The organism is Neisseria sp. P0020.S003, from assembly GCF_051957095.1.
In the GTDB taxonomy this organism is placed as follows: Bacteria; Pseudomonadota; Gammaproteobacteria; order Burkholderiales; family Neisseriaceae; genus Neisseria; species Neisseria subflava.
The window spans coordinates 56051-113721 of sequence record NZ_JBQCWU010000003.1 but is presented as its reverse complement, the minus strand read 5'-3'; the positions used below and the strand labels follow the sequence as shown (position 1 = coordinate 113721).

47 protein-coding genes and 2 pseudogenes (2 of these 49 running past the window's edge) are annotated in these 57671 nt (G+C 49.8%); 20 read left to right on the top strand and 29 right to left on the bottom strand.

Annotation, left to right across the window (positions count from 1 at the left end; translation table 11 throughout):
* The 5 genes and pseudogenes from ACTHTQ_RS03445 to ACTHTQ_RS03425 form a co-directional block, all read right to left on the bottom strand.
* Nucleotides 1-1621: the 5' portion of a sigma-54-dependent transcriptional regulator gene (locus tag ACTHTQ_RS03445; RefSeq protein ID WP_440363101.1), read on the bottom strand. 8 nt of this gene lie to the left of the window's left edge; the window shows 1621 of its 1629 coding nt (coding positions 1-1621); the start codon lies at nucleotides 1619-1621; the stop codon falls past the left edge of the window.
* Nucleotides 1614-3200 (bottom strand): two-component system sensor histidine kinase NtrB, encoded by a 1587-nt coding sequence (locus ACTHTQ_RS03440; protein ID WP_070748451.1) that lies wholly within the window; start codon nucleotides 3198-3200, stop codon nucleotides 1614-1616. Before ACTHTQ_RS03440 ends, ACTHTQ_RS03445 begins: the two co-directional genes overlap by 8 nt.
* A gap of 69 nt (nucleotides 3201-3269) precedes the next feature.
* Nucleotides 3270-5573: a DNA topoisomerase IV subunit A gene (gene parC / locus ACTHTQ_RS03435; RefSeq protein WP_440363100.1), complete on the bottom strand. Its 2304-nt coding sequence runs from the start codon at nucleotides 5571-5573 to the stop codon at nucleotides 3270-3272.
* Between the two features lie 208 nt (nucleotides 5574-5781).
* Nucleotides 5782-7105, bottom strand: a pseudogene (locus ACTHTQ_RS03430) (MFS transporter).
* 197 nt (nucleotides 7106-7302) lie between these two features.
* Entirely contained in the window at nucleotides 7303-8346 is a 1044-nt protein-coding gene (locus ACTHTQ_RS03425; protein WP_440363099.1) for a LacI family DNA-binding transcriptional regulator, read from the bottom strand.
* Between the two features lie 251 nt (nucleotides 8347-8597).
* On the opposite strand from ACTHTQ_RS03425, the gene pgi reads away from it, so the two are divergent.
* Nucleotides 8598-10238, top strand: a complete 1641-nt coding sequence (pgi, locus tag ACTHTQ_RS03420; RefSeq protein ID WP_440363098.1) for a glucose-6-phosphate isomerase — start codon at nucleotides 8598-8600, stop codon at nucleotides 10236-10238.
* Nucleotides 10239-10409: 171 nt separating this feature from the next.
* Here the strand turns inward: pgi and ftnA (ACTHTQ_RS03415) are convergent, their stop codons facing one another.
* Both ftnA (ACTHTQ_RS03415) and ftnA (ACTHTQ_RS03410) read right to left on the bottom strand, forming a co-directional pair.
* Nucleotides 10410-10907 carry a non-heme ferritin gene (gene ftnA / locus ACTHTQ_RS03415; RefSeq protein WP_003686798.1) on the bottom strand — a complete coding sequence of 166 codons (498 nt, stop codon included), beginning with the start codon at nucleotides 10905-10907 and terminating at the stop codon, nucleotides 10410-10412.
* Between the two features lie 16 nt (nucleotides 10908-10923).
* Entirely contained in the window at nucleotides 10924-11409 is a 486-nt protein-coding gene (gene ftnA, locus ACTHTQ_RS03410; protein ID WP_003686837.1) for a non-heme ferritin, read from the bottom strand.
* 911 nt (nucleotides 11410-12320) lie between these two features.
* On the opposite strand from ftnA (ACTHTQ_RS03410), the gene ACTHTQ_RS03405 reads away from it, so the two are divergent.
* Both ACTHTQ_RS03405 and ACTHTQ_RS03400 read left to right on the top strand, forming a co-directional pair.
* The gene (locus ACTHTQ_RS03405; RefSeq protein WP_224783520.1) at nucleotides 12321-12494 is read left to right on the top strand and encodes a hypothetical protein; all 174 of its coding nucleotides are present in this window, start codon (nucleotides 12321-12323) and stop codon (nucleotides 12492-12494) included.
* A gap of 257 nt (nucleotides 12495-12751) precedes the next feature.
* Nucleotides 12752-14029 (top strand): AmpG family muropeptide MFS transporter, encoded by a 1278-nt coding sequence (locus tag ACTHTQ_RS03400; RefSeq protein WP_440363097.1) that lies wholly within the window; start codon nucleotides 12752-12754, stop codon nucleotides 14027-14029.
* Between the two features lie 73 nt (nucleotides 14030-14102).
* Here the strand turns inward: ACTHTQ_RS03400 and hpf are convergent, their stop codons facing one another.
* From hpf to ACTHTQ_RS03365, 7 genes are all read right to left on the bottom strand, one after another.
* On the bottom strand, nucleotides 14103-14417 hold the full coding sequence (gene hpf, locus ACTHTQ_RS03395) for a ribosome hibernation-promoting factor, HPF/YfiA family (protein ID WP_003679851.1): 315 nt from the start codon (nucleotides 14415-14417) through the stop codon (nucleotides 14103-14105).
* Between the two features lie 49 nt (nucleotides 14418-14466).
* The gene (gene rpoN, locus ACTHTQ_RS03390) at nucleotides 14467-15822 is read right to left on the bottom strand and encodes an RNA polymerase factor sigma-54 (protein WP_440363096.1); all 1356 of its coding nucleotides are present in this window, start codon (nucleotides 15820-15822) and stop codon (nucleotides 14467-14469) included.
* Nucleotides 15823-15962: 140 nt separating this feature from the next.
* On the bottom strand, nucleotides 15963-16697 hold the full coding sequence (gene lptB / locus ACTHTQ_RS03385) for an LPS export ABC transporter ATP-binding protein (protein ID WP_003679854.1): 735 nt from the start codon (nucleotides 16695-16697) through the stop codon (nucleotides 15963-15965).
* Between the two features lie 70 nt (nucleotides 16698-16767).
* A complete protein-coding gene (gene lptA, locus ACTHTQ_RS03380) occupies nucleotides 16768-17298 on the bottom strand; it encodes a lipopolysaccharide transport periplasmic protein LptA (RefSeq protein WP_049328829.1) in 531 nt (176 codons plus the stop codon).
* Entirely contained in the window at nucleotides 17279-17860 is a 582-nt protein-coding gene (gene lptC, locus ACTHTQ_RS03375) for an LPS export ABC transporter periplasmic protein LptC (protein ID WP_440363095.1), read from the bottom strand. The genes lptA and lptC overlap by 20 nt, the downstream gene beginning before the upstream one ends.
* A complete protein-coding gene (locus ACTHTQ_RS03370; RefSeq protein ID WP_440363094.1) occupies nucleotides 17857-18393 on the bottom strand; it encodes a KdsC family phosphatase in 537 nt (178 codons plus the stop codon). Before ACTHTQ_RS03370 ends, lptC begins: the two co-directional genes overlap by 4 nt.
* A gap of 66 nt (nucleotides 18394-18459) precedes the next feature.
* Nucleotides 18460-19434 (bottom strand): KpsF/GutQ family sugar-phosphate isomerase, encoded by a 975-nt coding sequence (locus ACTHTQ_RS03365; RefSeq protein ID WP_440363093.1) that lies wholly within the window; start codon nucleotides 19432-19434, stop codon nucleotides 18460-18462.
* Nucleotides 19435-19569: 135 nt separating this feature from the next.
* Between ACTHTQ_RS03365 and tal the strand changes: the two genes are divergently transcribed.
* The 4 genes and pseudogenes from tal to ACTHTQ_RS03345 all read left to right on the top strand — a co-directional run bounded on the left by tal (nucleotide 19570) and on the right by ACTHTQ_RS03345 (nucleotide 23658).
* Entirely contained in the window at nucleotides 19570-20625 is a 1056-nt protein-coding gene (gene tal / locus ACTHTQ_RS03360) for a transaldolase (protein WP_440363092.1), read from the top strand.
* 153 nt (nucleotides 20626-20778) lie between these two features.
* Nucleotides 20779-21666 (top strand): tRNA glutamyl-Q(34) synthetase GluQRS, encoded by an 888-nt coding sequence (gene gluQRS / locus ACTHTQ_RS03355; RefSeq protein WP_440363091.1) that lies wholly within the window; start codon nucleotides 20779-20781, stop codon nucleotides 21664-21666.
* Nucleotides 21667-21904: 238 nt separating this feature from the next.
* Complete coding sequence (locus ACTHTQ_RS03350) at nucleotides 21905-22639, top strand: LytR/AlgR family response regulator transcription factor (RefSeq protein WP_003686784.1); 735 nt, start codon at nucleotides 21905-21907, stop codon at nucleotides 22637-22639.
* Nucleotides 22640-22768: 129 nt separating this feature from the next.
* Nucleotides 22769-23658 (top strand): annotated as a pseudogene (locus ACTHTQ_RS03345) (IS5 family transposase).
* A gap of 277 nt (nucleotides 23659-23935) precedes the next feature.
* On the opposite strand, the gene pilC reads toward ACTHTQ_RS03345, so the two are convergent.
* Nucleotides 23936-27154, bottom strand: a complete 3219-nt coding sequence (pilC, locus tag ACTHTQ_RS03340) for a PilC family type IV pilus tip adhesin (protein ID WP_440363090.1) — start codon at nucleotides 27152-27154, stop codon at nucleotides 23936-23938.
* A 394-nt stretch (nucleotides 27155-27548) separates the two neighbouring features.
* Here pilC and carA point away from each other — a divergent pair, with 394 nt between their 5' ends.
* The 3 genes from carA to ACTHTQ_RS03325 all read left to right on the top strand — a co-directional run bounded on the left by carA (nucleotide 27549) and on the right by ACTHTQ_RS03325 (nucleotide 29633).
* Nucleotides 27549-28679: a glutamine-hydrolyzing carbamoyl-phosphate synthase small subunit gene (gene carA / locus ACTHTQ_RS03335; protein ID WP_440363089.1), complete on the top strand. Its 1131-nt coding sequence runs from the start codon at nucleotides 27549-27551 to the stop codon at nucleotides 28677-28679.
* A 135-nt stretch (nucleotides 28680-28814) separates the two neighbouring features.
* Nucleotides 28815-29072: a SemiSWEET family transporter gene (locus ACTHTQ_RS03330; RefSeq protein WP_016687622.1), complete on the top strand. Its 258-nt coding sequence runs from the start codon at nucleotides 28815-28817 to the stop codon at nucleotides 29070-29072.
* Nucleotides 29073-29243: 171 nt separating this feature from the next.
* Nucleotides 29244-29633 carry an endonuclease domain-containing protein gene (locus ACTHTQ_RS03325; protein ID WP_440363088.1) on the top strand — a complete coding sequence of 130 codons (390 nt, stop codon included), beginning with the start codon at nucleotides 29244-29246 and terminating at the stop codon, nucleotides 29631-29633.
* A gap of 364 nt (nucleotides 29634-29997) precedes the next feature.
* Here ACTHTQ_RS03325 and ACTHTQ_RS03320 read toward each other — a convergent pair whose 3' ends face one another.
* Nucleotides 29998-30204, bottom strand: coding sequence for a hypothetical protein (locus ACTHTQ_RS03320; protein WP_440363087.1), 207 nt, complete (start codon nucleotides 30202-30204; stop codon nucleotides 29998-30000).
* Here ACTHTQ_RS03320 and ACTHTQ_RS03315 point away from each other — a divergent pair.
* The 10 genes from ACTHTQ_RS03315 (at nucleotide 30193) to ispH (ending at nucleotide 41946) form a co-directional block, all read left to right on the top strand.
* Complete coding sequence (locus ACTHTQ_RS03315; protein ID WP_314912390.1) at nucleotides 30193-30975, top strand: hypothetical protein; 783 nt, start codon at nucleotides 30193-30195, stop codon at nucleotides 30973-30975. The genes ACTHTQ_RS03320 and ACTHTQ_RS03315 overlap by 12 nt on opposite strands.
* Nucleotides 30976-31020: 45 nt before the next feature.
* Nucleotides 31021-34236, top strand: coding sequence for a carbamoyl-phosphate synthase large subunit (carB, locus tag ACTHTQ_RS03310; protein ID WP_440363086.1), 3216 nt, complete (start codon nucleotides 31021-31023; stop codon nucleotides 34234-34236).
* A gap of 403 nt (nucleotides 34237-34639) precedes the next feature.
* On the top strand, nucleotides 34640-36319 hold the full coding sequence (pilB, locus tag ACTHTQ_RS03305; protein WP_070749190.1) for a type IV-A pilus assembly ATPase PilB: 1680 nt from the start codon (nucleotides 34640-34642) through the stop codon (nucleotides 36317-36319).
* 79 nt (nucleotides 36320-36398) lie between these two features.
* Entirely contained in the window at nucleotides 36399-37640 is a 1242-nt protein-coding gene (locus ACTHTQ_RS03300; protein ID WP_049328380.1) for a type II secretion system F family protein, read from the top strand.
* A 1-nt stretch (nucleotide 37641) separates the two neighbouring features.
* Nucleotides 37642-38529 (top strand): prepilin peptidase, encoded by an 888-nt coding sequence (locus ACTHTQ_RS03295; protein WP_003685842.1) that lies wholly within the window; start codon nucleotides 37642-37644, stop codon nucleotides 38527-38529.
* Nucleotides 38529-39149: a dephospho-CoA kinase gene (gene coaE, locus ACTHTQ_RS03290; RefSeq protein ID WP_440363085.1), complete on the top strand. Its 621-nt coding sequence runs from the start codon at nucleotides 38529-38531 to the stop codon at nucleotides 39147-39149. The genes ACTHTQ_RS03295 and coaE overlap by 1 nt, the downstream gene beginning before the upstream one ends.
* Nucleotides 39146-39328 (top strand): DNA gyrase inhibitor YacG, encoded by a 183-nt coding sequence (gene yacG / locus ACTHTQ_RS03285; protein ID WP_003682475.1) that lies wholly within the window; start codon nucleotides 39146-39148, stop codon nucleotides 39326-39328. Before coaE ends, yacG begins: the two co-directional genes overlap by 4 nt.
* An 81-nt stretch (nucleotides 39329-39409) precedes the next feature.
* The gene (gene glyQ / locus ACTHTQ_RS03280) at nucleotides 39410-40309 is read left to right on the top strand and encodes a glycine--tRNA ligase subunit alpha (protein ID WP_440363084.1); all 900 of its coding nucleotides are present in this window, start codon (nucleotides 39410-39412) and stop codon (nucleotides 40307-40309) included.
* A 148-nt stretch (nucleotides 40310-40457) separates the two neighbouring features.
* Nucleotides 40458-40964 carry a signal peptidase II gene (lspA, locus tag ACTHTQ_RS03275; RefSeq protein WP_070633008.1) on the top strand — a complete coding sequence of 169 codons (507 nt, stop codon included), beginning with the start codon at nucleotides 40458-40460 and terminating at the stop codon, nucleotides 40962-40964.
* A gap of 13 nt (nucleotides 40965-40977) precedes the next feature.
* Nucleotides 40978-41946, top strand: coding sequence for a 4-hydroxy-3-methylbut-2-enyl diphosphate reductase (gene ispH, locus ACTHTQ_RS03270; protein WP_440363083.1), 969 nt, complete (start codon nucleotides 40978-40980; stop codon nucleotides 41944-41946).
* A 121-nt stretch (nucleotides 41947-42067) separates the two neighbouring features.
* Here the strand turns inward: ispH and ftsZ are convergent, their stop codons facing one another.
* The 13 genes from ftsZ to mraY all read right to left on the bottom strand — a co-directional run.
* A complete protein-coding gene (gene ftsZ, locus ACTHTQ_RS03265) occupies nucleotides 42068-43267 on the bottom strand; it encodes a cell division protein FtsZ (protein WP_003685906.1) in 1200 nt (399 codons plus the stop codon).
* A 252-nt stretch (nucleotides 43268-43519) separates the two neighbouring features.
* Entirely contained in the window at nucleotides 43520-44770 is a 1251-nt protein-coding gene (ftsA, locus tag ACTHTQ_RS03260; RefSeq protein WP_440363082.1) for a cell division protein FtsA, read from the bottom strand.
* Nucleotides 44771-44844: 74 nt separating this feature from the next.
* Nucleotides 44845-45564, bottom strand: coding sequence for a cell division protein FtsQ/DivIB (locus ACTHTQ_RS03255; protein WP_440363081.1), 720 nt, complete (start codon nucleotides 45562-45564; stop codon nucleotides 44845-44847).
* Nucleotides 45554-46468 (bottom strand): D-alanine--D-alanine ligase, encoded by a 915-nt coding sequence (locus ACTHTQ_RS03250; RefSeq protein ID WP_440363080.1) that lies wholly within the window; start codon nucleotides 46466-46468, stop codon nucleotides 45554-45556. Before ACTHTQ_RS03250 ends, ACTHTQ_RS03255 begins: the two co-directional genes overlap by 11 nt.
* Before the next feature lie 87 nt (nucleotides 46469-46555).
* Nucleotides 46556-47965 (bottom strand): UDP-N-acetylmuramate--L-alanine ligase, encoded by a 1410-nt coding sequence (murC, locus tag ACTHTQ_RS03245; RefSeq protein ID WP_440363079.1) that lies wholly within the window; start codon nucleotides 47963-47965, stop codon nucleotides 46556-46558.
* A 265-nt stretch (nucleotides 47966-48230) separates the two neighbouring features.
* Nucleotides 48231-49058: a class I SAM-dependent methyltransferase gene (locus ACTHTQ_RS03240; protein ID WP_049351713.1), complete on the bottom strand. Its 828-nt coding sequence runs from the start codon at nucleotides 49056-49058 to the stop codon at nucleotides 48231-48233.
* Between the two features lie 134 nt (nucleotides 49059-49192).
* On the bottom strand, nucleotides 49193-50260 hold the full coding sequence (gene murG / locus ACTHTQ_RS03235) for an undecaprenyldiphospho-muramoylpentapeptide beta-N-acetylglucosaminyltransferase (protein ID WP_003685904.1): 1068 nt from the start codon (nucleotides 50258-50260) through the stop codon (nucleotides 49193-49195).
* Between the two features lie 4 nt (nucleotides 50261-50264).
* Nucleotides 50265-51527: an FtsW/RodA/SpoVE family cell cycle protein gene (locus ACTHTQ_RS03230; protein WP_440363078.1), complete on the bottom strand. Its 1263-nt coding sequence runs from the start codon at nucleotides 51525-51527 to the stop codon at nucleotides 50265-50267.
* A 275-nt stretch (nucleotides 51528-51802) separates the two neighbouring features.
* A complete protein-coding gene (locus tag ACTHTQ_RS03225; protein ID WP_440363077.1) occupies nucleotides 51803-53299 on the bottom strand; it encodes an amidase in 1497 nt (498 codons plus the stop codon).
* Between the two features lie 243 nt (nucleotides 53300-53542).
* Nucleotides 53543-54880 carry a UDP-N-acetylmuramoyl-L-alanine--D-glutamate ligase gene (gene murD, locus ACTHTQ_RS03220; RefSeq protein ID WP_440363076.1) on the bottom strand — a complete coding sequence of 446 codons (1338 nt, stop codon included), beginning with the start codon at nucleotides 54878-54880 and terminating at the stop codon, nucleotides 53543-53545.
* A gap of 86 nt (nucleotides 54881-54966) precedes the next feature.
* Nucleotides 54967-55995, bottom strand: a complete 1029-nt coding sequence (locus tag ACTHTQ_RS03215) for an SEL1-like repeat protein (protein ID WP_440363075.1) — start codon at nucleotides 55993-55995, stop codon at nucleotides 54967-54969.
* Between the two features lie 60 nt (nucleotides 55996-56055).
* Nucleotides 56056-56544 carry a group II truncated hemoglobin gene (locus ACTHTQ_RS03210; RefSeq protein ID WP_440363074.1) on the bottom strand — a complete coding sequence of 163 codons (489 nt, stop codon included), beginning with the start codon at nucleotides 56542-56544 and terminating at the stop codon, nucleotides 56056-56058.
* 115 nt (nucleotides 56545-56659) lie between these two features.
* Nucleotides 56660-57671, bottom strand: partial view of a phospho-N-acetylmuramoyl-pentapeptide-transferase gene (mraY, locus tag ACTHTQ_RS03205; RefSeq protein ID WP_440363073.1) — the 3' portion only. 71 nt of this gene lie beyond the right edge of the window; the window shows 1012 of its 1083 coding nt (coding positions 72-1083); the start codon falls outside the window, past its right edge — the gene reads right to left on this strand; its stop codon occupies nucleotides 56660-56662.

The window sequence follows — 57671 nt, the reverse complement described above, 5'->3', positions numbered from 1 at the left end:
TGTCCAAGCGTTCCATGCGGTAGCGCATAGAGCGGAAGCTGATGCCCAAAAGTTTGGCGGCTTGGGTACGGTTGTAACGGGTTTGCTGCAAAGCCTGCTCGATGATGCTGCGTTCCACTTGGTCGAGGTAATCCTGTATCTGCATGGTCCGCGGATCAAACGGCGGAATCGGGCTGTGATTGAGTGTAGTTTCGCGTGCGTCAGGTTCGGCAATATCGTCAAAAGAGAAGCCGCTGCGTTCAGCCTTAACCTGTGGGGCGTTTTGAATCTGCAAGTCATCCACTTGTATCACTTGGCCAACCGTCAGTGCGACGGCGCGTTCGAGGATGTTTTCCAACTCGCGGAAGTTGCCGGGATAGCTGTAATGCAACAGGGCTTCTTGGGCTTTCGGGCTGAGTTTGTAGGTTTGATTGCCGTGACGGTGTTTGTACAGCAGATACAAAATCAGCGCGCCCAAGTCTTCGCGCATTTCGCGCAAAGGCGGCATATGCAGGGTGACTACGTTGAGGCGGTAATACAAGTCCTGACGGAATGCGCCGCTTTCAACCAAGGCTTCGAGGTTTTTATGGGTTGCACAAATAATGCGCACATCCACAGAGGTTTCCCGCGCATCGCCGATACGGCGCACGGCTTTTTCTTGAATGGCGCGCAGGAGTTTGACCTGCATGGCAAGCGGCAAATCGGCAACTTCGTCAAGGAACAAAGTGCCGCCGTCAGCATGTTGGAAAAAACCTAAACGGTCTTGATCCGCGCCAGTAAAGCTGCCTTTTTTGTAACCGAAAAATTCGCTTTCCATCAGGTTTTCAGGAATGGCACCGCAGTTGACGGCAATAAACGGTTTGTCGGCACGGTTGGACAGCTCGTGAATCGTGCGCGCCGCCTGCTCTTTACCCGTACCGGACTCGCCGGAGATATAAACGGAAACAAGGCTGTGGGCCAATCTGCGAATCAGGTGGCGCACTTCGACCATTTGCGGCGAGGTACCCAACAGGCGCGGCATATCGTCCTCGCTTTCCAATATAGGTGCGTCTTGTTGCAAAGCAGGATTGATGCTGCCGGCCGAAAAACGCTCTTTTAAGGAATTGAGTCCTTCCGGAACAATCAAAGGCCGGTTAAATTCGCTCTGTACGCTCTTAGGAGGCGTAACGACAGGCTTGGCCGGTTGAGGTTCGGGTTTATACAGGGCGGCAGAAACTGGCACAGGCTGCGATTTGACTTTTTCAGACGGCGTGGGTTCGGCAGTATTGTCTGAAACCGACACTGCCGATTTAACCAATGAACGCAACTGCGACAGCGTAATCGGTTTTTGCAGATAATCAAACGCCCCTGCTTTCAAGGCTTCAACGGCTTGGTCGGCATTGCCGAAAGCCGTAATCACGGCGACTGGCGTGTCGAGCATCAGTTCATCAATGTGTTGGACAACCTCTAGGCCGGAGCCGTCGGGCATACGCATATCGGTCAACACCAGCGAATAATCGTTGCTGTCCAGCTTGTCTTTGGCTTCTTCAACACCAGCCGCAGTATCGACGCGCAGACCCATTTTCATCAGGGTCATTTCCATTAGGTCGCGGATGTCTGCCTCGTCATCAACAACCAAAACCGGCTCTTGCAATTTATTCATCCCGCGCTTGCTCCTTCGGTAAAATCAATTCAAACCCGTTCATTTCAGGGTGATAATGCAGCTGCCCCATATTGGCGTGTGCCAACTCGCGTGCGACGTAAAGCCCCAAGCCGGTGCCTTGTTTTTCGGTAGTGTAAAACGGCTCGAACAAATGATTTCGTACATCAGGCGGCACGCCTTTGCCGTTGTCCGCCACTACGATGGAAATATGCATCCTGCCGCTAGGGCGGATAAGGACGGTAATGGCGTTTTCGTCCTGACGGCTGTGTCGCCACGCATTGTTGCACAAGTTCCACATCACTTGCTGCAAGTGCATAGGATCGACCAATACGGTCAGATTGTTGCCGTCCATATTCATGCGCAGACAGCCGATGGCATCGGGATTGTTCAAGGTAAATTCCTGCTTGAACTCCAACCAGAATTTCATCAGATTAATCGGCTGGCGGCTGATGTTGTCTCGTTTGTTAAACAGGGATACGTCTTCCAACATCTTGTCGATGCGTTGGATATTGCTGTCGATGATGTTGTAGAGCTTGGCCTTGAGCGCGTCTGCCTCATTGCCCTCTTGCAACAAATCGCTGGCATGACGGATGGCGGACATCGGGTTGCGGATTTCGTGGGCAAGGTTGGCAGTCAACTGTCCGAGCGAAGTCAGCTTGGTGGACATGGCCTCCGCAGCCACTTCACGCAATGAGCGGACGTACAACATCAGCAGCTCGGTTTGCTCCTGAATCAGCGGAACGGCACGGACGTGCATGGCGTGTTGGAAAATATGGATATCGGTTTCAAAAGGTTTGTCGGGTTGACGCTGCCAGCGTGCGACCAGTTCGCCAAACACGATTTCCTGCTGATCGATAATCAGGCTGGGGAAATAGATTTTTGCCTGCTTGTTAAACAGCCACACGCGTTGGGTCGCATCAATCACCACAACCGCTTCCTGAACGCGGTTCAAAACCAAATGGTTCAAGCCGCTGATACGGCGGTATGCCAGTTGATGGCGGCTGGCGGACTCTGTAGCCTGCTCCAAATAACGGGCGGCAAACGATGTCAACATTGCCACCAGATAGCCTGCACCGATCAGCATCAAAGAATTCGCCATTGATTTCGCGTCCCAATTAAACGAATCGAAACGCATACTGCCGTCTAAAAACAGGTTCAAAATAAACAACATTGCCGTATAACCTGCATACAGCATGGGATAATGGCCATAACTGAGCAGACACGACGTAGCAACAAACGGCAAAACCAAAATCCCGAAACCGGAAGCCGTACCGCCGGAGATATACACCAAAACCATCATCATGGTGATGTCGACCACGGCGCTGGCATTGGGCAAATCCAAAGACTGCCACTGCCAGCCCGGACGGAACACGGAGAGCATAATCAGGAAGAAATACAGCGTTACCCAGATATAAAACGCAACGTCCGGCAACGAAACGCCAATCAGGTTGCCGCCTGTGTAGCTGCTGAACGCGTGCAAAACCAAAAGCGGTAAGACGATGGCTATTCGGGCAATGTTGATTACACCGGGAATCCGCTCCCTCAGATTACCCAGTTCTTGAAGATTGGCTCTGTTCATAAGTGAACCTTTTTTATTATCATGCAATGTCGTATAAATTTAATTTATTTAGATATATTTGTTCTTGTTTCAGGACAAACTTTTCAGACGGCCTGATATTTCCAATACCTTGCCTTTTTTACCGCGTTTGCCGTCAATATCGGCAATACGCAGTTTTTCCTGATGTTCTGCACCGCGTTGGCCGACCGATACAACGGTAAATTCAGGAGAAGTCGTTACCATAATGTGTTCCAAAGATGCACCCTCGGCCAACGACATCAACTGCAAACCGCGCCCTTTGGGCATGACTTTGAGTTCGCCGATGGAAAACGCCAAGAGGCGGTGGTCGCTGCTAGCCAGTACGACTTTGCAGTCGGGATTGATGAGCGAAGAGGCATAAACCGCAATCGGCGGCAGGACGGTTTCGCCGCTGTCCACGGTCATCACCACTTTGCCCGCTTTCACGCGTCCGACCATGTCGCCCAGCTTGGCGATGAAGCCGTAGCCGCCGCTGCCTGAGAGCAGGTAGTGCTGTTCGGGCTGTCCGGTGAGCATGGCGACGGGTTTCGCGCCGTTTTGCAGCTCGACTAACGATGAAACCGGCACGCCGTCGCCGCGTCCGCCGGGGATTTCGGCGGTATCGAGCGTGTAGGTTCTGCCCAATGAATCCAGGATGACGACGGGCAAAACAGTACGGCCTTCGATGGTTTGTTTGAGGCGGTCGCCTTCTTTGAACGCGGTTTGGCTCAAATCGAGGTTGTGTCCGGCACGGCTGCGTATCCACCCTTTTTCCGACAGAATCAGCGTGATCGGCTCATCGGCGGTAGTCTGCGTCAACACGGCGCGTCCGGCCTCTTCCACCAGCGTGCGGCGCGCGTCGCCGAACTGCTTCATGTCCGCCTGCATCTCTTTGATAATCAGCTTGCGTTTTTCGTTTTCGTCGCCCAAAAGGATATTTAGACGACCTTGTTCTTCGCGCAATTCGTTCAATTCTTTTTCGAGTTTGAAACCTTCCAAACGCGCCAACTGGCGCAGGCGGATTTCCAAAATGTCTTCGGCTTGGATTTCGGTCAGCCCGAACGCCGCCATCAAATCGGCTTTCGGGTCGTCTGATTCGCGGATGACTTTAATCACTTCGTCGATGTGCAGAAAGACTTTCAGACGACCTTCGAGGATGTGCAGCCGTTTTTCCACTTGGTTCAAACGGAATTTCAGACGACGTGTTACGGTAACGACGCGGAAATCCAACCATTCCTGCAAAATCGTTTTCAGGTTTTTCTGCGTGGGGCGGTTGTCCAGCCCCATCATCACCAAGTTCATGGACACATTGCCTTCCAGCGAAGTCTGCGCCATCAGCGTGTTGATGAAGGTATCCGTATCGATGCGGCTGGATTTCGGTTCGAACACAAGGCGCACGGGATGTTCGCCGTCGGACTCGTCGCGCACGCGGTCGATTAAATCCAGCATCAACTTTTTGGTGTTGAGCTGGTCTTGGTTCAGCTGCTTTTTGCCCGCTTTCGGTTTTGGGTTGGTTTGCTCTTCGATTTCGGCAAGGATTTTGGCGGAATTGGCGTTTGGCGGCAGCTCGGTCACAATCACGCGCCATTGCCCGCGCGCCAGCTTCTCGATTTCATAACGGGCACGCACACGCACGCTGCCTTTGCCGGTTTCGTAAATCCGGCGCAATTCGTCCGCCGGCGTGATGATTTGACCGCCACCGGCAAAATCGGGCGCGGGAATATATTGCATCAGGTCGGCGGTTTCCAGCGTCGGCTTCTTCAACAGCGCAATCGCCGCCTGCGTCACTTCGTTCAAATTGTGCGACGGAATTTCGGTTGCCATGCCCACCGCGATGCCCGACGCGCCGTTGAGCAACACCATAGGCAGGCGGGCGGGCAGGTGCAGCGGTTCGTCAAACGCGCCGTCGTAGTTCGGCACGAAATCCACCGTGCCCTGATTGATTTCGGACAACAGCAATTCCGCAATCGGCGTCAGCCGCGTTTCGGTGTAACGCATCGCCGCCGGCCCGTCGCCGTCGCGCGAACCGAAGTTGCCGATGCCGTCGATTAAGGGGTAGCGCAAGGTAAAATCCTGCGCCATGCGCACCATCGCCTCATAGGCGGAACTGTCGCCGTGCGGGTGGTATTTACCCAAAATCTCGCCAACCACGCGTGCCGATTTCACCGGCTTCGCCCCCGCCGTCAAACCCATATCGCGCATGGCAAACAAAATGCGCCGCTGCACAGGCTTTTGGCCGTCTGAAACTTCAGGCAGCGCTCGGCCTTTGACCACGCTCATGGCGTATTCGAGATAGGCGCGTTCGGCGTACTGACCTAACAGCAGGTAGTCTTCGCCGATAGGAGATGGGCTTGGAGCGGAAATGTGTTCTGTCATCAGGATGGTAAAACGAAATAAATTAAAGAAGGATATTGTAAAGCAAAATCGGTAGTCATAGCCAATTTGAGTGATGAACGGTAGTGCAGCGACAATAAGGCTTACCGAATCAGGTCAGCAAATGGAATCCGTTTCGACAAAAAAGGCCGTCTGAAACCATTTCATGTTTCAGACGGCCTTTTCATTTTGGTTTTAAATCAAAACTTCGTTATTCTGTAGTAGCCGGTTTAGCCGCAGTTTTAATGGTTAAGGTCAACGCGGCGGCAATGGCGAGGAAAACACCGGCAAACGTCATCGCGTTGGCAGGGTTTGAACCCAAGAAGGTTTTGTACACCCAGCCGAAAGATACGGTTTCAATCAGCATTGGAATCACAATCATCATGTTCACAATACCCATGTACACGCCGTAACGTTCTTTCGGAATAGAACCGACCACAATCATAAACGGCACACCCATCATACTTGCCCAACCGACACCGAAACCGATCATCGGGGCAAACATCAGGTATTTGTTGCCGATGTGCGGAATGGTGAGCAAGGCCAGCGCGGCAAGGGTTACGGCAAAGGCGTGAACATATTTGGCGGCATATTTGCGCACCATCCACATCAGGCCGAAGGCGGAGATAAAGGTTACAACGTTGTAGAAACCGTTTACCAAACCGGTCCATGCAACAGCCTCCTGATAAGCAACCTTATCAGCAGAGGTGGAATCCCAAACAAATTTAACAAGACTGTGTGAAATATATTGCCAATAAATAAAAAGTGCATACCATTGGAAAAGATAAACTGAAGCAAGCTGCCACAAAGGTTTGGGCATTTCTTTGATGGCACTAAAGATCTCTTTGACGGCATGAACAGGACCTTTTGGTTGAGCTTTAATTGCTGCCATTTCTTGAGGTGAAGGTTCACGTTCAGGAGTAGTTAATACAGTTACTAGGACAGAACCAATAGAGCAAACCGCACCAATATAGAATGAGCCGAATACCCAATAAGGAATACCCACTTCAGAAGTTTGGTTCAACCAACCAACTTGTTTAAGGAGATAAAGAGAAATGTTAGCAAGGGTAATACCCAAACCGGTAAACACAGACTGCATCAAGAAACCGGTGGATTGCTGATTTTCAGGAACCGTATCGGCAATAAATGCACGGAAAGGTTCCATTGCGGTGTTGTTACTGATGTCCAAGAGCCACAGCAGCAATACAGCCATCCACAAGGCGGTAACGTGCGGATACAAGAACTAAGCATAAACTGCAACCGATCGCACCAATTAAGAAATACGGACGGCGGCGCCCCAATCCCGGTACCCATGTTCGGTCGCTCATTGCACCAATAATAGGTTGTACGATTAAGCCAGTAACCGGGCCGGCCATATTAAGGTAAGGCAATATACTGGGATCTGGATTAAGAAAGCTGAAAATCGGATTAATCGCAGTTTGCTGCAACCCGAAGCTATATTGAATACCGAAGAAACCGAAGTTCATCAGCATAATCTGGCGAAGTGTCATAGCCACTTGTGGGGAGATTCTCATAGGAAGGCTACTCCTGGGTAATAAACTATGGAAACAACAAACTCCAATTTCAGCGGTATGACGCTTTTATTATATTTGGGCTGCCCTTTTTACTAAGGCAACTCCGTTTTCAGACGGCCTTTATTTTGACCGTTTGCATGATTCTTATTTTGATGTGTGTTTGTATTGTTTAAAGTTTATTTTCAGGCCGTCTGAAACTATTTATTAATCACAGACTGACGCCAGATGGTTTCCTCAACGACCTTGACTGGCTGAACCGAGCCGGTCGGGTGTTCAATGTGTCGAAACAGCAAATCCGCCTCCATCGCACCCATGCGCAAATAAGGCAACTCTGTACTGGTCAACGGCGGAAACAGCGTCTCCGCAATCGCGCTGTGGTTATCATAGCCGGCAACGGAGACTTGCTCGGGAACCCGCACGCCGCGTGTCCTCAAAATCCCGTACACGCGCACCGCCATTTCATCGTTGCCGCAGCAAATTACCATCGGCGGAAGCGGCAAAGACAGCAGCTTCAAAATAGCCGAAATCAAAGACACGCTGTCGTTGCTGAAGTCAGGATAGCCAGTTTGCACCAAATCAGGATCGAAGACAATATCCGCATCAGCCAAAGCACGGCGGTATCCGGCCAATCTCAAACGTGTCGCTTCTACGCCCGGTTGCAAAGTTACATAAGCAATCCGTTTGTGTCCGCTTTGGATAATCCGGCGCACCAAGCCATACTGCCCTGCTTCATCGTCCGGCAAAACCGCAGGCGTACCCGCCGAATCAAAGCAGTTGACCAACACCATCGGGCAACGGTTGGGTACTTCCGGCAGCAATACTTCCTGATGGAAACCTGCCACATATAAAATCCCCTCGGCACGATGTTCCATAAAGGTACGAATCAACGGTTCCATCTGACCGGGCTGGCCCGGCTTATTGTCGATGTCGGCAATCATCAGAATCTTGCCTTGTGCGCGAATCTGCTGCTGAATGCCCTTAATCAAGAACATATCCGGTATGCCGTGTCCGCCCGTATTTTCGCCTGTCCGCGAAATGGCGCCGGTAATCAGACCGACCAATCCGGAACAGTGTGACCGCATAATCCGCGCCGCAGAAGACGGGATATAGCCCAAAGCAGCAATCGCTGTTTCTACTTTGGAACGGGTTTTATCACTGACCGGCGCATCGCCGTTAATCACCCGGCTGACCGTCTTGGGAGATACCCCGGCATAAGCAGCAACATCATAAATTGTAGCCATCTTACGGACTCGCCCCGACAAGATTTCAATAATGTTACATAGGATAACACAGCAGACATCGGTGTCATACCCCCTTTTTTACAGAAACTTTATGATAATCAACCGTTTCTATTGCATTTTGCATACATTTCTTAAACAAAACTGCCCCTACCACCTCCCAAAATTTGTCCAAATTTGTTAAACTACAAACAACTACAAAAAGCAGAAAATAGATACCCTGCTTGTTTACCGTTACATACTAAGGAAACGAGATGTCCGCATACTCAGACGCATGGCAGGCCTTGGAAGCCCATCATGCCGATACTCAACACGTTACCCTGCGCGAACGCTTCGCCGCAGATGCCGAACGTTTCAACAATATGCACGAAATTCTGCACGGTTTGTTATTTGATTACAGCAAAAACCGCCTAGATGAAAACACCCTTGATTTATTGTGCCAACTGGCCGAAGCAGCCGATTTGCCACAATATATGCAGGCCATGAGCAGCGGTGAAAAAATCAATACCAGCGAACACCGCGCCGTCCTCCACGCCGCCCTGCGCCTGCCTGCCAATGCCAAATCTGTTTACGTTGACGGCGAAAACATCGTGCCCAATATTCATCACGAACTCAACCGCGCACTCGAGTTCGCACGCCAACTTTTAGACGGCACGCACGCAGGCATTACCGGCAAACCGATTACCGACTTGGTTCACATCGGTATCGGCGGCTCCGATTTGGGCCCGCGCATGGCAACACAGGCGCTGCAGCCTTATTGGCAAAACATCCGCGTCCACTTTGTCAGCAACTCCGATGATGCCGACCTGACCCAAACCCTTCTCGGCCTCAACCCCGAGACCACCGTATTCAGCATTGCCAGCAAATCGTTCCGCACACCAGAAACCCTGCTCAATGCCTATGCGGCGCGTACTTGGTACCGAGATGCAGGTTTGCCTGATTCCGGCATCTACCGCCACTTCTGCGCCATTTCCGCCGATGTGGCCGCCGCCCAAAACTTCGGCATCTCCCCCGACAAAGTCTTCGCCATGTCCGACTGGGTCGGCGGCCGCTATTCCGTCTGGTCTCCTATCGGCCTGCCGCTGATGGTTGCCGTCGGCGAAAAAGCGTTCCGCAAAATGCTGGCCGGCGCACACGCGATGGATACCCACTTCTTCGAAACGCCATTCCGCCGCAACATTCCCGTCCTGATGGCGCTCATCAACGTTTGGTACAACAACTTCCAACATTCAGACGGCCAAACCGTTGTCCCATACAGCCACAACATGCGCCTCTTTACCCCGTGGCTCAACCAGCTCGATATGGAAAGCCTCGGCAAACAGCGTACTTCAGATGGCCAACCCGTTTTCTGCACCACCGGCGGCATTGTCTTCGGCGATGAAGGCGTCAACTGCCAACATGCCTACTTCCAGCTTCTGCACCAAGGTACGCGTCTGATTCCCGTCGACTTCATCGTCCCCATGACCACAGTCTACGGCAACCACCGCCAACACCGCTTTACCGTTGCCAATGCCTTCGCCCAAGCCGAAGCGCTGATGAAAGGCAAAACCTTAGACGAAGTGCAAATCGAATTGGCTGCCCTGCCCCAAGACGAACGCGACCGCCTTGCGCCGCAGAAAGAGTTCCCCGGCAACCGTCCGAGCAACAGCCTGCTTATCGACAGCCTGACACCTTTCAACCTCGGCATGCTGATGGCTGCTTACGAACATCGTACTTTCGTTCAAGGCGTGATTTGGCGTATCAACCCCTTCGACCAATGGGGCGTGGAATACGGTAAAGAGCTGGCCAAAACCATCGAACCCGAACTCGAACGCGGCACGCCTGCACACGACAGCTCCACCAACGGTCTGATCGCCTTCTACCGCAACTGCAACGCAAGATCGAAGGCCGTCTGAAAATAAAATGCCCGTAAGACAAGCATATCTGCCTGTCTTACGGGCATTTCAAAACCTAATCGGCGGTAAGAATGAACCGTTAAAGCACCGCACTTTTAGACAAAAGTAGCTAGATTTTGATATAAAAAAAGGCTAAATCGATAATGACTTAGCCTTTTTCATCAGACTTGATTAGTTGTTTGTTGTTAATGCGCCTAAATCTTTATCAACTAAGAACAAACCTTTACCATCTTCACCAAGAAGATTTAATTTATCCAAAATTCCACTGAATAATTTTTCTTCTTCATGTTGTTCAGCCACATACCATTGTAAGAAGTTAAAGGCAGAGTAGTCTTTCTCTTCAAAAGTTCTACCAACTAATTCATTGATTTTAGAGGTAATTAACTTTTCATGTTCATAAGTTAATTCAAGTACTTGTTTCAATGATGAAAATTGATGAGGTGGTTCATCAATTTGTGTGATGATAGCCAATGCGCCGGTCTCATTTAAATAAGTGAAGAGTTTACGCATATGCTGCATTTCCTCAGCCGCATGCTCTGATAAAAATTTTGCAGCTCCTTCGAAACCTTGTTGTTCGCACCAGGCGCTCATTTGCAAATATAAGTTAGAAGAATAAAACTCTAAATTCATTTGATCATTTAATAGTTTAATCACGCTATTTGATAACATTTTATTTCTCCTATTCTTATAAAGTTTTTAATTCACGATCAATGTAGTAGAGCGCTGTACCACTTTCACCAAGAAGTTTGAATTTATCAACAATACTGTTAAATAATTTTTCTTCTTCATGCTGTTCAGCTACATACCATTGTAAGAAGTTAAAAGTAGAGTAATCCTTTTCTGCAAAAGTACTCTCAACTAACTCATTAATTTTAGATGTCACTAGTTTTTCGTGTTCAAGTGTTGTTTCAAAAACTTCTTTTAATGAAGCGTAATCGTGTTTAGGGGCGTCAATTTTACCTAACAAAGGCATTCCACTGGTTTCGCTCACATAAGTAAACAACTTTTGCATATGTTCCAATTCTTCATCGGCATGACGAAGTAAAAATGCTGCAGCGCCTTCATAACCATGTTTATGGCACCATGCACTCATTTGCAAATAGACATTTGATGAATACAACTCGAGATTAATTTGTTCGTTTAATTTTGCTGTAATTGACTTACTTAGCATAACTAACTCCTTTTCTTAATGCGGTTAATAGATGTATCACAATACAAAATTTGTATTTGCGGATGAATTTTACTCATTTTATTGAGAATAGTCAATTTTATTTTATCAATTTTTATTGTAACCCATTAATTTAAAAGGATTTTATAAATAAATCATTCTCATTTGGTTCTATTTAATGAAATGAGTTATCAATATCGCCTTTGCCTAAATTCTCTAGAGAAATGATGAGGTGTTGGAAGGAGAATCGTAGATTTCCAAAGTTTTTTGCTCTCACTTATCAACTCCAAAATACTGGATAAATAGAAAACATGAAAATTCAATGTTTTTTATAGAATTACGCATCAAAGCGATATAGTTTCAAAGTAGGTTATCCTTAATATTTGAATGTGACAATTACCATTTATTATTTAACATAATATACATATTGTTGAAAAATCTACTGGTTAACTTCAATCAGGGAAAGCATGAAGAAGTTAGGAAGTTGGTTGGAAAGTTGATTAGGGTAAATTTTATTCAAATGAAAGACTAGGCTATGAAATCAAAATTTGTGTATAAGTTACTGGTAATTTCAAAGTACCTGTACATTTTAATTTGTATATCAATACCAATCGTTTTTATTTATGAAAGCTACCAAGGAGATAATGTTGATTTTATGATTTATATTCATGCTTTTATTATTTTCTCCATATTGGGTGTATTGACTCAATATTCTACATCTAATTTTTTTGAAAAGGAAAAATAACATGATTGAACTATCCATTGAGGATCTGGAACTAATTTATGGAGGAGGCTTAGGAGAGAGAATCCTTCAAGGAGGAGCAAATGGTGCATAAATAGGAGGATCAATTGGTGCAGGTATTGGTCTGGGTGTCGGTATAGCTTTTGGCAGTATTCCTGCCGGACCAGCTATTATGGTCGGTGGCACAATTGGTGCTGCTGTTGGTGCTGCAACTGGTATGGGTGTTGCAGCATATGAGTATTACCAAGAAACTCAGCCTAAAGGGACAGTAACGGTCGGTCCGATTTCTGCTTTTGCTGTGGACAAATCAGGAAACGGCTACACTGACGGCACAAATTACCACTGATATTTCTCATTGTTCAAACGATCTCTAGGGGTCGTCTGAAACTTTCTTAACTTCAATTTTATGAATACACCCAAGCAACCCTTCTTCCGTCCTGAAGTCTCCGTTGCCCGCCAAACCAGTTGTTCCAACAAAAGGCCGTCTGAAACTTAATTGGTCAAAGTTTCAGACGGCCTTTATTCAATAAAGATAGCAGAAGCTCATTCGCCATATCCCCCATCTTTGCTACAATATCCCTTTTCTTTTTTATTGATTCCACTATGACCACCGCACCCCAAACCAGCACTTGGCGTAAGATTTTCTCGCGCAGTATGCTGATTTGTATCTTTACAGGCTTCACTTCGGGGCTGCCGCTTTATTTTCTGATCAACCTGATTCCGGCATGGTTGCGCAGCGAACATGTCGATTTGAAAACCATCGGCCTGATGGCACTTATCGGGCTGCCTTTCACTTGGAAATTTATCTGGTCTCCCGTCATTGATTTGGTCAGATTACCTTTTTTAGGACGGCGACGCGGTTGGATGCTGGTTACGCAAATTGGTTTGCTGCTGACCTTGCTCATTTACGCCTTCCTAAATCCTGCTCAGCATTTATATGTAATTATGGGCTTATCGTTGGTGGTCGCCTTTTTCTCTGCCAGCCAAGATATTGTATTGGATGCATTTCGACGCGAAATTTTGTCAGATGAAGAATTAGGCTTAGGCAACTCTATCCACGTCAATGCCTACCGTATTGCTGCTTTGGTACCTGGCTCACTCAGCTTGATTTTGGCCGACTTGATGCCTTGGCACAACGTATTCATCATTACTGCACTATTTATGCTGCCCGGTCTGCTAATGACCTTATTTTTAGCTAAAGAGCCTGACATTCCACCATCTGTGTCGCGTACATTTGCCCAAACAGTTTCTGACCCTTTCAGTGAGTTTTTCTCCCGCAAAGGAATCAAACAGGCCATATTGGTATTGCTGTTTATCTTTCTCTACAAACTGGGCGACAGCATGGCCACTTCTTTGGCTACACCGTTTTATCTGGACATGGGCTTCAGCAAAACCGACATCGGCCTCATTGCCAAAAATGCCGGCCTGTGGCCTGCTGTGATTGCCGGCATTGCCGGTGGTATTTGGATGTTGAAACTCGGGATCAACAGGGCATTATGGGTTTTCGGCGTGGCGCAATGGGTTACTATTCTAGGCTTTGCCTGGTTGGCAAATTTTGGCAAATTTGAAGCCATCACACTGACAGAGCAAATGATGCTTGCGGCTGTGATTGGTGCAGAAGCAGCGGGCGTAGGTCTGGGTACAGCGGCGTTTGTTGCCTATATGGCTCGTGAAACCAATCCTGCATTTACGGCCACACAATTAGCCCTCTTTACCAGCCTGTCAGCCGTTCCCCGTACATTTATCAATGCTTCGGCAGGTTATCTGATTGAAGCGATGGGTTACTTTAATTTCTACTGGCTGTGTTTTGCTTTGGGCATACCGGGTATGTTGTTGCTGTTTAAAGTAGCACCATGGAATGGCGAAAAAGTGAGTAACTAGATTGCCAGTCTAAAACATCTAGTAAAACAAAAGGCCGTCTGAATGTTCAGACGGCCTTTATCATACAAAAGCTTTATTCGGCAGCAGGTTTAACAGTACTGCGGACATCGCCGCTTTTTTCTTTATGTTTCAAAACAGCGCGGTCGAGTTTGTCCATCAAAACATCAATCGCGGCGTACATATCCTGTTCAATCGCTTCAACGTGCAAATCTTTGCCTGCCAGATGCGCATCGGCTTCGGCTTTTTGATTGACTTTTTCCACCGAGAGCGTAATGGTCACGGAGATGATGTTGTCGGCGTGGCGATTGATTCGTGCCAACTTATCGGAAACATAGTTTTTGATGGCTTCGGTAACATCAAAATTCAGACCGGTGATTTTCAGATTCATGATACAGCTCCTTCGGTTGATTAGTCCGTCAAAACGGATCGGAATATATCTACTCGGTAAATTTTCGTTTGTGTGCCGGTGGGATGTCTAATGATTCTCTATATTTAGCGACTGTTCGTCTGGCGATTTCAATGCCGCGTTGTTTTAATAATTTGACGAGGGTCTCGTCCGAATAAGGTTTGCTGCTGTCTTCACTTTCAATCAGCTGGCTCAATACGGCTTTGATTGCGCCTTGGCTGAACCCTTCGCCGTCATCGTCGGCATTCACTGCCTGTGTGAAGAAATAGCGTAACGCAAACAGGCCGCGCGGGCAAGACAAATATTTCTGATTGGCGGCGCGCGAGATGGTACTTTCCGCCAAACCCAATTCGGCAGCGGCATCTTTCATCAGCATTGGCGACAGGCCGATTTCTCCGAAAATGAAAAAATCTTCCTGATTTTTGACGATATACTCAGCAAGGCGGAGGACCGTGCTTTTACGCAGCTCCAAAGAATCAATACGCTGCTTGGCTTCGTTAATTTTTTCCTTCCACTCCGGTGCACCCTCTTCCGCTGATTTCATCAGGTCGCAATATTCCTGATTAAGCCGCAACTTCGGCCAAGCCGCCTCGTTGCTGATGACTTCCCAGCCATCCTTGCCCTCTTTGACCCAAACGTCAGGCTGAATATAAGGCGTGGGCGTGGCAGAGGCAAAACCGTAGGCCGGATAGGGATTGAGCTCGGCAATCATATCGAGCGCGGCTTCTATGGTTTCGCTGTCGGTATCGGGATAGAGTTTGCGGAAACGCAGAACATTTTGTTTGCGGTTTTTGCCTAAGTCTTGAAGCGAACTTTGCACCAAATGCGCGGCCATTTGTCGGGCAGGAGAAGCCGGCAAACGCATTAACTGCAGCATGAGCGACTCGGTCAAATCCGCCGCCGCCACGCCGGGCGGATCAAAGGTTTGCAATACATCCAGCGCATTTTGCAGGGTTTCTTCGTCCAGCATCCATTCCAACGGCGTGTAGTCGATGATTTCTTCGAGGCTGTCGGTGAGGTAGCCTTGTTCATCCAAAAAATCAATCAAGACATGAACATAGGCCGCTTCCACTTGCGAGAGCGGATGCTCGCACACTTGGGCATGCAGATAGTGTTTGAAATCCTCTTCTTCGGCGATGTTGCTCCAAATATCTTCGGCATCGTCGCCGCTCAACTGCTGACCTGAGCGCGGCATGGTGACGGTACGGTTGAGTCCGCTATCGGCAAACTCATCGGTTTCCGGACGCTCAAGCAGAGGATTGTCCAACAACCAGTCTCCCACTTTGCGCTCAAGCTCAAGACCCGACATCTGCAAGATGCGCAAAGACTGCTGCAGCCGCTGGTTGAGCTGCTGGGTCTGTTTGAGTTTAAGGACGAGTGAAGACATAGTGTTTTTTTCAAAGTGTATGGATAGTTTTTCAGTATTATATTTGTATTCTTAGTAATTATTTCAATATTTATAGCTACCCTCAATTGAAATGAGAGCCTCGTGTGAAGCCGGTTTTACGATTACCGTCAAATATGCATTCAATATTTGAAATTTTCACCCAAGTAAACCGAACGGACTTGTTCATTATTGACCAAATCATCCGGCTTGCCTGAAGCCAATACAGTACCGTCGCTGATGATATAGGCACGGTCGCAGATGCTGAGGGTTTCGCGCACGTTGTGGTCGGTAATCAATACGCCGATACCGCGTGATTTGAGAAACTCGATGATTTTCTGAATATCGATGACGGCAATCGGGTCAACGCCGGCAAAAGGTTCGTCCAGCAAAATGAAACGCGGCTGCATAGCCAACACGCGCGCGATTTCGACACGGCGGCGTTCGCCACCGGACAAGGACGGCGCAGGGTTGTTGCGCAGGCGTTCGATGTTCAAATCGGCCAACAGTTTTTCAAGTTCGGCATCGATGCGGCTTTTGTCCTTCATGCTGATTTCCAAAATGGCGCGGATATTTTGTTCCACGGTCATTTTGCGGAAAATCGAGGCTTCCTGCGGCAGATAGCCGACGCCGAGGCGGGCGCGCTCGTGAATGGGCAGGTGGCGCAACTCTTGTCCGTCCAGCATCACGCTGCCTGCATCGGCGGCAATCAGGCCGACAATCATGTAAAAGCTGGTGGTCTTACCCGCGCCGTTGGGACCGAGCAGGCCGATGACTTCGCCGCTTTCGATTTCAAGGGAGAAGCTTTTGACGACTTGGCGTTTTTTGAAACTTTTTTGCAGGTTTTGAACCACAAGACGGCTGTTGTTTGCGCTCATATTCTGTTGACTTTCGATATTGACCTCAGGCCGTCTGAACCTTTTTCAGACGGCCTTTTTGTGTGTTTTCTTATTTGTTTTTCTGCGTGCTGGACGGCTGGATGACAACGCTGACGCGGCCGGATTTGGCGGCGGATTTCACACCGGATTTGGCACTGCCGTTGATGGTGTAAACCTCGGTTTTGGTGTTGTAAGTGATGACCGCACCTTCAGCCACATCGCCGCCGCGCTGTACTTTGGCATTGCCGGTCAGGGTAACCAGACTGGCTGCGGAAGAATAGGTGACGGTATTGGCTTGGCCGTTGACCACGCCTTTGCCGCCGTCCAACTCTTGGCTGAATTTGACGGGCGAGCCGGTGGCTTTCATCAACTGCTCGCTTTTGTCGTTGCGCGAAACAGTTACGCTGCCGGCACGGATATTGAGCGTGCCTTGTTTGATGATGACGTTGCCGGAAAAGGTAGTGCTTTGGTTGTTTTGGTCAAGCGAGCCTTGGTCGGCTTCGATTTGAATCGGCTGCTTGCTGTCGCTTTGCAGGGCAAAAGCCGGGCTGGCGGCAAAAACGGCAACAAGGGCTAAGGTTTTACAAATTTTTTGTATCATAAATTGTGGCTTTCACTTTGGAAGGGAAATTCAGCAAACCGGTTTTGTGGTCATAAGTCATGCCGTTTGCCTGACCGCCGGACTGTCCGTATTGGAAAGTAACGGGGCTGTCGGTATAGGCGTATTGCGCCTCGGTATCGACATTCAAACGTTCGGTTTTGACGATACCGGCCAAACGCTTGGCATCTGCCGCTTTGTTTAAGACGACATTCTGTTCAAAAACGACTTTCTTATTTTGAATATTGTACGCGGCCTTGTCGCTGCCGACTTCGTACAGCAGGCTGCCGTCGCGGTAAAACGAAAGATGCGGTTTGTCCAAATGCACGTCCGCGCTATTGGGATATTGGACGGCATCGACCGCGCTCAGGTTTTCTTTCAGACGGCCTTCTTGGTCAAAACGTTTGCCGTTGATGCCTTTCATCGCATATTGCGGCTCATTCGGATTGAGGATGACTTCTTCGACCTGCACTTCGCTGATGCGGCCGAGCCACGCCGCCAATGCGCCGAGTGAAACGGCCAACACCAGCGGAAAGGCGATTCCGTAACGCCATCTGATTTTCATCGTACATACTCTTTCAAAGCAGGTTCAAGCGTACCTTGCGCCTGCATAATCAAATCGCACACTTCACGCACCGCGCCTGCGCCGCCGGAACGTCGGGTTACATAATGGGCGTATTGCAACGTAAACCAATGCGCTTCAGGGACGGCGACCGCCAATCCGCAACGCACCATCACAGGCAAATCGACGACATCGTCGCCGACAAAGGCGCACTCATTCTCCTCCACACCTGCCTGTTCGCGTAATTGGGCGTAGGCGGCACGTTTGTCGTGAATGCCTTTGAAGTAATAGTTGATGCCGAGCTGCTTCACGCGGATACCGACGGAAGGCGCATCGCGGCCGGTAATAATCGCCGTTTGCACGCCGCTGGCCTGAAGCATTTTCAAACCGTGTCCGTCCAAAGTGTGGAACGATTTGATTTCTTCGCCGTTGTCGCGGATAAAAATGCGGCCGTCGGTCAAAACACCGTCCACATCCAGTATCAGCAGTTTGATACCTAAAGCGCGTTGTTGCAGGTCGGAAGAGAGGTTTTGCATAAGGTTTCCTTATTTCAGACGGCCTATTCTAGCATAAGGCCGTCTGAAAACGTTTTTGCCGTCGATTCAGACAATTCGTGCCATCAATAAATCGTGCATGTTCAGCGCACCAATCAATACGCCGTTTTCTTCGACCACCAGCAAACCGTTCACATGGCCGCTTTGCATGGCTTTCAAAGCTTCGGTGGCAAGACGGTCGGCAGAGATGGTTTTCGGCGAAGCGTGCATGATGTCGTCCACTTTCAAACCGGCAAAGCTGTCGCGTTCTTGAAACAGACGGCGCAAGTCGCCATCGGTAAATACGCCTTTCAGACGGCCTTCGGCATCGGTTACCGCCAACATGCCCAAACCTTTTTCACTCATGCGGACAATGGCCTCTTTCAACGGTGTACCCAACAAAACGGCAGGCAGAGCTTCGTCTTTGTGCATAATATCCGCCACGCGCAGCAGCAGGCGTTTGCCCAAACTGCCCGCCGGATGGCTCAATGCAAAATCGTCGGGCGTGAACGCGCGTGCGCGCAAAAGAACGACCGCCAACGCATCGCCCAAAGCCATAACGGCGGTGGTGCTGGTCGTCGGGGCAAGTCCCAGCGGGCAGGCTTCTTTGGAAACTGATGCCGTGATGTGGATGTCGGCATGGCGCGCCATGGTCGAGCCGGGGCGGGCGGTGATGCAGATGAGGGTGATGTTTTTGCGTTTGAGCGCGGGAATAATGGCGGCGATTTCGTCGCTTTCACCGGAATTGGAAATCGCGACGACGACATCGTTATCCACAATCATGCCCAAGTCGCCGTGCGCCGCTTCCGCAGGATGGACGAAAAACGCGGGTGTGCCTGTTGAAGCCATGGTCGCCGCTATTTTGCGCCCGATATGTCCCGACTTGCCCATGCCTGTAATGACGACCCTGCCTTTACAGTGCAACAGCGCGTCTGCCGCGTGGACGAATTGTTCGTCCAATTCCGCCGCAATTTCGCGCAAGCCTTCCGCTTCGGTGTGCAACACTTCGCGCGCCCAATCGAGATATTGACCGTTTCCTGCCATAAATGAATGCCTTTTTGTGTTCGTTTTATATGATTTTGGACATGATGAAATGCCCTAATAAACTATCCAAATTTTCCGAATAGGGGTAGCATTACTGCCTGCTTCGCAAATAACCTATATTTAAAGGAATCAGAGATGACTATTTTATCGGACGTTAAAGCATTAGGACAACAAATCTGGCTGGACAACCTTTCCCGCTCGCTCATACAAAGCGGCGAATTGGCGCAAATGTTGAAACAAGGCGTGTGCGGCGTAACTTCCAATCCCGCCATCTTCCAAAAAGCCTTCGCCGGCGACGCGCTTTACGCCGATGAAGTCGCCGCCCTCAAGCAGCAAGACCTCAGCCCCAAACAACGCTACGAAACCATGGCGATTGCCGACGTACAGGCAGCCTGCGACGTTTGCCTTGCCGAACATGAATCCACCGGCGGCAAAACCGGTTTCGTCAGCCTCGAAGTTTCTCCCGAGCTTGCCAAAGACGCACAAGGCACGGTAGAAGAAGCCCGCCGTCTCCATGCCGCCATCGCGCGTAAAAACGCCATGATTAAAGTCCCCGCTACCGACGCAGGCATCGAAGCACTCGAAACCCTCATTGCCGAGGGCATCAGCGTGAACCTGACCCTGCTGTTCTCACGCGCCCAAACCCTCAAAGCCTATGCAGCCTACGCACGCGGCATTGCCAAACGTTTGGAGGCAGGACATGACGTTTCCCATATTCAAGTTGTCGCCAGCTTCTTTATTTCCCGTGTCGATGCCGCATTGGACTCCACTCTGCCCGACCACCTCAAAGGCAAAGTCGCCATCGCGCTGGCCAAATTCGCCTATCAAGATTGGGCGCAATACTTCGGCAGCAGCGAATTTGCCGCACTTGCCGAAAAAGGTGCCAACCGCGTACAACTTCTGTGGGCATCTACCGGCGTGAAAAACCCTGCCTATCCTGACACTTTGTACGTTGACAGCCTGATTGGCGCCCATACCGTCAACACCGTTCCCGATGCGACACTCAAAGCCTTTATCGACCACGGCACCGCCAAAGCCACTTTGACCGAAGGTGTGGATGAAGCCCAAGCGCAGCTTGCCGAAACCGCCAAACTCGGCATCGATGTCGAAACTTTGGCAACTCGTTTACAGGAAGACGGTTTGAAACAATTTGAAGACGCTTTCGCCAAACTGCTGGCTCCCTTGGCTTAAGCGGATTGAACGGACGGCCGAGAAACTTAAATCATTTTGAAAAGTCTCAGGCCGTCTGAAACCCAAATTCGGGCGTGTACGGCACGCCCTTTTCTATCACGATTTGAATAGCGTGCAGGCATACTGCCCCTGCCCTACAAAAACCACCCTGCCATGTATATAGGACGTTTCGCCCCCAGCCCTACCGGCCTGCTTCATATCGGCTCCCTACTGACCGCCGTCGCTTCCTATGCCGATGCGCGCGCTCATCAGGGCAAATGGCTGGTCCGCATTGAAGACCTTGACCCTCCGCGCGAAATGCCCGGCGCCGCAGCCGACATTTTGCGCACGCTCGAAGCTTTCGGTTTTGAGTGGGACGGCGAAGTAGCCTATCAAAGCCGCCGTTACGACCTATATCAAGACACCCTCGACCGCCTCAAAGCAGCCGGGCTGGTGTATCCCTGCTATTGCAGCCGCAAAGACTGGCAGGCGGCGGCAACACATGGCGCAGACGGGTTTGTATATAACGGCCGTTGCCGCAATCCTCAGCAAAGACCCGACACGCAAAACAAAACTCCGGCATGGCGCATTCAAGTTCCTGATCGCATGATCGGTTTTTCAGACGGCATTGTCGGACATTACGCACAAAATCTGGCACACGATATCGGCGATTTTGTCCTGCTTCGTGCCGACGGCTATTGGGCATATCAGCTTGCCGTGGTTGCCGACGATGCCGATCAAGGAATAACCCATATTGTCCGCGGTCAGGACTTGCTCGTTTCCACGCCGCGCCAAATCTATCTGCAACAATGCCTCGGCGTTCCCACACCGGCCTACGCCCACCTTCCCCTATTGACCAACAATCAAGGGCAAAAATGGTCGAAACAAACCCTTGCCCCGGCTTTGGATTTGAATCAAAAAGAACAACTCCTACGCCAAGTCCTAACCTACCTCAACCTACCCGATGCACCTACCGTGAACCGTCCGCAGGAATTGCTTGATTGGGCGGTGGCACACTGGCAAATGGACAAAATCCCAAAATCGTCCATTATCACAGACTGAATTAGCACGATTACAACAAAATTACTCTAGGTATTACAATATTTCATAAAGTTATGTAAGTAATCTTCCGATTCATCCCAACCCATGCCCAAGAAGCGAAAAATCATGTATATTTTGAAAATTTCCTAAAATTGTCACAAACTGATAATTTCAAGGTTGTAACAACATACGGCTGACGCGTTATTGAGGATGACAAAACGCGGCAGATCTCCCACGATACAACAAAAAGAATACCGCTATGCCAAGTGCCATTATTGTAGAAGACGAAGTATTAGCAGCAGAACGCTTACGTGTATTATTGGAAGAGTGCAATGTCGTACTGCTCAACGTCTTTCACCATGCCATGCCAGCATTGGAGTGGCTGAGCGTCCACGAAGTCGACATCGTCTTTGCCGACATCGGCATGCCGGAAATCGACGGTCTCGAGTTTGTCGAACGCATTAAGCGTACCGCCAAGCGCCAGCCGGAAATTGTATTCACCACAGCCTATGAAGAACACGCCCTACGCGCGTTTGAGCTGGCTGCCGCAGACTATCTGCTCAAACCAATCAAAATGACCCGCCTGCAAACCGCGCTTGACCGCATCATCGAGAAAAACCGCGAAAAAGCAGACAGTTTCACCCATTTCAAAGTGTACAACCGCGAACGCATGGTTGAAATCCCATGGCAACAGGCGCGTTACCTGATGGCGGAACACAAAACCGTCTATCTGTTTACCGGCGACGGCCACAGCTACGAATTACCGAAAACATTGGTTTACTGGGAAGAATTGCTGGGCGATAAAGTCATCCGCATCCACCGCAATGCCCTCGTCTTCCGCCACACCCTCGACAGCCTGATTCGACTGGACGATGACGAAAACGACGAATACGCATCCACATGGGGCGCTAAAATTCTCGATATTCCAACTCCGTTGCCTGTCAGCCGCCGACAACTGTCCACCCTGAGGAAAATCATTAAAAACAGCATTTAACAATGCGCTCCTTGATTGGCTCTCTTTAAATCAAAGGCCGTCTGAAAAGATATTTTCAGACGGCCTGAGACCTTTGCAAAATTCCCCAAAATCCCCTAAATTCCCATCAAGACATTTAGGGGATTTCTCATGAGCACCTTCTTCCGGCAAACCGCACAAGCCATGATCGCCAAACACATCAACCGCTTCCCACTATTGAAGTTGGATCAGGTGATTGATTGGCAGCCGATCGAACAGTACCTGAACCGTCAAAGAACCCGTTACCTTCGAGACCACCGCGGCCGTCCCGCCTATCCCCTGTTATCCATGTTCAAAGCCGTCCTGCTCGGACAATGGCACAGCCTCTCCGATCCCGAACTCGAACACAGCCTCATCACCCGCATCGATTTCAACCTGTTTTGCCGTTTTGACGAGTTGAGCATCCCCGATTACAGCACCTTATGCCGCTACCGCAACTGGCTGGCGCAAGACGACACCCTGTCCGAATTGCTAAAACTGATTAACTGCCAACTGACCGAAAAAGGCCTAAAAGTAGAGAAAGCATCCGCCGCCGTCATTGACGCCACCATTATTCAGACCGCCGGCAGCAAACAGCGTCAGGCCATAGAAGTCGATGACGAAGGACAAGTCAGCGGCCAAACCACACCGAGTAAGGACAAAGATGCCCGTTGGACAAAGAAAAACGGTTTATACAGACTCGGTTACAAACAACATACCCGTACCGATGGGGAAGGCTATATCGAGAAACTGCACATCACCCCTGCCAATACCCATGAGTGCAACCACCTGTTGCCTTTGTTGGAGGGCATTGCCGAAGGTACGACCGTCTATGCCGACAAAGGCTATGACAGTAAGGAAAACCGGCAACATCTGGAAGAGCATCAGTTGTTAGACGGCATTATGCGCAAAGCCTGCCGCAACCGTCCGCTGACGGAAGCGCAAACCAAACGCATCTGAAGGCGATGTGTTTGAACCTGTTGAAAGCGGCCAACAGGCTAAGTGTGCCTGTTGCCGCCTAAAAGGCGGCCCGGATGCCTGATTATCAGGTATCCAAGGGGGGATTAAGGGGGTATTTGAATAGAATCAGTGGATATTTGAAACAAAAGCAGCCGAAAACCTTTGTTTAGGTTTCGGCTGTTGGGGGAAAGACTTTTTTGCAAAGGTCTCAGATAGTATGGCAAGGCGAGGCAATACCGTACTGGTTTAAAGTTAATCCACTATAAAACAAAGGTCGTCTGAAAACCTGTTTCCAAGTTTCAGACGACCTCTTGGTCTTCATTCGTTTGCACGAACCAATCAGAAAAACAGCTCGCGCCAGCTGATACGTTTCAAACCACAGATACGACCACCCTCAACTGCCAGAGACTCACCCTTATTTAACAGTAGGCTGCGGGTTACTTTATTGGAGAAGCATTTGTTATTTGGCGTACTCGACGTAACAGAAAGCTCTTTATCCGTACCCGTACCACCTGAATCCCCGTCTGCGGTCACAGGGGAATCATCCAATTTGCTCGGATTGAGGAAGGTAAAGTTGATAACCCCATCCTGAGTCAAACCATTGGCGTATTGCATACCAAAGCCGTCCAGCTTCCGAATAACGGTATCAGGCGTAAAACGCGCGCTGCGTGCGTTCAATGCACCTCCATTATCAGCATTCACACCAATGAACGAAGTTTTTGCTGCAGTTTTCACGCTCGTACTTGCTGGTAAACAAACATCGGCACCTGCAGATTTTTCCTCTGTAACAGAATCATAGCGACGCACAGTCACAACAGCAGTACGCAAGATCATAGTCGGTTTGACGTTTACCCGTTCACCATCACGCAAATCGATTTTCCAACCTTTTTGGGTTTTGGCAACCTGGTTGTTAGTTAGATAAATATAGCCTTCTTTTCCTTTTTCTTCAGGACGAAACTCTTGTTGCTGCAAATCACTTTCGGAAGCAGCGGTTACGGTCTGATTCGGTGTCAAATCTTCATAAATACCGTAAATAGATTGCTTGTCTTTATTGGTCAGATCATTTTGATAAATCTCACTGCCCGTACCGAAAATCACGACATATTCGTTTGCTCTGCGGCGTGAAACGGCAGGTGCGGAGGTAATCGGTTTGCTGGGTGAACCCGTAAAGATTTTAACAACCTTCCAGTTGTCCGGTTTTTCGCCGCGCAGGTCAAAACGATACATATTGCCTCCACGGTCGCCCGCATACGCAACATCAATTACACCATCAAAATCAGTGTCCACAAGGGTCGGCGTGGACAGACCGCCTACACCGTCTTGAACTTCGATTTTTTTCAACAAATCGCCCGGTGCTTTACCTGTACCGTTACCACGCTTATCGCCTGTACCAACTTCCTTACCTAGCATTTCATATACATACAATGCTGTTTCATTTTTCGTATCGGCTTTATCTTCAACACGATAACCGCTGGCAAGAAAACCTGCATAGCGAATGTTTTCTTTTATATCTACACGTCCGTTATCGGCAGGTCTGCTGACCGAGACACGCCCAATTTGCGGCGTACCAATGGTATAGCCCAATGTGTTTTCCTCACCTTTGATGGTTTCAAACAATGGAACTGTTTTATTCCACTCGGTATCAGTGACATCCAAACCTGTTTTGGTAGCTTTATCTACATTACCGCCGATATTCAGGGCATAGGCACCACGACCACCCTGACCCATCGCACCAAACATAAATACGCGCTGAGTATCATTTTCAGAAGTCTGACGCAAGGTAAATCCGCCGTTAACCATATATTCATGATTGGTAATAGACGACGTATAGCTGTCTTTGGCAATATTTTTCAAAACTTTTGCCAAAGTAACCGTCTTCACATTATTACCATCTGCGACATCCCGCTCCATTGTCGAAGGGATGTAGCTGACTTTCAGTTCATACGGATGATTTGCATCTGACGAGGTTTGGAACAAATGCACCATGCCGTCATTCGCAGCCGCAACCATATATTTCTGACGCTTGATCGTATCGTTGCCAACTTTATACTTGGCCTTATTACCGACAGCAGCAACCGAACCGTCCAAAATATCGCCCAAATCACGCTGATCACCTTCCCGAATACGGTAAACTTGACTGTACGGTGTGTTTTTTGATTTATCTTGTATTGATTTATCATCACCGATACGCCCCGTCCAATTCAGCAAATCACGCCATTCATCCGAATTTTTACCATTAGCTGCATCTGCAATATCAAAATAGGCATTGTTTAAAGTATTATTGGGAATATTATTAATAAAATAAGTACTTGAACCCGTATTAATCAGGGTTTTACGGTTTGCAAACGACGGGTACAGCTTCAATTCTTCACTACGACGACCATCCTTCCCTAATCTTTGGAAAATAATCTGGCTACTCCAAGAGTTTGTTTTCAAACCGATAACTGCCGACATCTCAGGCAGGCTGCTGCTGGTCGTTGCAGGCGCGGTCGCACCAACATCGTCGTAACCCACATTTTTCGTGCCAGATTTAATCTGCTCTACAATGTCGTTAAATACCTTCGACAAACTTTCGGGTTTATCTGCCTCATAATAATACTCGGGGTGGCTGGCAGCCAGCTGCAAATACCTCTTTCCTGAGGGCGAAATACCTTGCCCGAAGCCTACGGTAAAGGTCTGCACCAGTTGTTTACTGTAATCGGCAGGATCTTTAGGATCGCCGTTCCAGCTTTTACCTGCAGCATCCGTTCCGTCGGTTTTAAAATCCTGCTCTGCAAGTTTTTTACTGAAGAAAGCTAAGCCATCATCTATATCCCAAGAGGTATCATATGCCCCCAATTCCCGCTTCTGACAAGAACCCGCCTGCCTATACCCAAAATAATTATATGCTTCTCTATACTTTGGTTCTTCCAGAGAAATATTTCGTCGATAATAATCCGAATAGCGGCTTAAATCCCCATATTTAAAATCAGACTTAGGCCATTTGTATCCTGTATTATCCAAACCACAGCTCAAATTGGCATCACCGTCAGACATCAAAACCACATATGATTTCTGGCAACGGTATTTCACATTCGGCATCACAATTTGACTGACCAACTCGAAATAACGCGAGGTAGTCGGCGTACCTCCTTTGGCCTTAATATTTTCTACCCTTTTGGCAATCTCAGTTGCCGGCATGGTAAATCCTTTGTCATCAGGAGTATCGCTCCCACCGCTATTATTTAAAGTCTGCAATGCCCAGTTAAATGTACTACCATGTTCCTTCAAAACTTTACTTAACGCATCCTTTGTAATCTGAATACGGGTTTTACTGCCAATATATTCATCCATACTACCTGAATCATCAATAAACAGCATAATGTTGTGTTTAACTTCGGGCTGTTTATTAATTTTAGATTCATTTTGCAGATACAGTGGGACTTTGGCGAACTCGCCTGCTGCGGCATTTGCCACCCCGCTCATCAAGGCGAGCGCGGAGGCGATGCTGTAAATCATCGGACGGATGGAGCCGGGGCAACGTGAAGATTTGTTTTTCATAATGCGTTCTTTTTTCATAAAATCGTCGGTTAACGGATGATGACGTTGTTTTTATTTTCTCGGAATGCGATTCTAACATTTACGATGTCATTTATGTGGGGTTCGGGCTGTTTTTTTGTCTAATGTGGCGAACAATGGCGAAAATGAAACAGACTTCATGATTGTAAAGGGAAAATCCGTTGCCAAAACACAGCTTGAACGATATGGCTTTTTGACGTAGAATGCATTGCTTCTACGGCATAGGCAGCTATGTCTGAAAAAGCACGTTACACAGCAAAATCAAAGCTGCGGAGCGTGTTTTTTTTTAGCCGAGATTTCCGAAGGCTGTCTTTTTTGTAAACAATTTTTATTTTTCAGACGGCCTGACCCATTTTTTTCGAACCGACCATCATCAGGCAAACAGGATTCCATCATGACCACTCCGGCTCTTCTCGTTCTCGCTGACGGCAGCGTATTTCACGGCACATCAATCGGTTACGAAGGTTCGACTTCCGGCGAAGTCGTGTTCAACACTTCCATGACCGGCTATCAGGAAATCCTGACCGACCCGTCCTACTGCAAACAAATCGTTACCCTTACCTACCCCCACATCGGCAACACCGGCGCCAACGCCGAAGACGAAGAAAGCCGCAGCGTTTATGCCGCAGGCTTGATTATCCGCGACCTGCCGTTGCTGCACAGCAACTTCCGCGCCTCCGAAAGCCTGCACGACTATCTGGTGCGCAACAAAACCGTCGCCATCGCCGACATCGACACCCGCCACCTGACCACATTGCTGCGTGAAAAAGGCGCACAAGGAGGCGCGATTCTGACCGGTGCAGACGCCACGGCTGAAAAAGCGCAAGAACTCATCGCCGCGTTCGGCAGCATGGTCGGCAAAGATTTGGCGAAAGAAGTTTCCTGCAAAGAAGCCTACGAATGGACCGAAGGTGAATGGGCGCTGGGCAAAGGTTTCGTTACCCCTGCCGAACAACCGTTCCACGTCGTCGCCTACGATTTCGGCGTGAAAACCAACATCTTGCGTATGCTCGCCGCACGCGGCTGCCGCCTGACCGTCGTCCCAGCCCAAACCAGCGCGGAAGACGTGTTGGCACTCAACCCTGACAGCGTATTCCTCTCCAACGGCCCCGGCGACCCCGAGCCATGCACCTACGCCATCGAAGCCGTACAAAAACTGATGGCAAGCGGCAAACCCATCTTCGGCATCTGCTTGGGACACCAGCTCATCAGCCTCGCCATCGGCGCAAAAACCCTGAAAATGCGCTTCAGCCATCACGGTGCCAACCACCCGGTACAAGATTTGGACAGCGGCAAAGTCATCATCACCAGCCAAAACCACGGTTTCGCCGTTGATGCCGACACTCTACCCGCCAACGCACGCATTACCCACAAATCCTTGTTCGACAATACTTTGCAAGGCATTGAACTGACAGACAAACCCGTGTTCTGCTTCCAAGGCCACCCCGAAGCCAGCCCCGGCCCGCAAGATGTCGGCTATCTGTTTGATAAATTCATTGACAATATCAAGGCTGCCAAACAATAAAGCTGATTTTTTCAGACGGCCACATTCAACTCAACAACAGGCCGTCTGAAAACCAAACCTCAAAAAATATAAATTCAGACTCTCTCAACATCTACACAGTCTGAAACCCAACCCTCGAATCAGAAAGGAAGAACCATGACAGAAAAGCAAATGCGCATTCTTTCCGTCGTCGCCACCCTGACCGCCGTCGGCATGTACGTTTCCTATATCCCACAAATCCAAAACAACCTCGCGGGCAACCCCGGCTCGCCGCTGCAACCCCTCGTCGCCGCCATCAACTGCACATTATGGGTTGCCTACGGCTTTTTGAAAGAAAAACGCGACTACCCCGTCATGCTGGCAAACGCCCCCGGTATCATTTTGGGCTTGATTACCTTTATCACCAGCTTTTAAGGAAGTTTTCAGACGGTCTGTGCAAAATAAAAACGTAAAAGGTCGTCTGAAAAAAGATTGTTTTGCCGCAACATTTAATTCAATCAGCCACCCCATCCTCTCTCCCGTGGGAGAGAGTTAGAGAGAGGGCAACAAGCCGCAAGGCTTGCACAAACACCCCCGATAACAAAAATGAACCCGCCCGAAAAACTATTGACCGCCGACAACCCCGCCCTGCGCCAACGCGCCAAAGCCATGCGTCAAGAAATGAGCGAGGCGGAAGCAAAATTGTGGCAGCACCTGCGAGCAGGCCGTCTGAACGGCTATAAATTCCGCCGCCAGCAACCGATTGGAAACTATATTGTTGATTTTATGTGCGTAACGCCCAAGTTGATTGTCGAAGCAGACGGCGGGCAACATACAGAACAAGCCGCATACGACCACGCGCGAACGGCACATCTCAACAGCCTGGGCTTTACCGTGCTGCGTTTTTGGAACCACGAAATTTTGCAGCAGACAAACGATGTGCTGGCGGAAATCCTGCGCGTGTTACAAGAATTGGAAAAGCAGCCTGCACAGTAGCAGATGGCTGATTTTGATTGGATTTTTGAAAATAATAGTGTAAAGCTGCCTGAATTGAGCGTTTATAAAGGTCGTCTGAAAAGCAAAAAGCAGCCTGCACAACCTGTTTTTCTTGCAGAACCCTTAAACCGAACAGCCACCCCGTCCTCTCTCCTCGTGGGAGAGAGTTAGAGAGAGGGTAACAAGCCGCAAGGCTTGTATTGGGGCGGTTAGGGTGGTGGGAAAGGTTACTGCAATTCGGGGAATGCCCTCTCCCCAGCCCTCCCCCACGGGGGAGGGAGCAGGTTACAGCAGATTAAGGCGTTGCAGGTCGTCTGAAAAAGAATGCCTGAAATATCAACGGCAGGAATTTTTCAGGTAGCCTTTATCGCAAGGCAGATGGAACAAACGCCGCAAGCGTTTTTTCAGACGGCCTTTGAACCCACAGGTAGGGTGTGTGCCGCAAGGCACGCACGCGGTGGGTTGAGATTATAGGGAAAATGGGGAGCGCGTGCGGGCGTACCGCATACATCCTATATGCAAGCTTCGGCTTGCCTGCTTTGATAAATAAGGAGAAGTCGTGAATCAACATATTAACTCAAGAACTGTTCAAAACATTTGTGGTTTGATTCATAAAACACAACCTGAAAGTGCATTATTTATAGCAATAGATGGAATATTCAATTCATGCGCAGGCGAATATTATCATGGTGATAGCGGAAAAGTGCGCTGGGGAAATCAAACAACTGATCCATATAATATTGACTGTGGGATGAATTTCCTTGGTTCAAAAGGAGAGGTTCTAAATCATCAGATTGAGAATCGAGGAGCAAAACTCATATGTGATTGGAATGGACCAGTATCAAATCCACTGAAATGCGACCAGCTAACTCCTCTTGATGAAACAGATGTACTTTATGATGTTGATGGTTCAAATCCAAATAGTAATGAAATAGATCCAAAGTATATTTTGCCTAATGGTTCATCAAACTCTGATAAATATAAATTATTACTAAAAATGGTAGAATTTATTGATTCAGAAATAAATGGGAAAATAGTTGATAAAAAAATTAATGAAATAGCAGCTTGGTTAATAATATCTGACAAGAAAGATATTTCATATTGTAATCGAAAGTATTTCTCTTTGTTTGAGACATACAAAGTAAAGAAATTGAAGAAATATTTTCTTAAAAACATTTCCAATGACAAAAAAATTGAAGATCTGTCCTGCTTGCTAAATAACGATAGATTATTTTATGAAAAATTAAGCAAATGGGCGAATGATAAAACCAAGAAGCTCAACTGTAATTTGAAAAGTAATCCCAAACAGATTAAATTAATACCTAAACATGTTTCTTATTAATTACAGCATTTAATTCAAATTAAATAACTTGAAAAGAGACCCCCCATGCCCAAACGTACCGACCTAAAATCCATCCTTATCATCGGCGCCGGCCCTATCGTTATCGGTCAGGCCTGCGAATTTGACTATTCGGGCGCACAGGCCTGCAAGGCTTTGCGTGAAGAAGGCTATAAAGTCATTCTGGTGAATTCCAACCCCGCCACGATTATGACCGACCCTGAAATGGCGGATGTTACCTACATCGAGCCGATTATGTGGCAGACGGTGGAGAAGATTATCGCCAAGGAGCGGCCCGATGCGATTCTGCCCACGATGGGCGGCCAGACCGCGCTGAACTGTGCGCTGGATTTGGCGCGCAACGGCGTACTGGCGAAATACAATGTCGAATTAATCGGCGCGACGGAAGACGCGATCGACAAGGCGGAAGACCGCGGTCGCTTTAAGGAAGCGATGGAGAAAATCGGTCTCTCCTGCCCGAAATCTTTTGTCTGCCACACGATGAACGAAGCCTTGGCAGCGCAAGAACAGGTCGGCTTCCCGACGCTGATTCGTCCGTCTTTCACCATGGGCGGTTCGGGCGGCGGCATTGCCTACAATAAAGACGAGTTTCTGGCGATTTGCGAACGCGGTTTCGATGCGTCGCCCACGCATGAGCTGCTGATTGAGCAGTCCGTCCTCGGCTGGAAAGAGTACGAGATGGAAGTGGTGCGCGATAAGAACGACAACTGCATCATCATTTGCTCGATTGAAAACTTCGACCCGATGGGCGTGCATACGGGCGACTCGATTACGGTTGCGCCGGCGCAAACGCTGACGGACAAAGAATACCAAATCATGCGCAACGCAAGCTTAGCGGTATTGCGCGAAATCGGCGTGGACACGGGCGGCTCGAACGTGCAGTTTGCGGTGAACCCTGAAAACGGCGAGATGATTGTGATTGAGATGAACCCGCGCGTGAGCCGTTCGTCCGCGCTGGCTTCCAAAGCGACGGGCTTCCCGATTGCGAAAGTGGCGGCGAAACTGGCAGTCGGCTTTACGCTGGACGAGTTGCGCAACGACATCACCGGCGGCCGTACGCCCGCGTCGTTCGAGCCTTCCATCGACTATGTGGTAACCAAAATCCCGCGTTTCGCGTTTGAAAAATTCCCCGCCGCAGACGACCGCCTGACCACGCAGATGAAATCGGTGGGCGAAGTGATGGCGATGGGCCGCACCATTCAGGAAAGCTTCCAAAAAGCCCTGCGCGGCTTGGAAACTGGCTTGTGCGGCTTCAATCCGAGAAGCTCCGACAAAGCGGAAATCCGCCGCGAACTGGCGAACCCCGGCCCCGAACGTATGCTGTTTGTGGCAGACGCATTCCGCGCGGGCTTCACGCTGGAAGAAATCCACGAAATCTGCGCCATCGACCCTTGGTTCTTGGCGCAAATCGAAGACTTGGTGAAAGAAGAGCAGCAGGTAAGTGCAGGCTGCCTGCAAGATTTGGATTTCGCCGCCTTACGTCGTCTGAAACGCAAAGGCTTCTCCGACAAACGCATCGCGCAGCTTTTAGGCGTAAAAGAAAAAGAAGTGCGCGAACACCGCTACGCGCTGAAGCTGCATCCTGTCTATAAACGCGTCGATACCTGCGCCGCCGAGTTCGCCACCGAAACCGCCTACCTCTACTCTACTTACGAAGAAGAATGCGAAGCGCGTCCTTCCGACCGTAAAAAAGTGATGATTCTCGGCGGCGGCCCGAACCGCATCGGTCAAGGCATCGAGTTTGACTACTGCTGCGTTCACGCCGCGCTTGCCCTGCGCGAATCGGGTTTTGAAACGATTATGGTGAACTGCAACCCCGAAACCGTGTCCACCGACTTCGACACCAGCGACCGCCTGTATTTCGAGCCGCTGACGCTGGAAGACGTGTTGGAAATCGTCCGCACCGAAAACCCGTGGGGCGTGATTGTGCATTACGGCGGCCAAACCCCGCTCAAACTCGCCAACGCGCTGGTTGAAAACGGCGTAAACATCATCGGCACATCCGCCGACAGCATCGACGCCGCCGAAGACCGCGAACGCTTCCAAAAAGTGTTGAACGACTTAGGCCTGCGCCAACCGCCCAACCGCATCGCCCACAACGAAGAAGAAGCGCTCGTCAAAGCCGAAGAAATCGGCTATCCGCTCGTCGTGCGTCCGTCTTACGTCCTCGGTGGCCGCGCCATGCAGGTCGTCCACTCCGCCGAAGAGTTGCAAAAATACATGCGCGAAGCCGTGCAGGTATCCGAAGACAGCCCCGTGTTGCTCGACTTCTTCCTGAACAACGCGATTGAAGTCGATGTGGACTGCGTTTCAGACGGCAAAGACGTCGTTATCGGCGGCATCATGCAGCACGTCGAACAGGCAGGCATCCACTCCGGCGACTCCGGCTGCTCGCTGCCGCCCTACTCGCTCAGCGAAGAAATCCAAGACGAAATCCGCCGCCAAACCAAAGCCATGGCCTACGCGCTGGGCGTGGTCGGCCTGATGAACGTCCAGTTTGCCGTGCAGGACGGCGTGGTGTTCGTGTTGGAAGTGAACCCGCGCGCCAGCCGTACCGTCCCCTTCGTCTCCAAAGCCACCGGCGTACCGCTCGCCAAAGTCGGCGCGCGCTGCATGGCAGGCATTTCCCTGCAAGAGCAAGGCGTGGAAAAAGAAGTCGTCCCCGATTTCTATGCCGTTAAAGAAGCCGTGTTCCCCTTCATCAAATTCCCCGGCGTGGATACAATTTTGGGCCCGGAAATGCGCTCCACCGGCGAAGTGATGGGCGTGGGCGCAACCTTCGGCGAAGCCTACTACAAAGCCCAACTCGGCGCAGGCGAACGCCTGAACCCGACCGGCAAAATCTTCCTCGCCGTGCGCGACGAAGACAAACCGCTCATCGTCAAAACCGCGCAAAACTTCCAAGCACTCGGCTACGGCGTCTGCGCCACACGCGGCACCGCCGAATACCTGAAAGAGCACGGCATCATCGTGCAAGCGGTGAACAAAGTGCAGGAAGGCCGCCCGCACATCGTGGACGCAATTAAAAACGGTGAAATCGCGCTGGTAGTCAACACTGTCAGCAGCTCGGCACAATCCATTTCCGACAGCCACAGCATCCGCCGCACCTCCCTCACCCAACGCGTGCCGCAATACACCACCATCGCCGGCGGCGAAGCCATGAGCGAAGGCGCAAAAAGCCGCGATCACCTGGGCGTGTACAGCGTACAGGAATTGCATGGCCGTCTGAAAAACAAAGCCTAATCAATCCTATCGGATTTAAATAGCTAAAAGGCCGTCTGAAACCTGATTGCTCAGTTTCAGACGGCCTTTTCATATTTCAAATTCCAACCGTCTGTCCATCAAAACAACCTTTTCTGCCATCTCCAAACAAGCAATAGCAACATGAAATATAATTTCGTTATTGATTGGATTCATACGACAAAATTGTTGTTTTTTCACCATAATCCAAAAATATCGAGTTTAACGCCTATTCTCCTTGCTTTATAATGGCCGTCTGAAATAAAAATACAATTAAAGCAGAAGCATGTCTTTGCAACTTAAGCAGATTTGCATAATTAAATATATGCTTTAATCATAATAATGATAAAATAATACGGCTTTCCTCTAAATTAAAGGGAAAACTGCACAAGAAACGGAAAATAAAATGAGTGTCGGATTATTGCGTGTTTTGGTTCAAAGCCAAACCATCTCAAATCAACAAGCGGAACATTACAACAGCCTTTTACAATCGGGCAAAGAAATCCTGCCCAACCTGTTTTCAGACGGCATCATCTCCCCTAAAGCTTTGGGAGAGTTGGTTGCGCGCGTATTCAGCTATCCCCTTTTGGATTTGCGCTACTACCCGCGCAATAATGTAGTCAGCGACATTCTGACGGAAGAGCAAATGGTGCAAAACCGTTGCATTCCGATTTTCAAACGCGGACGCAAGGTTTATTTCGCCGTATCCGATCCGACCCAAATCCAAAAATTTCAAAAAATTGCTTTTGCTTCAGGTTTAAATGTCGACTTGGTAGTAGTTCCAGACGACCAGCTCAGCTCATTGCTGGAATGGCTGGGTCAACGTTCGACCACCATTCTGAAAGAAATCAACGACGAACATGAAGCAACGCAACAATCGCAATCGCTTTATATCGACAATGAAGAGGCTGAAGACGGTCCAATCCCCCGCTTCATCCATAAAACCTTATCCGATGCCCTGAACGCGAGCGCATCGGACATCCACTTTGAATTCTACGAACAAATGGCGCGCGTTCGTTTCCGCGTGGACGGGCAGTTGCGTGAAGTCGTACAGCCTCCTGTCGCAGTACGCGGCCAGTTGGCATCACGTATCAAAGTGATGGCGCGTTTGGATATTTCCGAAAAACGTATTCCTCAAGACGGCAGAATTCAAATTGCCTTCCATAAACACGGCCGTCCGATTGACTTTCGTGTCAGCACGTTGCCGACATTGTTTGGCGAAAAAGTGGTGATGCGTATCCTAAATTCCGATGGGACATCGCTCAATATCGACCAGCTCGGTTTAGAGCCTTTCCAAAAAGAAATGCTGCTTGAGGCCATCAACCGCCCTTACGGCATGGTATTGGTTACAGGTCCGACAGGTTCTGGTAAAACCGTTTCGCTCTATACCTGCCTGAGTATTTTGAACACGGAAGATGTGAACATTTCAACTGCAGAAGATCCGGCCGAGATTAATCTGCCGGGTGTCAACCAAGTTAACGTCAATGAAAAGCAAGGCCTGACGTTTGCTGCTGCCCTCCGATCCTTCTTACGTCAAGATCCTGATATTATTATGGTCGGTGAGATTCGGGACTTGGAAACCGCCGACATCGCCATTAAAGCCGCCCAAACCGGCCACATGGTTTTCTCAACCCTGCATACCAATAATGCACCGGCCACGCTGTCCCGCCTTTTGAACATGGGCGTAGCGCCTTTCAATATCGCCAGCTCGGTCAGCCTGATTATGGCGCAAAGGCTGTTGCGCAGACTGTGTCCAAACTGCAAACGCGAAGTTGAACGCCCGCCGGTTCCGGCATTGAAAAAAGCCGGCTTTACCGATACGGACTTGGCTCAAGATTGGAAACTCTACCGCCCGGTTGGCTGCGACAGCTGCCGCGGCAAAGGCTTTAAAGGCCGCGTCGGTATTTATGAAGTCATGCCGGTCAGCGATGAAATGCAAAAAGTCATTATGAACAACGGTACAGAAGTTGATATCATGAACATGGCCTATCAGGAAGGCATGGTAGACTTGCGTCGCGCCGGCCTCATGAAAGTCATGCAAGGCCTGACCTCGTTGGAAGAAGTGACTGCTCATACCAATGACTAAACTGCCATATTTTCGAAAATTAAAATAAAGCGGCACGGGGAAACAGTCCGCTTTATTTCTTACTAACAAGGGATAACACATGGCTCAAGCAGAGCAAAAAAGAAGTCTGTTCGGCTCAAGAAGCAAAGGCAAGCGTTTTACTTTTGAAGGAAAAAATACCGAGACCGAACGTCTTGTCCATGGTGAAGTAGTTGCCAAAGACGAAGAAGAAGCACGCAAGAAACTCCAACGCAGAGGCATTCGTCCTTTGCGTATCAGCAAAGTTAAAACCGCACGCAAACGCCGTATTACCCAAGAAGACATTACAGTGTTCACCCGCCAACTGGCAACGATGATGAAGGCAGGCTTACCGCTGATGCAGGCTTTTGAAATCGTTGCGCGCGGCCACTCCAATCCGAGCATGACCGAAATGCTGATGCAGGTTCGCTCCGATGTCGAACAAGGTAGCGCATTGGGTAAATCGTTCTCCAAATATCCAAAATATTTCGACCGCTTTTATTGTAATCTGGTTAGCGCAGGCGAGTCCGGCGGCGTACTGGAAAGCTTATTGGACAAACTGGCTGTCTATAAAGAAAAAACCCAAGCCATTAAGAAAAAAGTCAAAACCGCACTGACCTACCCGATTGCCATTATCGTGGTGGCGGTTGCGCTTATCTTCATCATGATGATGTTTGTACTGCCTGCCTTTAAAGAAGTTTATGCCAATATGGGTGCAGAGCTGCCAAGGCTTACCCAACTTGTCATGAGTTTGTCCGATTTATTCGTCGACTATGGCTGGATTATGATCATCCTTTTGATTGTTTCCGCCTTCGGCCTGTACAAACTCCATGAAAAATCGCCTACCTTCCAAAAACGAATCGATGCTCTGATTTTGAGACTCCCTGTTTTTGGCGCCATCGTCCGTAAAGCAACCATTGCCCGTTGGGCGCGTACGACTTCCACCCTCTTCGCAGCCGGCGTTCCTTTGGTGGAAGTATTAGATTCAGTTGCAGGCGCATCCGGCAATATTCTCTATGAAGAAGCCACTCAAGACATCCGCGCCAAGGTAACCCAAGGTCTGTCGCTGACATCCAGTATGCAAAGTACGGATATGTTCCCCAATATGGTGATCCAAATGGCGGCCATCGGCGAAGAGTCAGGCTCTTTGGACGATATGCTGAACAAAGCTGCCGAATTCTACGAAGATGAAGTAGACAACTCCGTCTCCCGATTGTCTCACTTGATGGAGTCTATCATCATGGTGGTATTGGGTTCGCTCATCGGTATCTTGCTGATTGCCATGTATCTGCCGCTGTTTAACTTGGGTAATGTCGTAGGTTGATATGCTTGATAGTATTTACTCTGCCATCGACGCCCTCTCCGTTCTTGCGCCATTCGCCATTCCTTTAGCCGTTATTTTAGGATTGCTGATTGGCAGCTTTCTAAACGTTGTCATTTATCGCACGCCGATAATGATGGAACGCGAATGGACACAATTTTCTAAAGAGCATTTGGGCATCAAGCTGACAGATGAAGAAAAACAGCCATTTAATCTGTGCAAACCGAATTCACGCTGCCCAAAATGCAAAAACCCAGTCAAACCTTGGCAAAACATCCCCATCCTCAGCTATGTTTTACTGGGCGGGAAATGCCACTCCTGCAAAACCGCTATCGGCATACGCTATCCGCTGATTGAGCTGCTGACAAGTGTCTTATTCGGTATTGTCGCGTGGCAATACGGCTGGTCATGTACAACTATTGGCGGATTAATTTTGACTGCCATATTGATTGCGCTGACCTTTATTGATGCCGATACACAATATTTACCCGACAGCCTGACTCAGCCCCTAATCTGGATCGGCCTGCTGTTTAATCTGAATGACACATTCGTACCTCTGCATTCAGCCGTTTTAGGCGCAATCGCAGGCTATATGAGCCTTTATACTTTATGCGCCGTCTATAAACTTCTGACCGGTAAAATTGGCATGGGCAATGGCGACTTCAAACTTTTGGCCGCGCTCGGGGCATGGCTGGGCGTAGGTATCTTGCCTGTTCTGATCTTCATGGCTGCCTTAGTCGGACTGGTGGGCGCACTCATTGCCCGCGTCGGTAAAGGTCAATATTTTGCTTTTGGTCCCAGCCTTGCTGTAGCAGGATGGATTATTTTGGTTGCCAATGCACCTATTACCCAACTGGTACAATGGTGGCTCGTACAATCAGGATTCCGATAATGACATTATGGATAGGCTTGACCGGCGGTATCGGTAGCGGTAAATCATCTATTGCCCAAATGTTTGCCGAACTTGGCGCACCCATTATCGATGCCGATGCCATCAGCCGTTCACTGACCGCTGAAAACGGTGAAGCCCTTCCTGTCATCCGCCAGCTTTTCGGCGATGAGGTTTTTGACAGTGAAGGCCGTCTGAATCGTATGGCTTTACGGGAAGAAGTTTTCAGACGGCCTCAATCCAAAAAACAACTGGAAAACCTGCTTCTGCCATTAATCTTAAACAAAATCCAGCAGCAGAAACAACAACTTGCCTCATCCACCTACGGCATTGTCGATGTACCGCTTTTGATTGAGAATCCGGCATTTAAAGCGGAGACTGACCGCATTTTGGTTGTAGATGTTCCAGAGTCCGTCCAAATCGAACGCGTACATCAACGCAATGGTTTTTCAAAAGAACAAACGCGTCAAATCATGGCCACCCAAGCTTCTCGATGTGAAAGACTGCTGCATGCCGATGATGTATTGGATAATACTCATAGCATGGAAGAAACAAAAATCAAGGTTGCCCGCTTGCATCAATACTATCAATCCATTGCACAATCACCGAAAGAAACTGCATGACCGCACCTGTTGTAAAATGTCCAACCTGCCACAAAGAAGTTGTTTGGAACACCGACAGCCCCTACCGCCCTTTCTGCAGCAAACGGTGTAAACTTATTGATTTAGGCGAATGGGCACAAGAAAAATACACCGTTTCTTCGGAAGACGATCCTTTTTCAGACCTGTTGGACGGCAAATAAACTGCGCCGCCTCCTTCAATCTATCCAAAACAGGCTCAAAACAGTAAAATACCCTCTTTATTCCAACCTATTCCATCCACCATGCTCACCTTCCAACAAATCATCTTCAAACTGCAAACATTCTGGGCAGACAAAGGCTGCACCGTCATCCAACCTTTCGACATGGAAGTCGGCGCCGGCACTTCCCACCCCGCCACCTGCCTGCGCGCGCTCGGCCCCGAGCCTTGGTTTGCCGCCTACGTTCAACCCAGCCGCCGCCCCAAAGACGGCCGCTACGGCGACAATCCCAACCGCCTGCAACACTATTACCAGTTCCAAGTCGCCCTCAAACCCGCGCCCGCCAATATCCAAGACCTCTATCTCGATTCCCTGCGCGAATTGGGCATCGACCCGAAAGTCCACGACATCCGCTTCGTCGAAGACGACTGGGAAAACCCCACCCTCGGCGCATGGGGCTTGGGCTGGGAAGTCTGGCTCAACGGCATGGAAGTGACCCAGTTCACCTACTTCCAACAAGTTGGCGGCATTGACTGCACCCCCGTACTCGGCGAAATCACCTACGGCATCGAACGCTTGGCGATGTATCTGCAAGGCGTGGAAAACGTCTATGACCTCGTTTGGGCAAAAACGCTGGACGGCAACACCGTCACCTACGGCGACGTGTACCACCAAAACGAAGTCGAACAATCCACCTACAACTTCGAATACAGCGATGCCGATTGGCTCTTGCGCCAATTCAACGACTATGAAGAACAAGCCAAACGCCTGCTTGCAGTTGAAGACACCAGTCTTGCCCTGCCTGCTTACGAGCTTGTACTCAAAGCCGGCCATACGTTCAACCTCTTGGATGCACGCGGTGCCATTTCCGTTACCGAACGCGCAACCTACATCGGCCGCATTCGTGCACTGAGCCGTATCGTTGCACAAAAATTCGTTGAAAGCCGCGAAAAACTGGGCTTCCCATTGCTTAAAAACCAATAAGCCCACACATACTTACTATGCCGCCCTTTGATATATTCAAGTGGCGGCGTTTCTATTTTCAGACGGCCTTGACGTCAATGCCATCGTAAACACTTCCAGCTTGCTTTCAGGTAAAATAAACCCTTTATTACATAAGCCGTCTGAAAACATGAGTTCATCCTCTTCTGCAAAAATTCCCTTTTTCTTACTTTCCCTCGTTGCCATCATTCTTGACCAACTGAGCAAATGGGAAATCTTGAAACACTTTACCGAAGGCGAACGCCTCAATATCATTCCAGGCTTCTTTGACCTGACCCTTGCCTATAATCCAGGCGCGGCATTCAGCTTTTTGGCCGACCAAGGCGGCTGGCAGAAATTCTTCTTTTTAGGTCTGGCCGTCGTTATCAGCTTGTATTTAGCCCGTGCCATTTTGCGTGATGAGTTTGGCCGCTGGGGCAAACTAGGGGCTGCCATGATTATCGGCGGCGCGATTGGCAATGTGGTTGACCGTCTGATTCACGGCCACGTTGTCGATTTTCTGCTTTTCTATTGGCAAAACTGGTTCTACCCCGCATTTAACATTGCCGACAGCTTTATCTGCGTTGGCGCAGTTTGCTTGGTAATAGACGGTTTGCTGCACAAAAAAACACCTTCAAACGACACAAAGGCCGTCTGAAAACGGAACACACATGACTCAAAAAACCATTATCCTTGCCAATCCCCGCGGCTTCTGTGCCGGTGTTGACCGTGCCATCAGTATTGTTGAACGTGCACTCGAAGAATTCGGCGCGCCTATTTACGTCCGCCATGAGGTCGTTCACAACAAATTCGTCGTCGACAATCTGCGGGCAAAAGGTGCCGTATTTGTCGATAACTTGGCGGATGTCCCAAAGGGTGCCACACTGATTTACTCGGCTCACGGCGTATCCAAAGCAGTCCAGGAAGAAGCGGCACAACGTGGTTTCCGCGTTTTTGATGCTACCTGCCCTCTGGTAACCAAAGTCCATAAAGAAGTAGCCCGCCTCGATGAGCAAGATTACGAAATTATCATGATTGGCCACAAAGGCCACGTCGAAGTAGAAGGCACGATGGGACAATTACCTTCGGGCAAAATGTTTCTGGTTGAGACAGTGGAAGATGTAGCCGGACTGAACGTCAAAAATCCTGACAAACTTGCCTACGTCAGCCAAACTACTTTATCGATAGACGAAACCAAAGACATCATTGCAGCTTTAAATCAACGCTTTCCAAATATCCGTAATCCGCACAAAGAAGATATCTGCTACGCCACAACCAACCGCCAAACTGCTGTTAAAGAATTGGCCGAAGAATGCGATCTCGTAATTGTTGTCGGTTCACCCAACTCTTCCAACAGCAACCGCTTGCGTGAAGTAGCCGCATTGCGCGGAGTTGATGCCTATATGGTCGATAATGCCTCCTATCTGAAAAAAGAATGGTTTGAAAACAAAACCAAGGTCGGTGTAACTGCCGGTGCATCTGCGCCCGAAGTCTTGGTTCGAGAAGTCTTACAAACCATTCAAGATTGGGGACATGAGACCATACGCGAAGGAGAAGGCGCAGAAGAAAGCATTGTATTTGTCTTGCCCAAAGAGTTGCGTCGTGAGGGCGAAAACAAGCAGATCCTAAATAAAGGGTAAGTTTGTTATTTGCTTTATTTGAAAACTTAAGGCCGTCTGAAAACTTTCAGACGGCCTTAAGTTTATTCTGCTAATAAAAAAGACCCGCCTTTAAGGCAGGTCTTTTCATGCATGATCCTGATTATTTATCAGAAGTATGTTGCTGACGGCGCAAGATAGCCGGAATTTCAAAGTCATCCAGTACAGACTGGTTGCTGAAATCAGCCGCAGTCAGATTCATAGAACGGATATTGCGGTTGGTACGAACCAAACTTTCAGCACTGCTTTGGCTTTGAGCTTGAGGCACTTCTGCCGCACCGCGTACCAATTGTTGGGTACGGGCAGCAGCACGCAGTTGGTTGTCAGTACCGTTTTCTTTCAAGCCGGTAGCAATGATGGTAATACGGATAGCATCTTCGCTCATGCTCTCGTCTTCGGCAGCACCAAATTTGCATTCCACTTCAGGGTGTGCATTTTGGTTGACGATACGCATAATCTCGTTGAACTCAGACATTTTCAGGCAGCCAGGAGCAGTGGTAATGTTTACCAATACACCGCGTGCGCCATCTAAAGTAACGTTATCCAAGAGCGGGCTGGAGATAGCTTGATCAGTAGCCAAACGGGCACGGTCGATACCTTGCGCGAAACCTGAACCCATCATGGCGATACCGCGATTGCTCATCACGGTTTTCACGTCGGCGAAGTCCAAGTTGATCATGTCGCTAGGGCAAGTCACCACTTCAGAAATACCGGCAACCGCATCACGCAGTACATTGTCTGCTGCACGGAAAGCTTCACGCATGGTCACGTCTTCGCCCAAAGCAGTCATCAATTTGTCGTTCGGGATAATAATCAGGGAATCAACGCGCTCTTTGAGCTGATCCAAACCTGCTTGAGCGATATGTACGCGTTTACCTTCATAAGCAAACGGACGGGTTACAACTGCAACGGTCAGGATACCCATTTCTTTAGCGATTTCAGCCACAACAGGAGCAGAGCCGGTACCTGTACCACCACCCATACCGGTAGTGATGAACAGCATGTTTGCACCGCGGATGGCATCCTCGATGGCTTCGCGATCTTCTTGGGCAGCGGCGCGGCCGATTTCAGGATTTGCACCGGCACCCAAACCGCGAGTCAGGTTTGTACCCAATTGAATGCGTTTAGCCGCATTGTTTTTAGCCAATGATTGCGCATCGGTATTGGCACTGATGAACTCAACACCATGAATAGTGTTGGCAACCATGTTGTTGATGGCATTACAGCCGCCGCCGCCCAAACCGATAACTTTAATAACAGCAGGGCTCGTTGCTGATTCTGCTACGTCGTAAACAAATTCCATTCAATAATCCTCCGCGCCCCGCTTTATAAGGACGGTTCAAAAATAACTTATTATCCGTATTATATAAGAAGTATCCAGATACTGGCAAAAATCTTCTTACCATTCGACTGTCGGCGTTATATTTTTACTACATTTTTTAACAGAAAATATACAAGTTTTAAATTATCCACTTGACAATTATTTAAAACTGTTTAATTCCACTTAAATATTCAGGACAAACGGTTGCTACACCGTCCGCCCTGAAAACTTTTATCAGAAATTATCTCTGAAGAATCTTTGGATTTTTTCCCACAGACCCATTTTTTTGCCTGAATCATTCAGTGCAATCGCACCGGTTCGGCTGGTTTGCTCACCCTCTTCGGCAGCATAGGCCGTCTGAAGCAGGCCAATCGCTGTTGAATAGCGTGGATTGCGGATACGCTCGGATACGCCGCCCATTTCTTGTGGAACACCGATACGCGCCGGCAAGTTGAAGACTTCTTCCGCCAACTCAACAATACCGGTCAACATAGAAGCACCACCAGTCAAAACGATACCTGAAGTCAGCACTTCTTCAGGGAAGCCGGAGCGGCGCAATTCGTTCAGCGTCAATTCCAAAATTTCTTCTACGCGCGGGCCGATGATTTCAGCCAATACACGGCGTGAAATTTGACGTGATTGACGGTCGCCAACGCTAGGAACTTCAATCATTTCATCCAAGCCGTCCATAGTCGGAATCGCGGCACCGTAATGGATTTTGATGTACTCGGCTGCACTATGCGGCGTACGCAAGGCCTGTGCCAAGTCTTTGGTAATCAAATCGCCGGCAACAGGAATAACCGCGGTATGGCGGATTGCGCCATTGGTATAAACCGCGATGTCGGTTGTACCGCCACCGATATCGATGACGCACACGCCCAAATCTTTTTCGTCTTCAGTCAAAACGGCGTGACCGCTTGCCAAAGGCTGAAGCATGATTTGATCCATTTGCAGGCCGCAGCGTTGGATACATTTTTGGATATTTTGCAAAGCAGTGTTCGCACCGGTAATGATGTGTACACGGGTATCCAAACGCACGCCGCTCATGCCGATAGGCTCTTTCACGCCTGGCTGGTTGTCGATGATGTACTCTTGAACCACGGTATGCAAGATATTATGATCAGGCGGAATATTGATGGCTTTAGCCGTTTCGATGGCACGATCAATGTCGGTTTGCGATACTTCACCATCTTTAATTTTGACCACGCCTTGTGAATTCAGGCTGCGGATATGGTTACCGGCAATACCGGTGACGACGTGGGAAATTTTGGTATCTGCCATCAGCTCGGCATCTTCTACCGCCTGACGAATGGCTTGCGCAGTGGCGTCAATGTTGGTCACCATACCTGCACGCAGACCGCGTGAAGGGCTTTGACCCAAGCCAACAATGTGGATTTCGTTATCTTCCCGAATCTCGCCGATTAAGGCGATGACCTTGGACGTACCAATGTCTAAGGCACTGATATATTTATTTTGTTGTTCCATAATTGCTCGTTCGCTATGTTGTCTGACTGACGGTTTGATTATTTTTGAAACAAGATTGCTTCACGTCTAATCGGCTATTCACTGTCGGAAGGGTTTTCAGACGGCCGGTAACGGACTGAAAAACCATCCTTATAACGCATATCGACATATTCGATACTACTTTGTTTTTTACGCAGCAGCGATGGCCAAATCTGGGCAAACTGCTGCAAACGTTTGATTTCGTTTTCACGCCCCAAGCGCACGGTAATGCCGTTGTTCAATACAAGCAGCCATGCCGACCGCGGCGTATAGATCAATTCTTTGATGGTCAGTTTCAACGGACTCAAAATACCGGAAAAGTCCGCATAATGTTTGACCATGTCTTTGCCTGTCCCCTGCTGCCCTTCAAATATAGGCAGGTCCTGTTTCAGGCTTGCGGCAAACACATTACCCTTACTGTCCACCAAGCCGCCAGCGCGCCAGTGTGCAACCGGCACACGCTCAGTCAGGATAATTTCCACGGTTTCCGGAAAACGACGGCGTACCATTGCCGAGTCAATCCAAGGCAACTCCTGAAAAGCGGCCTGCGCTGAATCAATATCGGCGCGGAACATATTACCCCTGATATGCTCTCGTGCAACAGTTTGCAATTCTTTGTTGGAAGCATATTTCAGCTTACCCTGAATGGCAATCTGTTTCACAGGGAAATATTTTGAATTGTAAAGCCAAGCTATGCCCGAACCTATCAGTAGAAAGGTCATCAGCACCAATAGCCGGCGGGTCAGCCGACCCAGTGCGCCTGCATCATCCCACATGAGCGGTCTTCAAAATCTCAATACATAAATCAGCAAAATCCACGCCGGTATGGCCTGCAGATTTTGGCACCAAACTATGGCTGGTCATACCAGGCAAGGTATTGATTTCCAAGAGATACAATTTACCGTCCGTATCTTTCAGAAAGTCCACGCGCGAACAGCCGTCCGCACCAATCGCCTGCGCACCACGCACAGCCAGTTCGCGCATCAGGTTTTCCTCCGCCTCGCTCAAATCTTCCGATGGGCATTGATAAACCGTATCGTTGCGGTTGTATTTAGCTTCGTAGTCGTAAAACTCGGTAGCCGGAATAATATGAATGCTCGGTAGGCCTTTGCCGTTCAATACCGGGCAAGAATACTCGCCGCCGCCGAGAAAGCGTTCGGCAATGATTTCACCCTGCAAGTGTTTCAATTCTTCGTAAACGCTTTTCAGACGGCCTTTTTCTTTTACTTTTACCACGCCGACGCTACTGCCTTCTGAGGCAGGTTTCACAAACATCGGCAGGCCCAATTTTTCTTCAACAGCATCAAAGTCGCTGTCGTCATGCAATACGACAAACTCAGGAACAGGCAAGCCCACAGCCTGCCAAATCAGTTTGCAGCGGTATTTATCCATACCCAGCGCAGAAGCAGCCACCCCGCTACCGGTGTAAGGAATACCCATCAGTTCCAACGCGCCTTGAATCGCGCCATCTTCGCCAAAAGTGCCGTGCAGAATATTGAAGGCCGTCTGAAAACCTTGTGTTTTCAATTCAGATAACGGGGTTTCTTTGGGGTCGAACGCATGGGCATCGACGCCTTTGCTTTTCAAGGCTGCCAAAATAGCGGCGCCGCTGTCCAGCGACACTTCGCGCTCGCTGGAGAAGCCACCCATCAACACGGCCACTTTGCCAAAATTCTGCATAATTTCCACTTTCTTAAATACTGATACAGGCCGTCTGAATATTGTTCAGACGACCTATCTGTCCTCAAATGCCAATATGCCTGTTTATTATGATTGTTTCGACAATTCCACCAATGCAGACGGAACGCGGTTAATGCTGCCGGCACCCATATTCAGAACGACATCGCCGTCTTGCAAAACATTCAGCAGCATTTGCGGCAGGTCGGCAACGTTTTCGCAGTAAATAGGCTCAAGTTTGCCCAATACGCGGATGGCGCGCGCCAAGGCGCGGGAATCGGCTGCGGCAATCGGCTCTTCGCCTGCGGCATAAACTTCGGTCAACACCAGCGCATCAACGGTATTGAGGACTTTAGTAAAGTCTTCAAACAAATCGCGTGTACGGGTATAGCGGTGCGGTTGAAAAGCCAATACCAAGCGTTTTTCAGGGTATGCACCACGCGCAGCGGAAAGGGTTGCCGCCATTTCGACAGGATGATGGCCATAATCATCCACCAGCAAAGCGGTTCCACCGTTTGGCAATTTAATGTTGCCATATTTTTGGAAGCGGCGGCCGACGCCTTCAAAGCCAAGCAAGCCTTTTTGGATCGCTTCAACCGATGCGCCAACTTCCAGCGCAACTCCGATAGCCGCCAACGCATTGAGGACGTTGTGGCGGCCGGGCATATTCAAAACAACTTCAAACGGCTCTTGCTCATGTCCTTTCATTTGGACATGAACGGTAAATTTCATTTGCGCGCCGATGTTTTCAATATCGGTTGCGTAGATATCAGCAGTATCGTCCAAGCCGTAAGTAGCATAAGGCTTGCTCACTTTGGGCAAAATCGCGCGGACGTGTTCGCTGTCGATACACAAAAACGCTTTGCCGTAAAACGGCATACGGTGGATAAAATCAACAAACGCCTGATGCAGCTTCTCAACGCTGTGGCCGTAAGTGTCCATGTGGTCTTCGTCAATATTGGTCACGACGGACATAATCGGAGTCAGGTACAGGAAAGAGGCATCGGATTCGTCGGCTTCTGCGACGATGTATTCGCCTTTACCCAAACGGGCGTTGGTACCTGCGGCATTGAGTTTGCCGCCGATCACGAAAGTGGGATCGAGACCTGCCGCACCGAGGATGGAGGCGGTCAGACTAGTGGTCGTGGTTTTGCCGTGCGTACCGGCAATGGCGATGCCGTCACGGAAGCGCATCAGTTCCGCCAGCATCAGGGCGCGCGGAATGACGGGAATTTGCTGCTCCAGCGCAGCGACGACTTCGGGATTATCTTTTTTGACAGCGGTAGAGGTAACGACGACATCCGCTCCGTTGACGTGTTCGGCGGTATGACCGGGATAAACTTGAATACCCAAGCTGCTCAAATGCTCGGTAACCGCATTTCGCGCCTGATCCGAACCGGAAACTTTAAAGCCCAAATTGTGTAAGACTTCGGCGATACCGCTCATGCCGACGCCGCCGATACCGACAAAATGGATGTTGGTGACTCGATTTTTCATCATGATGTTGCGTTTCGGTGGATTTTCGATGCGTAAAGGCGTTATTTTAAAGGGCTATCCGCTTCTGCGCCATAGTTTTCTTGTAAATTAAAGATGTTTTGGCATACAGGATTTCACATTGGTTGCAATATGGGTAAAAAAGGGGCGGCACTTGGCGGTGAATCTTTGCTATTTTGCCTATTTTTAAACTTGATTTCAGCTACCAAAACACCAGCAAAAACAAAATATAAGGTCGTCTGAAAACCGTTTTCAGACGACCTCGTGCTTATCAACTGGATGGCACTTGTATCCTCATCAAGCGCATATCCAGTTTGCGCCGTCCCCACGCGGTCGCATACAAAAGGCGCAAAAGCCACGGATAACGCGGTTTGCAGACGCTGCTCAAACCGGCTTCTTCAATAATTTCCACACCCGGCATCAGCCGCAGAATGTCGTCCACTCCGCTTATCGCCCAGCGGAACTCGGGCGGTTTGTCCATTTTACCGAGCGCGTCATGGTGTTTGCTTTGTCCGATGTAGGCTTTGGGGATAGTGTCAAAAGCAAGTTGGGCATTCGGCAGACGGCGAGCAACCTGTTTGAAAAAATCCTGCACTTGCGTTTCTTCGAAATACATCAACACGCCTTCGATCACGAGCAACACGGGTTTGCCGTGCGCTGCGACGGTGTTCATCCACGCTTCGTCAAACATGGACGCGCCTAGATAATGATTGTCCGATTCAGGCAGCAGCATGCGCCGCACTTCAATCACTTCGGGTAAATCCAAATCATACCAAGCGGTAATGCGCGGCTTGCCCAAGCGTTCGTAACGCGCATCCAGCCCCGCGCCGATTTGCACGACGACGGCATCGGGATGTTCGGCGATAAAGTGCCGGGTCATATCGTCCAACAGCTTCGCCCGCCCGCAACAGCCGACCTGCGATGCTTTGACTTTGGCAAACTTGCTGAAGTCGTAGTCAATCTTGTCCAACATCCGCACGGCTTCGTCATCGCGCAAAAGCGGCTGCGCCCTACCCTGCTCTACTGCCTTCGCCCACAGGGGGATCAGCATGGTACTGGACAGGGCGGAAATGGTTTCGGGAGAGATTTTTGCAGACATGATAGCCTCCAATGAGAGAAATTCCTATTTACATCATACTCCCGCACAATACGGCTGCCAAGTTGCAAAAAGATCGTCTGAAACCCGTTTCTTGGTTTTCAGACTACCTCTGTTTCGTTCATCACATTATGTCATCATGCCGTACACGCGATGGCGGCTTCCGCCACATCGTCCGCACTGTGCGGCAACGCCAACGTACGGGCATTTTTCGCCCATTTCAGGCATTTTTCACGGTTTAATCCGCCGAGGATTTCGGCCAGTTTTTCTGCCGTCAGTTGAGTTTGCGGCAGCAGCAAACCAGCTTCGGCCTGCACCATAAAGCGCGCATTAGCTGTTTGATGGTCGTCTACCGCGTGCGGATACGGCACCAGCAATGCACCCAAACCTGCAACCGTCAGCTCGGCAATCGTCAGCGCGCCGGCACGGCAAATCACCAAATCGGCATCGCGGTAGGCGGACACCATGTCGGTAATAAATTCCACGCACTCAGCTTGCACACCCAACGCATCGTAATCCGCCTGCAGGTTGCCCAATTTATTGCGGCCGGACTGATGATACATTTGCGGACGGGCAGCCTCAGGCAACAATGCCAAAGCCTGCGGAACGGTTTTGTTCAACACATCTGCCCCTAAACTGCCACCCACCACCAAAACTTTCAGACGGCCTTGACGGTTTTCAAAGCGTTCTTCAGGAACAGGCAATGCCGCAATATCGGCACGGACAGGGTTACCCACTAATCCGCCTTCATGCTGAAAGGCTTTAGGGAAAGCGTACAAAACACGTTTTGCCCAACGCGACAGTTGGCGGTTGGACAAACCGGCTACGGCGTTTTGCTCATGAATCACAATCGGCACACCGGAAATTTTTGCCGCCAAGCCGCCGGGGAAAGTAACGAAACCGCCAAAACCGATCACACACTCGACACGGTGTTTCTTAATAATCTGCTGCGCCGCGCGGACGGTTTTATACAGCGTAAACGGCAACATCAGCTTACGCTTGATGCCGTTGCCGCGGATACCTTTAATCGCCAGCGTTTCCAAGCGTATGCCGTATTGCGGCACGATACGCTCTTCCATCGAATCCTGACTGCCCAGCCAAATCACATGATGGCCGCGCTTTTGCAGCGACTCGGCAACCGCCAATGCAGGGAAAATATGACCGCCCGTACCGCCGGCCATCAGCATAAAAGTTTTACCGCTCATGGTTTTACTCCACCGAATAACCGCGCATTTTTTGGCGGTTTTCATAATCAATGCGCAATAACAAAGTAATGCACACCAGCATGATAAAGACAGCCGAACCGCCGTAAGACATAAACGGCAAAGTCAGACCTTTAGTGGGCAGGATACCGATATTTACACCGATATTGAAGAAACTTTGAATACCAATCCAAATACCGATACCGTTGGCAATGTACGCGCTGAACATCAAACCCGAATCACGCGCCTGCTTGCCGATGGAAAACGCACGCCACACCAGCCAGCCGTAGCAGAACACCAAAACCAGCATCCCAACAAAACCAAATTCTTCACCGATGACGGCAAAAATAAAATCCGTATGCGCTTCGGGCAGATAGAAACGTTTTTCCAAACTCGCACCCAAGCCCTCGCCAAACCAGCCGCCACGCGCAATCGCCATCAAAGAATGTGTCAGCTGATAGCCTTTACCCAACGGATCGCTCCAAGGGTCCAAAAACGCCGCCACACGTGCCATACGGTAAGGCGCGGCCAAAATCAGCAAGCCCATACCGCTCACAACGGTCGCCACCAATACGGCAAAATATTTCCATGGAAAGCCTGCCAAAAACAGCATACCCATGGTGATCACGACAATCACGACAAACGAGCCAAAGTCCGGCTGACCCATAATCAAAACCAAACCGACCGCCACCAACATAATCGGCAGAATCAAGGTCTTAAACTTGCGGAAACGTTCCTTTACCCTTACCCGAGCGTCACTTTTAAAGGGGCTGCACACCAAATCGCCAATACCGGTAAACAAAGACGACCAACCCAAAGAATCCAAATCGCGCAACATTTCTTCACGGCGCGTAAACAGGCTGGACAAATACAAGACCGTCGCCAATTTGAAAAATTCAGTAGGTTGCAAATTGAGCGGTCCGATATGAATCCAGCGCGTCGCGCCGTTAATTTCGCGGCCTACAAACAACACCAGCAACAACAGCAAACCCGAGACAGCAAAATAAAACGGAATAATCCGCCGCCAGAAGCTCATCTTCAGCAAAAAAAGCGGCAAGCATATGGCCACCGTAAACAGGATAAACATTGCCTGCTTGCCGACAAAAGAAAACTGCGTACCGCCCTCCGCCGCCGCGTACGCAATCGAAGCGGAATAAATCATCACCAGGCTGAACACGGTCATCAACACCGTCATCCACAAAAGCGATGTATCGAATTTCTGACCGCTGCGGGAAATCGGGCGGTCGAGAATCTTGGAAAGACTAATCATGAACAAACATCCGTTACGGAACAAACGTTTCAGACGACCTTTTGGATATACGGGTCGTCTGAAAATATCGAAAATCAGAAAAACGTCATTCTAAAGGTTTCTTGGCAAAGCAACAATTCAGATTCTTTAAAGATGTCGGATTCCGACGTTCTTTGCGCCCTCTCCTACCCTTTGATATCGGCAAAAGGCCGTCTGAAAACACTTTTATATTTTCAGACGGCCTTGTATAAATCTTTTCTTCAGGAAAATAGGCTACTTTTTATCTAATGCAAACCCTAAGCCAACTGCTGTATTTCCGCCCATGGCTGTATCTGTTCCAACTGCGCGGCGAGGCTAAGCAGCGTGTCTTCGCGCCCGTGTGCGGCGGCGAACTGGGTACCGACGGGCAGCCCGTTATGCCGGTAAAGCGGCACACTCATGGCGGGGTTGCCGCTCATGTTCAGCGGCGACGTATAACCGACGTATTGCAGCGCGGCGGTGGCTTCTTTTTCTAAAAACGGGTTGTTTTTCAACAGAAAACCCAAACGCAGCGTGCCGAACAGCAGGCGCATGGCTTTTTGTGCGGCGGGCGGCGGCATCATCTCGCCGATTTTCGGCGTGGTGCGCGGGCAGACGGGCGTCATCAACACGTCGTAGCGCGTGAAAAATGCTTTGGCGGCACGTTCCTGAGCCAGCATCACGTCGCGCGCCCATGCCATTTCGCCCGCGCTGATTTGCCGCCCCTGCACAATCATTGCCCACGTTGTCGGCTCAAGTAGGCGGTGCGGCAGTTTTTGTCCGGTTTCGTATTGATATTGGTAGAACAGTTTTGCCGTTTCGCCCATGACGATGATGCGGGCGGCGCGGTTGAGCTGTTCGGGTGGCGCAAAATCGGGCGTGGCTTCTTCCAATTCGTGTCCCGCATCTTGCATCAGTTTCAAACTATGGACGAACGCGGCTTCCGTACCTTCGTCGTTGCCGCCGCCAAACCATGCCTGTTTCCAAAAAGCTATTTTCAGACGACCTGTTTCTTGTTTCAGGCTGCCTGCAAAACCGTTTTCGGGCGGCGGCGGGCAAGCATACAGGGCGCGGGCTTGGGTTTGGGCGGCGATGTCCAGCAAAACCGCGCTGTCGCGCACGCTGCGGGTCAGCACATGGTCACACACCAATCCTTGCCATGCTTCCGATGCGCTCGGCGCGTAACTGCTGCGGCCGCGCGTGGGTTTCAGCCCGAACACGCCGCAGTTGTGTGCAGGTAAGCGGATGGAACCGCCGCCGTCGCTGCCGTGCGCTGCGGGTACGACGCCCGAAGCCACTGCCGCCGCCGCACCGCCGCTGCTGCCGCCCGCGGTGTAATCCAAATGCCACGGATTGCGCGTAATGCCGTAAATTTCGGTTTCGGTAACGGCATATGTGCCCCATTCGGGCGTGGTGGTTTTGCCGAACACGCGCAGCCCCGCATCGAGATAGGCTTGGGTTAAGTCACTGTTTTTCTTGGCAATGTAATGCTGCATCATGCGCGAACCCGACCATGTCGGCGCGCCTTCCCAATCCGCCAGCAGGTCTTTGAGCAAAAACGGCACGCCCGCCAGCGGCGTATCGGCATTTTCGGACGACCCCTGCCACGCCGCCGCGCGTTCGCGCAAATCGTGCGCCAACAGATTGAGCTTGGGATTGACTTCGTCCAAGCGGCTTAAAGCAGCCTGCAACACTTCATCGGCACACACTTCTTTTTTGCGGATCAGCTCTGCCAAACCGACGGCATCGTAACGGATGTAGTCTTGAAAATTCATGGGTTTTCCTTTCGGATTGATGAACACACGTTTTTTCGGTCAGGCATGGCTGCCCGCCGCCTCGCCGTTTGCCCGCATAGGCAATTTTTAAGAAACAGTAACACCGTATAAAGGAAAGAAACAAGCTTATCGTTGCTGCAAAAAGGTCGTCTGAAACTGCCTTGACGTTTGCAGACGACCTTTTTGCCAATAGTGCTCAAGGTTTACGGTAAAACCAACCCTCTTTTCATGTTTCAGACGACCTCACAAAGCTTTGAACGCTTCGATAAACACTTCCGAACGGTGCTCATAGCCTTTAAACATATCAAAGCTCGCACAAGCCGGGCTGAGCAGCACAATATCGCCCGCTTCGGCTTGGGCGTATGCCGTCTGAACGGCTTCTTCCAAAGTGGCGCAGTCGGTCATATTCAAGCCGCAGCCGTCCAAATCGCGGCGGATTTGCGGCGCATCGACGCCAATCAGGAACACACCTTTGGCCTTGCCGGCAAGCGCGTCGCGCAGGGGCGTGAAGTCCTGCCCTTTGCCCATACCGCCCAAAATCACGAAGAGCGGATTTTGCAAACCGGCAATCGCGGCGGCAGTTGCGCCGACATTTGTACCTTTGCTGTCGTCGATGAACACTACGCCGTTTTTCTCGCCGATTTTTTCCACACGGTGTGGCAAGCCTTGGAAGGTTTTGACGTGCTCGAGCAATGCTTCGCGCGGCAACCCAATGGCTTCACACAAAGCAACGGCGGCCATCACATTGGCGGCGTTGTGTAAGCCTTGCAGTGGGATGTCTTGCGTAGCAATCAAATCTTCATTGCCTTGTTTCAGGCGGCCTGTCTCACGTTCCAACCAAAAATCGGCTTTATGTTCCAACGAAAACCATTTCACCTCGCGTCTGGCACGCTTCATCGCGCGGCAGAACGCATCGTCCTCATTCAAAACCTGCACGCCATCGCCACGGAAAATCTTATCCTTGGTATGTGCGTAATCGAGCAAGTCGTCGTAGCGGTCGAGATGGTCTTCGGAAATGTTCAATACCGTCGCCGCAGTCGGGCGCAGGCTTTCGGTATTTTCCAGTTGGAAGCTGGAAAGCTCCAACACCCACACGTCTGCCTTTTTGCCTTCGCGCTGTAATTCCGCCTCCAAAACCGGCGTACCGATATTGCCCGCGATAACGGTATCCAGCCCGCACTTGATGCAGAGATAGCCGACCAGGCTCGTCACCGTGGTTTTGCCGTTGCTACCGGTAATCGCAATCACCTTGTCGCCGCGGCGGTTCACAATGTCCGCCAGCAATTCAATGTCGCCCAACACACGTCCGCCGTTTTGCTTGAACGCCTCGATATCCGGCTGCCGCTCGCTGATGCCGGGACTGAGCGCCAGAATATCGAAACCATTATCCAGCGCATCTTTCAGACGACCCGTGTAAAACACCAGCCCGTCAAACATCTTACCGATTTGCGACACGCGCTCCGGTTTCAGCTCCGCATCATACGCAGCCACCTCCGCACCGTTTTTGCGCAGATAGGCAATCATGGAAATACCCGTGCCGCCAAGTCCGGCGACGAGGATTTTTTTGTTTTGAAAAGTCATTTTGGTTTTGTCCTAAAACAAATCATATTGTGCAGGGGGGATGTCCGCTCCTGCTCAAGCCGCTTTCAGACGGCATCGCGAGCTGTTCAATAACCCAGCTTCAAACGGCGGTAATTGTCGCAGCCGTCTTGGTATCCATTGTCGCAAGCCTTACCGTACCATTCTTGGGCAAGGGCGCTGTCTTGGCGCACACCGCGTCCAGACTCATAGGCTATACCCAACAAGACTTGGGCTTGAGCATCCCCTTGTTCTGCAGCCTGCCGATACCACTGCACTGCCTGTGCATCGTCTTGACGGACTCCTTGCCCGTTGGCATACATCAGACCCAAATTAACTTGGGCATCGGTATCCCCTTGTTCTACAGCCCTACGATACCACTGCACTGCCTGTGCATAGTCTTGACGGACGCCTTGCCCTTGTTCATACATCAGGCCCAAATTAACTTGGGCACCAGCATACCCTTGTTCTGCCGCCTTGCGATACCACTGCACCGCCTGTGCATAGTCTTGACGGACACCTTGCCCTTGTTCATACATCAGGCCCAAATTAACTTGGGCACCAGCATACCCTTGTTCTGCCGCCTTGCGATACCACTGCACCGCCTGTGCATAGTCTTGACGGACGCCTTGCCCTTGTGCATACATCAGGCCCAAATTGGTTTGGGCTTGGACTAATCCCTGCTCCGCTGCCTTACGATACCATCTGAACGCTTCGGCATAGTCTTGACGGACGCCTTGCCCTTGTTCATACATATCACCCAAATTATATTGGGCTTGGACTAATCCCTGCTCCGCTGCCTTACGATACCATCTGAACGCTTCGGCATAGTCTTGACGGACGCCTTGCCCTTGTTCATACATCAGACCCAAATTACTTTGGGCTTGGGCATCCCCTTGTTCTGCAGCCTGCCGATACCACTGCACTGCCTGTGCATCGTCTTGAGGGACGTCTTGCCCGATGGCATACATCACGCCCAAATTATATTGGGCATCGACATTCCCTTGCTTCGCAGCTTGAAGCGTTTTCTGAAAATCCGGCATATTATCCGCCCAAACTGCCTGCGCCAAGCCCAAAGACAACAGGGCTACCATTATTTTTTTTAATAATTTATTCATTCTAAAATCCATTTCTTTCAAATTATTGTTTCTATTTTATCCTAGTTTTTTCAGACGGCCTCAACTAGTGAATTCCTTAAAAAAGCTATTTACACCGTAGCTACTCAAAATCTGCTGCAATTCCGGTGCACGTACCCATGGATCAACCGCCATAGGCGGAATAGGCGGTTCGATACCGTCTTCGTTTTGGTTACGGCACCAATCTGCCATGGCAAAAACTTGGATTAAAACAGGCTCGGCAAGTGCTTTATCGATGTCCAGTTCGCTCATGGCTTGGGCAAAGCAGGCGATCCATTCGTTTCGGACTTGTACGTTGACGGCAAAAGGTATATGGCGGGCGCGCAGTTGGGGATGGCCGTATTTTTCGACAAAAAGTTGCGGGCCGCCGAGCCAGCCGCTAAAAAATTCGTAGAGCTTTTCGCGTATCAGGGTCATGTCTTCGCCGTGCATTTGGCGCAAGGCTTGGTATTGCGGCTCAAGTTCCATCAAGTCGTAGAAACGGTCAGTCAGGGTGCGGATGCCGGTTGCGCCGCCAAAAGATTGGTACATGTTTGGGGACTTTCTGTGTGGATTATTGCGAGATTTATTTTGAGACGTAGGATTCAGGCAAGCATGCTTACCTTACATAATGGCCGTCTGAAAGTTTCAGACGGCCTTTGGAGATTTAGCGGATTTTGAGGGTACTTAAACCAATCAGCACCAAGACGATGGTGATAATCCAAAAGCGGACGACGACTTGGGTTTCTTTCCAGCCTTTTTGTTCGTAATGGTGATGAATCGGCGCCATCAGGAAGATGCGTTTTTGGGTGCGTTTGTACCAACCGACTTGCAACATAACAGAAATAGCTTCAACAACAAACAGGCCGCCCATGATGACGAGGACAAATTCTTGGCGGATGATGACGGCAACGGTACCGAGCGCCGCGCCAAGCGCGAGCGCGCCGACGTCGCCCATAAAGACTTGTGCCGGATAGGCGTTAAACCACAAAAAGCCGAGACACGCGCCACACATGGCGGTACAGAAAATCACCACTTCGTTTGCGCCGGCAACGTAAGGCAATTGCAGGTATTGGGCAAATTGGGAGTGGCCGCTGGCATAGGCAAAGATGGCAAGGCCGGCGGCAACAAGCACAACGGGGAATGCGGCCAAGCCGTCCAAACCGTCGGTCAGGTTAACGGCATTGGATGTGCCGACGATGGTCAGGTAGGACAATACCAAGAAGCCGACGACACCAAGAGGCAAGGCAACTTGTTTGAAGAAGGGAACAATCAGGATATTGTTGGCAGAGTTTGTCGCAAGGTAGAACAATGCCAAACCGGCGATGATGGCAACGCTGGACTGCCACACCATTTTGAATTTGGCAGACACGCCGTTAGGGTCTTTATAAACCACTTTGCGCCAGTCGTCGTAAAAACCGAGTGCGCCGGTAGCAAGCAAGACTCCTAAGAGAATCCAGATATAAGGATTTGCCCAGTTGCCCCACAAGATTGTGGACACGGTAATGGCGGTCAAAATCAGCGAGCCGCCCATGGTTGGCGTACCGTTTTTGATCAGGTGGGTTTGAGGGCCGTCGGTACGGACGGCTTGACCGACTTTAAGCGCAGTCAACTTGCGGATGGTCCACGGACCCAACAATAATGAAAATACCAGCGCAGTCAGCGCAGCCATCACGGCA

Bases quoted from the DNA above. Each gene is read 5' to 3' on its own strand.
- ACTHTQ_RS03440 (WP_070748451.1), bottom strand. From the start codon at position 3,200: ATGAACAGAGCCAATCTTCAAGAACTGGGTAATCTGAGGGAGCGGATT.
- parC (WP_440363100.1), bottom strand. From the start codon at position 5,573: ATGACAGAACACATTTCCGCTCCAAGCCCATCTCCTATCGGCGAAGAC.
- ACTHTQ_RS03425 (WP_440363099.1), bottom strand. From the start codon at position 8,346: ATGGCTACAATTTATGATGTTGCTGCTTATGCCGGGGTATCTCCCAAG.
- pgi (WP_440363098.1), top strand. From the start codon at position 8,598: ATGTCCGCATACTCAGACGCATGGCAGGCCTTGGAAGCCCATCATGCC.
- ftnA (WP_003686798.1), bottom strand. From the start codon at position 10,907: ATGTTATCAAATAGCGTGATTAAACTATTAAATGATCAAATGAATTTA.
- ftnA (WP_003686837.1), bottom strand. From the start codon at position 11,409: ATGCTAAGTAAGTCAATTACAGCAAAATTAAACGAACAAATTAATCTC.
- ACTHTQ_RS03405 (WP_224783520.1), top strand. From the start codon at position 12,321: ATGGTCGGTGGCACAATTGGTGCTGCTGTTGGTGCTGCAACTGGTATG.
- ACTHTQ_RS03400 (WP_440363097.1), top strand. From the start codon at position 12,752: ATGACCACCGCACCCCAAACCAGCACTTGGCGTAAGATTTTCTCGCGC.
- hpf (WP_003679851.1), bottom strand. From the start codon at position 14,417: ATGAATCTGAAAATCACCGGTCTGAATTTTGATGTTACCGAAGCCATC.
- rpoN (WP_440363096.1), bottom strand. From the start codon at position 15,822: ATGTCTTCACTCGTCCTTAAACTCAAACAGACCCAGCAGCTCAACCAG.
- lptB (WP_003679854.1), bottom strand. From the start codon at position 16,697: ATGAGCGCAAACAACAGCCGTCTTGTGGTTCAAAACCTGCAAAAAAGT.
- lptA (WP_049328829.1), bottom strand. From the start codon at position 17,298: ATGATACAAAAAATTTGTAAAACCTTAGCCCTTGTTGCCGTTTTTGCC.
- lptC (WP_440363095.1), bottom strand. From the start codon at position 17,860: ATGAAAATCAGATGGCGTTACGGAATCGCCTTTCCGCTGGTGTTGGCC.
- ACTHTQ_RS03370 (WP_440363094.1), bottom strand. From the start codon at position 18,393: ATGCAAAACCTCTCTTCCGACCTGCAACAACGCGCTTTAGGTATCAAA.
- ACTHTQ_RS03365 (WP_440363093.1), bottom strand. From the start codon at position 19,434: ATGGCAGGAAACGGTCAATATCTCGATTGGGCGCGCGAAGTGTTGCAC.
- tal (WP_440363092.1), top strand. From the start codon at position 19,570: ATGACTATTTTATCGGACGTTAAAGCATTAGGACAACAAATCTGGCTG.
- gluQRS (WP_440363091.1), top strand. From the start codon at position 20,779: ATGTATATAGGACGTTTCGCCCCCAGCCCTACCGGCCTGCTTCATATC.
- ACTHTQ_RS03350 (WP_003686784.1), top strand. From the start codon at position 21,905: ATGCCAAGTGCCATTATTGTAGAAGACGAAGTATTAGCAGCAGAACGC.
- pilC (WP_440363090.1), bottom strand. From the start codon at position 27,154: ATGAAAAAAGAACGCATTATGAAAAACAAATCTTCACGTTGCCCCGGC.
- carA (WP_440363089.1), top strand. From the start codon at position 27,549: ATGACCACTCCGGCTCTTCTCGTTCTCGCTGACGGCAGCGTATTTCAC.
- ACTHTQ_RS03330 (WP_016687622.1), top strand. From the start codon at position 28,815: ATGACAGAAAAGCAAATGCGCATTCTTTCCGTCGTCGCCACCCTGACC.
- ACTHTQ_RS03325 (WP_440363088.1), top strand. From the start codon at position 29,244: ATGAACCCGCCCGAAAAACTATTGACCGCCGACAACCCCGCCCTGCGC.
- ACTHTQ_RS03320 (WP_440363087.1), bottom strand. From the start codon at position 30,204: ATGTTGATTCACGACTTCTCCTTATTTATCAAAGCAGGCAAGCCGAAG.
- carB (WP_440363086.1), top strand. From the start codon at position 31,021: ATGCCCAAACGTACCGACCTAAAATCCATCCTTATCATCGGCGCCGGC.
- pilB (WP_070749190.1), top strand. From the start codon at position 34,640: ATGAGTGTCGGATTATTGCGTGTTTTGGTTCAAAGCCAAACCATCTCA.
- ACTHTQ_RS03300 (WP_049328380.1), top strand. From the start codon at position 36,399: ATGGCTCAAGCAGAGCAAAAAAGAAGTCTGTTCGGCTCAAGAAGCAAA.
- ACTHTQ_RS03295 (WP_003685842.1), top strand. From the start codon at position 37,642: ATGCTTGATAGTATTTACTCTGCCATCGACGCCCTCTCCGTTCTTGCG.
- coaE (WP_440363085.1), top strand. From the start codon at position 38,529: ATGACATTATGGATAGGCTTGACCGGCGGTATCGGTAGCGGTAAATCA.
- yacG (WP_003682475.1), top strand. From the start codon at position 39,146: ATGACCGCACCTGTTGTAAAATGTCCAACCTGCCACAAAGAAGTTGTT.
- glyQ (WP_440363084.1), top strand. From the start codon at position 39,410: ATGCTCACCTTCCAACAAATCATCTTCAAACTGCAAACATTCTGGGCA.
- lspA (WP_070633008.1), top strand. From the start codon at position 40,458: ATGAGTTCATCCTCTTCTGCAAAAATTCCCTTTTTCTTACTTTCCCTC.
- ispH (WP_440363083.1), top strand. From the start codon at position 40,978: ATGACTCAAAAAACCATTATCCTTGCCAATCCCCGCGGCTTCTGTGCC.
- ftsZ (WP_003685906.1), bottom strand. From the start codon at position 43,267: ATGGAATTTGTTTACGACGTAGCAGAATCAGCAACGAGCCCTGCTGTT.
- ftsA (WP_440363082.1), bottom strand. From the start codon at position 44,770: ATGGAACAACAAAATAAATATATCAGTGCCTTAGACATTGGTACGTCC.
- ACTHTQ_RS03255 (WP_440363081.1), bottom strand. From the start codon at position 45,564: ATGTGGGATGATGCAGGCGCACTGGGTCGGCTGACCCGCCGGCTATTG.
- ACTHTQ_RS03250 (WP_440363080.1), bottom strand. From the start codon at position 46,468: ATGCAGAATTTTGGCAAAGTGGCCGTGTTGATGGGTGGCTTCTCCAGC.
- murC (WP_440363079.1), bottom strand. From the start codon at position 47,965: ATGATGAAAAATCGAGTCACCAACATCCATTTTGTCGGTATCGGCGGC.
- ACTHTQ_RS03240 (WP_049351713.1), bottom strand. From the start codon at position 49,058: ATGTCTGCAAAAATCTCTCCCGAAACCATTTCCGCCCTGTCCAGTACC.
- murG (WP_003685904.1), bottom strand. From the start codon at position 50,260: ATGAGCGGTAAAACTTTTATGCTGATGGCCGGCGGTACGGGCGGTCAT.
- ACTHTQ_RS03230 (WP_440363078.1), bottom strand. From the start codon at position 51,527: ATGATTAGTCTTTCCAAGATTCTCGACCGCCCGATTTCCCGCAGCGGT.
- ACTHTQ_RS03225 (WP_440363077.1), bottom strand. From the start codon at position 53,299: ATGAATTTTCAAGACTACATCCGTTACGATGCCGTCGGTTTGGCAGAG.
- murD (WP_440363076.1), bottom strand. From the start codon at position 54,880: ATGACTTTTCAAAACAAAAAAATCCTCGTCGCCGGACTTGGCGGCACG.
- ACTHTQ_RS03215 (WP_440363075.1), bottom strand. From the start codon at position 55,995: ATGAATAAATTATTAAAAAAAATAATGGTAGCCCTGTTGTCTTTGGGC.
- ACTHTQ_RS03210 (WP_440363074.1), bottom strand. From the start codon at position 56,544: ATGTACCAATCTTTTGGCGGCGCAACCGGCATCCGCACCCTGACTGAC.